The 41,368-nt window shown below is 57.4% G+C and carries 40 protein-coding genes; 18 read left to right on the top strand and 22 right to left on the bottom strand.

The window, feature by feature from the left end:
- Positions 1-68: 68 nt before the first annotated feature.
- On the bottom strand, positions 69-704 hold the full coding sequence (locus tag DWB63_RS15420; RefSeq protein WP_128329754.1) for a cyclase family protein: 636 nt from the start codon (positions 702-704) through the stop codon (positions 69-71).
- Between the two features lie 11 nt (positions 705-715).
- Entirely contained in the window at positions 716-1,762 is a 1,047-nt protein-coding gene (locus tag DWB63_RS15415) for a tRNA-dihydrouridine synthase family protein (protein WP_128329753.1), read from the bottom strand.
- 264 nt (positions 1,763-2,026) lie between these two features.
- On the opposite strand from DWB63_RS15415, the gene DWB63_RS15410 reads away from it, so the two are divergent.
- The 4 genes from DWB63_RS15410 (at position 2,027) to DWB63_RS15395 (ending at position 4,381) form a co-directional block, all read left to right on the top strand.
- Positions 2,027-2,860: a phage capsid protein gene (locus DWB63_RS15410; RefSeq protein WP_128329752.1), complete on the top strand. Its 834-nt coding sequence runs from the start codon at positions 2,027-2,029 to the stop codon at positions 2,858-2,860.
- 72 nt (positions 2,861-2,932) lie between these two features.
- A complete protein-coding gene (locus tag DWB63_RS15405) occupies positions 2,933-3,181 on the top strand; it encodes a hypothetical protein (RefSeq protein ID WP_128329751.1) in 249 nt (82 codons plus the stop codon).
- Positions 3,182-3,410: 229 nt separating this feature from the next.
- The gene (locus DWB63_RS15400; protein ID WP_128329750.1) at positions 3,411-4,160 is read left to right on the top strand and encodes a hypothetical protein; all 750 of its coding nucleotides are present in this window, start codon (positions 3,411-3,413) and stop codon (positions 4,158-4,160) included.
- Positions 4,154-4,381, top strand: coding sequence for a hypothetical protein (locus tag DWB63_RS15395; protein ID WP_128329749.1), 228 nt, complete (start codon positions 4,154-4,156; stop codon positions 4,379-4,381). Before DWB63_RS15400 ends, DWB63_RS15395 begins: the two co-directional genes overlap by 7 nt.
- 523 nt (positions 4,382-4,904) lie before the next feature.
- Here the strand turns inward: DWB63_RS15395 and DWB63_RS15385 are convergent.
- Positions 4,905-5,741 (bottom strand): MBL fold metallo-hydrolase, encoded by an 837-nt coding sequence (locus DWB63_RS15385; RefSeq protein WP_128329748.1) that lies wholly within the window; start codon positions 5,739-5,741, stop codon positions 4,905-4,907.
- A gap of 59 nt (positions 5,742-5,800) precedes the next feature.
- Here DWB63_RS15385 and DWB63_RS15380 point away from each other — a divergent pair, with 59 nt between their 5' ends.
- A complete protein-coding gene (locus DWB63_RS15380; RefSeq protein ID WP_128329747.1) occupies positions 5,801-6,301 on the top strand; it encodes a thermonuclease family protein in 501 nt (166 codons plus the stop codon).
- A 28-nt stretch (positions 6,302-6,329) separates the two neighbouring features.
- Here the strand turns inward: DWB63_RS15380 and DWB63_RS15375 are convergent, their stop codons facing one another.
- Positions 6,330-7,091: an RNA methyltransferase gene (locus DWB63_RS15375; protein ID WP_128329746.1), complete on the bottom strand. Its 762-nt coding sequence runs from the start codon at positions 7,089-7,091 to the stop codon at positions 6,330-6,332.
- Positions 7,092-7,294: 203 nt separating this feature from the next.
- On the opposite strand from DWB63_RS15375, the gene DWB63_RS15370 reads away from it, so the two are divergent.
- Positions 7,295-8,923 carry a lytic transglycosylase domain-containing protein gene (locus DWB63_RS15370; RefSeq protein ID WP_128329745.1) on the top strand — a complete coding sequence of 543 codons (1,629 nt, stop codon included), beginning with the start codon at positions 7,295-7,297 and terminating at the stop codon, positions 8,921-8,923.
- 390 nt (positions 8,924-9,313) lie between these two features.
- On the opposite strand, the gene DWB63_RS15365 is transcribed toward DWB63_RS15370, so the two are convergent.
- Both DWB63_RS15365 and DWB63_RS15360 read right to left on the bottom strand, forming a co-directional pair.
- Positions 9,314-10,294 (bottom strand): HD domain-containing phosphohydrolase, encoded by a 981-nt coding sequence (locus tag DWB63_RS15365; RefSeq protein ID WP_128329744.1) that lies wholly within the window; start codon positions 10,292-10,294, stop codon positions 9,314-9,316.
- Between the two features lie 128 nt (positions 10,295-10,422).
- Positions 10,423-13,707, bottom strand: a complete 3,285-nt coding sequence (locus tag DWB63_RS15360; protein WP_128329743.1) for a response regulator — start codon at positions 13,705-13,707, stop codon at positions 10,423-10,425.
- A gap of 149 nt (positions 13,708-13,856) precedes the next feature.
- On the opposite strand from DWB63_RS15360, the gene DWB63_RS15355 reads away from it, so the two are divergent.
- Entirely contained in the window at positions 13,857-14,627 is a 771-nt protein-coding gene (locus DWB63_RS15355; RefSeq protein ID WP_128329742.1) for a transporter substrate-binding domain-containing protein, read from the top strand.
- A gap of 34 nt (positions 14,628-14,661) precedes the next feature.
- On the opposite strand, the gene DWB63_RS15350 is transcribed toward DWB63_RS15355, so the two are convergent.
- The 4 genes from DWB63_RS15350 to DWB63_RS15335 all read right to left on the bottom strand — a co-directional run bounded on the left by DWB63_RS15350 (position 14,662) and on the right by DWB63_RS15335 (position 21,168).
- Positions 14,662-15,969, bottom strand: a complete 1,308-nt coding sequence (locus DWB63_RS15350) for a PAS domain-containing sensor histidine kinase (RefSeq protein WP_128329741.1) — start codon at positions 15,967-15,969, stop codon at positions 14,662-14,664.
- Complete coding sequence (gene ercA / locus DWB63_RS15345; protein ID WP_128329740.1) at positions 15,935-17,104, bottom strand: alcohol dehydrogenase-like regulatory protein ErcA; 1,170 nt, start codon at positions 17,102-17,104, stop codon at positions 15,935-15,937. Before ercA ends, DWB63_RS15350 begins: the two co-directional genes overlap by 35 nt.
- A 46-nt stretch (positions 17,105-17,150) precedes the next feature.
- Positions 17,151-20,366, bottom strand: a complete 3,216-nt coding sequence (locus DWB63_RS15340; protein ID WP_128329739.1) for a PAS domain S-box protein — start codon at positions 20,364-20,366, stop codon at positions 17,151-17,153.
- 133 nt (positions 20,367-20,499) lie between these two features.
- Complete coding sequence (locus tag DWB63_RS15335; RefSeq protein ID WP_164879914.1) at positions 20,500-21,168, bottom strand: VOC family protein; 669 nt, start codon at positions 21,166-21,168, stop codon at positions 20,500-20,502.
- A gap of 204 nt (positions 21,169-21,372) precedes the next feature.
- On the opposite strand from DWB63_RS15335, the gene hcp reads away from it, so the two are divergent.
- The 5 genes from hcp (at position 21,373) to murI (ending at position 27,592) form a co-directional block, all read left to right on the top strand.
- Positions 21,373-22,980, top strand: a complete 1,608-nt coding sequence (gene hcp, locus DWB63_RS15330) for a hydroxylamine reductase (protein ID WP_128329737.1) — start codon at positions 21,373-21,375, stop codon at positions 22,978-22,980.
- A gap of 160 nt (positions 22,981-23,140) precedes the next feature.
- On the top strand, positions 23,141-24,379 hold the full coding sequence (locus DWB63_RS15325) for an HD domain-containing phosphohydrolase (RefSeq protein ID WP_128329736.1): 1,239 nt from the start codon (positions 23,141-23,143) through the stop codon (positions 24,377-24,379).
- Positions 24,380-24,384: 5 nt separating this feature from the next.
- Positions 24,385-25,296 (top strand): HD domain-containing protein, encoded by a 912-nt coding sequence (locus DWB63_RS15320; RefSeq protein WP_128329735.1) that lies wholly within the window; start codon positions 24,385-24,387, stop codon positions 25,294-25,296.
- Between the two features lie 61 nt (positions 25,297-25,357).
- The gene (locus tag DWB63_RS15315) at positions 25,358-26,623 is read left to right on the top strand and encodes an HDOD domain-containing protein (protein ID WP_128329734.1); all 1,266 of its coding nucleotides are present in this window, start codon (positions 25,358-25,360) and stop codon (positions 26,621-26,623) included.
- A 129-nt stretch (positions 26,624-26,752) separates the two neighbouring features.
- On the top strand, positions 26,753-27,592 hold the full coding sequence (gene murI, locus DWB63_RS15310; protein WP_128329733.1) for a glutamate racemase: 840 nt from the start codon (positions 26,753-26,755) through the stop codon (positions 27,590-27,592).
- A 225-nt stretch (positions 27,593-27,817) separates the two neighbouring features.
- Here murI and DWB63_RS15305 read toward each other — a convergent pair whose 3' ends face one another.
- Entirely contained in the window at positions 27,818-28,753 is a 936-nt protein-coding gene (locus DWB63_RS15305; RefSeq protein ID WP_128329732.1) for a universal stress protein, read from the bottom strand.
- Positions 28,754-28,763: 10 nt separating this feature from the next.
- The gene (locus tag DWB63_RS15300) at positions 28,764-30,206 is read right to left on the bottom strand and encodes a DASS family sodium-coupled anion symporter (protein WP_241648883.1); all 1,443 of its coding nucleotides are present in this window, start codon (positions 30,204-30,206) and stop codon (positions 28,764-28,766) included.
- 143 nt (positions 30,207-30,349) lie between these two features.
- On the opposite strand from DWB63_RS15300, the gene ilvN reads away from it, so the two are divergent.
- From ilvN to DWB63_RS15275, 5 genes are all read left to right on the top strand, one after another.
- Positions 30,350-30,829, top strand: coding sequence for an acetolactate synthase small subunit (ilvN, locus tag DWB63_RS15295; protein WP_128329731.1), 480 nt, complete (start codon positions 30,350-30,352; stop codon positions 30,827-30,829).
- Between the two features lie 3 nt (positions 30,830-30,832).
- Positions 30,833-31,777, top strand: a complete 945-nt coding sequence (locus DWB63_RS15290) for a bifunctional enoyl-CoA hydratase/phosphate acetyltransferase (RefSeq protein WP_128329730.1) — start codon at positions 30,833-30,835, stop codon at positions 31,775-31,777.
- On the top strand, positions 31,774-32,853 hold the full coding sequence (buk, locus tag DWB63_RS15285) for a butyrate kinase (RefSeq protein WP_128329729.1): 1,080 nt from the start codon (positions 31,774-31,776) through the stop codon (positions 32,851-32,853). The genes DWB63_RS15290 and buk overlap by 4 nt, the downstream gene beginning before the upstream one ends.
- Before the next feature lie 111 nt (positions 32,854-32,964).
- Positions 32,965-33,840 (top strand): protein-glutamate O-methyltransferase CheR, encoded by an 876-nt coding sequence (locus DWB63_RS15280; protein ID WP_128329728.1) that lies wholly within the window; start codon positions 32,965-32,967, stop codon positions 33,838-33,840.
- Positions 33,841-33,872: 32 nt separating this feature from the next.
- On the top strand, positions 33,873-35,093 hold the full coding sequence (locus DWB63_RS15275) for an HDOD domain-containing protein (RefSeq protein WP_128329727.1): 1,221 nt from the start codon (positions 33,873-33,875) through the stop codon (positions 35,091-35,093).
- Positions 35,094-35,135: 42 nt separating this feature from the next.
- On the opposite strand, the gene DWB63_RS15270 is transcribed toward DWB63_RS15275, so the two are convergent.
- The 9 genes from DWB63_RS15270 to DWB63_RS15230 form a co-directional block, all read right to left on the bottom strand.
- Positions 35,136-35,330 (bottom strand): hypothetical protein, encoded by a 195-nt coding sequence (locus DWB63_RS15270; protein WP_128329726.1) that lies wholly within the window; start codon positions 35,328-35,330, stop codon positions 35,136-35,138.
- 81 nt (positions 35,331-35,411) lie between these two features.
- The gene (locus DWB63_RS15265; RefSeq protein ID WP_128329725.1) at positions 35,412-36,056 is read right to left on the bottom strand and encodes a TPM domain-containing protein; all 645 of its coding nucleotides are present in this window, start codon (positions 36,054-36,056) and stop codon (positions 35,412-35,414) included.
- 11 nt (positions 36,057-36,067) lie between these two features.
- The gene (locus tag DWB63_RS15260) at positions 36,068-36,331 is read right to left on the bottom strand and encodes a hypothetical protein (RefSeq protein ID WP_128329724.1); all 264 of its coding nucleotides are present in this window, start codon (positions 36,329-36,331) and stop codon (positions 36,068-36,070) included.
- Between the two features lie 3 nt (positions 36,332-36,334).
- Positions 36,335-37,090: a TPM domain-containing protein gene (locus DWB63_RS15255; RefSeq protein WP_128329723.1), complete on the bottom strand. Its 756-nt coding sequence runs from the start codon at positions 37,088-37,090 to the stop codon at positions 36,335-36,337.
- A gap of 13 nt (positions 37,091-37,103) precedes the next feature.
- A complete protein-coding gene (locus tag DWB63_RS15250; protein WP_128329722.1) occupies positions 37,104-37,703 on the bottom strand; it encodes a LemA family protein in 600 nt (199 codons plus the stop codon).
- A gap of 97 nt (positions 37,704-37,800) precedes the next feature.
- Positions 37,801-38,244, bottom strand: a complete 444-nt coding sequence (locus DWB63_RS15245; RefSeq protein WP_128329721.1) for a hypothetical protein — start codon at positions 38,242-38,244, stop codon at positions 37,801-37,803.
- A gap of 73 nt (positions 38,245-38,317) precedes the next feature.
- Positions 38,318-38,950: a YigZ family protein gene (locus DWB63_RS15240; protein ID WP_128329755.1), complete on the bottom strand. Its 633-nt coding sequence runs from the start codon at positions 38,948-38,950 to the stop codon at positions 38,318-38,320.
- Between the two features lie 32 nt (positions 38,951-38,982).
- On the bottom strand, positions 38,983-39,774 hold the full coding sequence (locus DWB63_RS15235) for an HD domain-containing protein (protein WP_128329720.1): 792 nt from the start codon (positions 39,772-39,774) through the stop codon (positions 38,983-38,985).
- 53 nt (positions 39,775-39,827) lie between these two features.
- On the bottom strand, positions 39,828-40,271 hold the full coding sequence (locus tag DWB63_RS15230) for a cereblon family protein (protein ID WP_128329719.1): 444 nt from the start codon (positions 40,269-40,271) through the stop codon (positions 39,828-39,830).
- A gap of 90 nt (positions 40,272-40,361) precedes the next feature.
- On the opposite strand from DWB63_RS15230, the gene DWB63_RS15225 reads away from it, so the two are divergent.
- Positions 40,362-40,652, top strand: a complete 291-nt coding sequence (locus tag DWB63_RS15225) for a hypothetical protein (protein ID WP_128329718.1) — start codon at positions 40,362-40,364, stop codon at positions 40,650-40,652.
- A gap of 81 nt (positions 40,653-40,733) precedes the next feature.
- Here DWB63_RS15225 and DWB63_RS15220 read toward each other — a convergent pair whose 3' ends face one another.
- Positions 40,734-41,345: a LysE/ArgO family amino acid transporter gene (locus DWB63_RS15220; protein ID WP_128329717.1), complete on the bottom strand. Its 612-nt coding sequence runs from the start codon at positions 41,343-41,345 to the stop codon at positions 40,734-40,736.
- Between the last annotated feature and the right edge of the window lie 23 nt (positions 41,346-41,368).

Below are 41,368 nucleotides of genomic sequence, written 5' to 3'. Positions count from 1 at the left end.
GGGGAAGGGGAGGAAAGAACCCTTTTCAAAGGGTTTTTTCTCCCCTTCCCCCGGCCGTCGGAGACATCCTAAAAGGTAATACCCACGGCCCGTACCGGGGAGGCTTCGCCGTCCATGATCCGTAAGGGCAGGCAGCAGAAGACAAAGCCTTCCGAGGGCAGTTCTCCGATGTTGGTCAGGTTTTCGACGATGACCAGTCCAAAGTCGAACAGGATGCGGTGCGCGGGGAGTTCGAGGGAGTCCACCACATCGGGTGATGGGGTATCCATGCCGATGCCTTTGAGTCCGAGTCCGCCGAGGTATCGGGCTGCGGTTTCGGACAACGTGGGAAAGTCCTGGTAGTACCGGTCTGTTTTCCAATGCCGGTCCCAGCCGGTGCGCAGCAGCACGAAATCCAGCCCGTCCATGTCCGAGAGAAAGGCGAGATCGGCCTGGTCGATGGTGGGCCTGTCCAGGCCGGTCAGATCAATCACCACGCCCCAGCCCGTGAAGTTGTCCGGACCGAGACCGTCCAGGCCGGGAGCCTCTGCGAACAGGTGGCCTGCCGTGTCCACATGGGTACCCGTATGGGAAGTCATGGTCAGTTGCGTCTCGGCGAATTTGTCGCGGTGGATGAACCGGGTCCGCCGCACATTGGGCGACTCGTCGCCGGGATAGACCGGCATTCCCGTATGGATGGGATGGCTGAGATCAATGGTGTGCATGGGAATCCTCATCAGATGTTGTAGAGGGTCATGTTGGGCCGTTTGGCGAGTTGCATGTCAATCTTGACATCGTTTCGTGCCACGTTTCGTATTTCATCCATGGTCTTGGCCTTCAGGAACTTGGATTGCAGGCTGTGGCCGAAGGTGAAGTTGGCCGCGAAATAGATGGTGAACAGCCTGTACCGTCTGCGCGCCCGGCTGGGATCATAGTGATGGTCCAGGGCCTCGGCCAGCCGCAGGGCGTAGTCTCTGAAGCAGGTCTCGGGCGGGGTGTAGTCGGTGGTCCATTCCCGGAAAAGCCAGGGGCGGGCCATGGCCATGCGGCCCACGGACACGCCTGTGCAGCCCGTGGTTTCGAGCATGTCCAGGCAGTCTTCGGGCGTGATGATATCGCCGTTGCCGAAGACCGGGATGGAGACTGCTTCGGCTATGGCCCGGATATGTTCCCGGATGGGTGGCCGGGTGCGTTTGTCCGGGGCTACCCTGGGGTGGAAAACCAGACAATCCACGCCAGCGTCCTCGAATTGTCTGGCCAGCTTGACGGCAGGGGTTACGTCCGGGGTCCAGCCGGTTCGGAACTTGATGAAGACGGGTATGGACACGGCATTGCGCACGGCTTCGGCGGCCCTCAGCGCGGCGGCCGGGTCTTTGAGCAAGGCTGCGCCCGCGTTCTTCTTGACGATGCCCGACACCGTGCAGCCCATGTTGATGTCGATGCCGAAAAAGCCTGCTTCCTCCACCCGCCGGGCCGCCGGGACCAATTGTTCGGGGTTGGCTCCGGCGATCTGGCAGACCAGATGCGGCAGCTCCTCCTCCCGCCAGCGAAAGACCGAAGAGACGCGCGGATTTTCGGTGGGCACGCTCTTGGCCCCGCACATCTCGGTGAACATCAGTCCGCATCCGCCGTATTCGTTCAGGACCTCGCGGTAGGCCACGTGGCTCAGCCCGGCCATGGGCGCGAGCCAGAGACGGCTGGCAACGGGTTTGCCGCCGATGGACAGGGGGCGGTTCAGGAGTTCGGCCAGGGCGGTTTTCTTGGTGGGGTCGATTGGCTGCATACGGGTCGAATCTGCCCGGATTTGAAACCCTGTCAAGTTGCTTTTTTATGCTTCTCGAATCCTTTTCCCTGACATTTTCTCCCGAAATCATGGTTGGCGAAAAACCGGTGCTACTGTTTCCGCACCCGGCCCGGAGGTCTTGAAGACGGCCCTGATCGGTGCTGGCGGAGCGGTTCCGCCCATGCGCCTCGCGGACACCCGTTTGGCGGACGCAGCCCGGACACCCGGCCTGTATCAACCTGCAACGGACAAGGAGAAATACGAATGTCCACAACTGTCAGCAATGCCTTTGTATCCCAATACGTCGAGATGGTGCACCAGGCCTATCAGGCCCAGGGTTCCAAGATGCGCCAGACCGTGCGCCTTCAGACCGAGGTCCAAGGCTCCAAATGCGTCTTCCAGAAGGTCGGCAAGGGCGCGGCCGGGAAAAAGACCCGCCACGGCAATGTGCCGCTCATGAACCTCAATCATTCCAACGTGTCCTGCACCCTGTCCGATTGGTATGCCGCCGAGTACATCGACAAGCTCGACGAACTCAAGGACAAGAGCGACGAAAAACAGGTGGCCGCCAACGCAGGTGCCTGGGCCCTGGGCCGCAAGATCGACGAGCTGCTCATCGAGAAGCTCGACGGGGCCACCAACGTCGTGGCCGAAAGCGAGACCGGCCTGACCAAGGACAAGATCCTCCAGGCCTTTGGCACCATGAACGCCAACGACGTGCCTGATGACGGCCACCGGTTCGCCGTGGTCGGTCCTCACCAGTGGAACGAACTGCTCAATATCCAGGAATTCAAGTCCAGCGACTACGCCGGTGAACAGTACGCCTGGCTCAAAGGTACCGAGTCCCGCACCTGGCTGGGCATCACCTGGATGTTCCATACCGGCCTGCCCCTTGACGATGCCGGTATGCGCAAGTGCTACGTCTACCACCGCAACGCCGCGGGCCTGGCCGAGGGCCAGAAAATCCAGGCGTTCGTGGACTGGGTGCCGGAAAAGGCCGCCCATCTGGTGGATCACATGCTCAGCGCCGGAGCCTGCCTCATCGACCCGGACGGGGTCATCGAGATCCAGTGCGACGATGACGCTATCATCGTCTAGGACCGCGAATAACAACAAGCAACCGCAAGCAGAGGGGGTGACCCCTCTGCCAAGCATAAGGAGTTCAATGATATGGCATATGTAAGCGAAAACATGCGACTCATGGGCGGGGTGCCCAGCCAGCAGTTGTTCATCTACCGCACTGAGGACGCCGTGGCGGACGTAACCGCTTCCGGCTACTTCAATGAAGCGGCGGAAGACTACAACCTGGATACCGGCGACATCATCATCTCCTGCACGGGCGCGGACATGGCCGCTGCCGTGGACATGATGGTGGCCACCAATACGGGCGGCACGGTCACCGTGGTCAGCGGAACCTAATCAACGGGATGGAATGGAACTGAGGTAAAACCCACCTTCATGGGGGCCTTCCTTCGGGGAGGCCCCGTAAAATCTGCAGAGGAAACCGCCTTTGGAGGGGGTTTTCGGGTGATTTCGCATCCGGCAGGCAAGGGCTTGCACCCTTGCATACCTTTTGCCGCACCTTCGGCGTTTGCGGACAGGGGCGCCATCTTCAACGGTCTGCTGAAGAAAACGGCAAGAAGATACAATGAATTCAATATTGAACAGCGACAAATATACGCGTACAAGAAAAAACACCTATACCGGCGAGACCGAGCGTCAGTGGCTTCAGTATGCGGATGAGACTTTCGAGCCGGTCCGCAAGGATGGGGATCTGAACAGGAAATTCCACGGCAACAAGCGGACCCTGGATTGGTGGACTGTGGACAAACCCAGGGATTGGAGCCCGCTGAAAGAGGGCGAGAAGGTCTCCCTGAACCATGATTATGGTCAGGCGGACCAGCCGAAGAAGCCTTCCGTCCCTGCCGGGAATCGCCAACAGAGCGGCACCCCACCCCGGATGCTGTTGGCCATGGGCGCACAGGCTGTGAAAGATGCAGGGGCGAGTAGCTCCAACAACGCTTCCCAGGCTGCAGGCCAACTGAACCAATGGGAGCGCGAACAAGGCATTGATCCGAATCAGGGATCTGGTCATGAACAGCGGCCACCGTCCTCGGCAAGAGACGCGGCAGGACTGAAAAAAGGAGCACAGGCTCAAAGCCTCAAAGAGTATACCGAATGGCTCTATAAAATGAAAAACAACCCACCCTGGAAGCAGGTCATGACTCCTGCAGAGAAGGTGCAGGGCGTGACGCATCCTGTGGGAGAGGAGGTTGGCCTGACCGCGTTACAGGATTTGCTTAAAAGATCAGGTCCTTTCGGGAGGATGGCAGGGAAAGTTCTGGGGCCAGTGGGGATAGCATGGGATGTGATAGGAGGTCCTGACGACGCATGGTAAGTAATCAATTTAAAAAGGCTGCTGTAGATATGGCCGGTCATTTGATCGTTGCTGGGGTAGTGTTTGGACTTTGTTATTGGTGGTTTAATCGAATGGACTTTCCGATAATATGTAGCGCCATAATTATTGCCGGCGGCATCAAAAATTCCATTATGACCTTTAATTATGAAAAAAGATGCCGACAAGAGGACAGCAAGAACCCTCATCAAGGCAAAGAATGAATCTGTTGCCTACCTTGCCTGGCATAAGGGGTGGAAGGCGGCAGTGCAGTTCTTCGAGGTTTGGCTGAAAACACCATGTTGGTTGGGTCTGTGGACCGTGGACAAGCCAAAGGATTGGAACCCTCTGCCAGAGGAGAGTTCTGTCTGTACGGAATAGCTATTTTGTTGCTGATGCTTTGCCACAGCGCCTATCTTATGAGTCCCTATGCGGTGGGTGTCTTTCCTGCATATGAAATGGCGGCACAAGAATACATATCTGGCTGATATGTATTTGTTTTTTTGCCATTACCAACTGGTCGACGGGGCTGACGAACATCATCAACAGCTTTGTGTACGGCCTGCTCTTCGTGGCCGTGACAATAAGGACGAAAAGCATCGTTCCATCGGCCATTGCCCACTTCGCAGTTAATTATACCTACTTGGCGTAAGGGGCGGAACTAACCGAGGGGCTTGAGTCCGCTGTGGCGGGGGAGAAGGTCTCCCTGAACAAAAACCTGACAGGGCGTTGGAGTCAGGCGCAAACCTAAAACTTCAACGTCATCCCTGATCCCACTTCCCTGACCGGGCATTTCGCGGCCAGACTGATCTTGGCGGCCAGGTCTGTGCAGTGGCAGCACCACAGCCCTTCCAGGCCGAGGGCGGCCAGATAGTCGGCAGTCGGGTCGAGCCGTTCCGGCTTGGCCTTCTGGAGGTGGAAGCCGCCGAGCACGGCGCGCACGTTGTCCACGCCCGTGACCCGTTTTGCCTGTTCAATCGTGTTGCAGATGCCTGCATGGGCGCAGCCGGAGATGACCACCAGCCCCGTATCCGTGACACAGGCCAGGGCCGTGTCGTCGGGCAGGTCGTCGGCTACCGGGCCATCCTTTTCCATGCGCTCGCCCAAGGTCGAATGTCCTTCGAAATCCAGCACACGCTCGACCTCACCCAGCGTCACCAGGGATTCCGTGAGCCAGGTCGGCGTTTCGGTCAGGGTCAGGTCGAATTGCGTGGACAGTTTTTCCTCGGCCAGCAACATGCCCAGCTCAGGCACCGCGTCTTTGCGTTTGGACATGAACGCCTTGGGATGGGCAACCAGTCGGGGGCGGGCATGGTCCATCTTGTGGATTGCAGCTTCGAAATAGTGTCGGATAAGGTGATCCAGTCCCCAGGTATGGTCGAAATGGCCGTGGGACAGGGCGATCCAGTCCAGGTGCAGCAAATCGATGCCCTTGCGCCGGGCATTGATCATGAAGGCGTCGGAATACCCGGCGTCGAACAGCACTTCACGGTCGTCGACACGGATGAAAATGGACAAGCCGGGTTCAGCCTGAAACTGGGTGCCGATGAGTGAGTTGTTTTCCACGAGAAAAGTCAGTTCCATGGGTGACCTCCGAGTATATCCTGCTGGAACGGAATAAAAAAACAGTCTATGCTCAATCCATGATTCGCCGCAATACCATTTTTTTCCTGTGTCTGCTTTGTTTTTCCCTGCTCCGGCCTGCCACGGCTTCGGCCCTGACTGTCCGTTTCCTGAGCGTTATAGACGGCGACTCCCTGCTGATCGAACACAAGGGGGATGCCTGGGAAATCAGGCTCATCGGCATTGATGCTCCTGAATTCAAACAGGAATACGGTGTGCAAGCCAAGGTTTTCTCTCTGAAATTCTGTCACAACAAGACCCTGCGTCTGGAATTCGACCGCGAGAAAAAGGACCGCTATGGCCGCCGTCTGGCCTATGTCTATGCCGACGATGTCATGCTCAACGAAGAGCTCGTCAGGGCAGGCCTGGCAATTCCCATTATGATCAAGCCCAACACCCGCTATTATGCCCGGTTCAAGGCCGCCGAAAAGGAGGCTGTCGCAAAGAAATGCGGCTTCTGGCTCCGGGGCGGCCTGAAGCAGACTCCGGCCCAGTGGCGCAAGTCACACCCCGGGAAATAGGAATGCCTCAGGCCGCCGGAGGCTTTTTCTAGCCCAACCGGCGGGCGAATTCTGAAACGATGATGGCGCCTGCCTGGGCCACGTTGAGGGAGTCGAATTCCCGCAGAAACGGGATGTGCAGGCTGTGGTGGGAGAATTTGGCTACGCCGGGCCGGATGCCCTTATCTTCGTTGCCGAGGATGAGCACGGCGGGCGTCTGGAGTTCGGCGGTATACACATTGTCCGAGTCCGAGGTCCTGCGGGCGCAATACAGGGTGTAGTCATAGTTGACGCAGTCTTTCATGGCGTTGGCCAGGTTGCCGGCCTTGGCCACGGGCAGATTGTTCAGTGCCCCGGCGCTTGAACGCATGGCTCCGGCCCCGAGGTAGGCTCCGTGATGCTGACAGACTATGAGTCCGGCCCCGCCCAGGGCATGGACGGTTCTGGCGAGCACGCCCACGTTGCCGGTATCCTGTACTTGATCCAGGGCCACGATGAGCGGCAGGGGGGCGTCCACGGCCTCTTCAAGGAGCCTTTCGAGCGGTGTGTAGTCCAGGACCGCGCACCGGGCGGCTATGCCTTGGTGGTTGCCTCGGTACATGAAGTCCAGTTCCTTGGCGTCAACGGACTTGTAGGGTACCTTTTGGGTACGGCACAACTCCACGATTTCTTCCAGCCCCTTGTCATGGCGGCCTTTACGGAAGGCGACAAAGTCTACCCTCTGAGGATTGTCGAGCAGCAGCTCCTTGATAGGTTTGTTGCCAACTACGTAGATTTTACTGTCTTTTTTATCCGGGCCGTGATCTTGCATTTAATATCCCCTGTGAATAGCGTGGCAAATTGTTGCACATGGTTGCGTTTGCCAAGGCGGTCTAGTAGGCGTTTTACGCTGCTATTGCAATCCAAGGCAAGGTGCGCTAGCAGGTATTTGTATTATGTTGGAAGTCAAGATTTTTTCTAGACTTTTCAATGCCAGGTGAATCTGATAATGATGTGCGAAAGTCGGAGGATGACTTGAAAATTTTACAATATACATGCCTGATTGCAGTGGGACTGCTCGTTGCGACCCTGACCACCGGTTGTTCGACCAAATCCACGCCCGAGGTTGTCCCGGTTGTGGAGGAAGTGGTCACCGAGAATCAGGTACCCGAAGATGCCGAGGCCCTTGAACCGGAGATCGAGGCCACGCCTGAAGCCTCCGAAGAAGACCTCACTCAGACCGAACAGGCTGTACTCAACCAGCGCTTTGGTCTGCTTTTCGACCTGGAGTCCCATGAGACTGCGGAAGTCGAACTGTTTTTTTCCTACTTCAACCACAAGGCACGCAAGACCGTGGTGCGCTGGCTGGAGCGCTCTCAGCCGTATCTGCCCTATGTGCGCCGCGTCTTCACCCAGTACGGCCTGCCGCAGGACTTGGTTCTGCTGCCCTTTGTCGAGTCCGGGTACAACGTCAAAGCCTATTCCTGGGCCGGTGCCGGCGGCATGTGGCAGTTCATGAAGGGAACAGGACGGCTCTATGGTCTCCAGTCCAACTGGTGGATCGACGAGCGCCGCGACCCCTACAAGGCTACTGATGCGGCTGCACGCCACCTGCGCGACCTTTATGATAAATTCGGTGATTGGTACCTTGCCCTGGCCGCGTACAATGCCGGTGAAGGCAAGATCTCCCGTGCCTTGAAGCAGGCCGATTGCGATGATTTCTTCGAATTGACCGAAAAGAACCGCAAATTATCCGGCCGTACTCGCCTGAAAAAGGAAACCCGGCATTACGTCCCGAAGTTCATTGCCATTTCCAAGATATTCCAGAACCTTGATTCCCTCGGTTACGAGCCGGTGTCCTGGGAGATGGAAGAGGAAATCGCACCCGTCAAGGTGCCCGCCGGTACAGATCTGCTCGCCCTGGCCCGTGCCGGGGGCATGACCTGGTCCGAATTCCACGAGTACAATCCGGCGTTTCGCCGTCAGGTCAGCCCGCCCAACATGGAGGCCACCGCTTATCTGCCCGTGGCCAAGGCCGACAAGATGATAGCCTATCTGGCTGATCCAGGCTCCAGGCCCTATGCGGGTTATACCCGGTACCGCGTTCGGTCCGGTGATTCCTGGTGGCGCATCTCCAGCAGATACGGTGTGCCCATCAATGTGCTCAAAAGCGTCAACAACACCCGTTCGAACACCCTGAGGCCAGGACAGTACGTCATGGTGCCGGGCAACGGTGCAGGCAAGACTGTGACCGCGTCCGCCCCTGCCTCATCCTCGTCCTCCTCCAAGGCCGAGACCCGGGCCATTGCCGCCAAACGCGGCAATTATGTGGTTCATTCGGGCGACACCCTGTGGTCCATATCCCAGGTCTTCGGGACAACGGTGTCCACCTTGAAGAAGGCCAACGGATTGCGCTCCAACAGTCTCAAGGTCGGCCAGAAGCTCTACATCCCGAACAGTACCAATGAGGCCACCAAACAGGCTGTCAAGGATGCGGAAAAGGTCAAGACCCAGCTGGTCCAGTACAAGGTGCGTCGGGGCGACAACCTGACCACCATTTCTGAAAAATTCGGCGTCACCGTCTCGGACCTGCGCCGTTGGAACTCCCTGAATTCCCGAGGCACCATCTACGCAGGACAAAAACTCAAGGTGTACGTTCAGTAGTGCGAAACAACCAAAAACCGCCCTGTCAGCTTGGCTGACAGGGCGGTTTTTTTTGGCCTGCTGCGGCCAGAGGTGGAACCTTTCGAGAAAGGTTCCACCTCTGGCCTCCCCCTCCAAGGCTATTTGTCGTCGCTTCGCTGGAGGGTGATAAAATTAGTTTATCTCGTAGCTTAGCTGCCGTAGGCAGCGAAGCATGCCTCCCAAATGGAGCGCCTTGGGTGCCAAAGGTACCCAACAGCGGCTCACCTCCCCGATGCCGTGAGGCTTGGGAGAGTGGGGCGGATGTGTCGATTTCGGGTGCGGTTTGAGCGCAGGCGTAGCAACGCTACGTTGAGCATCAAATCGTGCCCGAAAGCAGCGCAGACGGCCTGCTATCGCAAGCCGGGTTCATTACAGGATGTCAGCACCGCTGAGTATTGCCACGAACCGCTTGAACACGTTCATGTCCACGTTTTCGCGCAGGTCGTTGCGGATGAGCGAGAGGGCTTCGTAGGGTTGCATGGCTTCGGCATACGGGCGGTCGGTGGTCAGGGCATCGTAGATGTCCGAGAGTGAAACGATGCGGACGGGCAGAGGCACGTTGTCTCTTTTGATGCCCGACGGGTAGCCGCTGCCATCCAGTTTCTCATGGTGAAAAAGGATGCAGTTGATGGTGTTCTGGGTCATGGGCAGGTGTGCGCACATGGACACGCCGTGGACCGGATGTTCCTTGATGATTTCGCGTTCTGCCTGGGTCAGGGGGCCGCGTTTGTTCAGGATGCGTTTGGGGATCTTGGCCTTGCCCACGTCGTGCAGCAGCGCGCCCAGGGCGTATTCGAAGATCTCGCTTTCGGTCATTTCATAGGAGCGGAACACGGCGACCGAGTAGACGAACACGTGCATGCAGTGGGTGTAGGTCTTGTAGTCGTGGGAGATGAACGGGGCCACGGCGGACAGGGAGTTGTCAGTGGCGAGGAATTTGATGGAATTCTTGACGATATCCGAAAGCTGGTCGAAATGGCGTGCCCTGAGGGAGCTGGGGAGCTTTCGGTCGAAAATGTCCTGCATGACCAGCGAGGACGCTTCGTAGAACACCTTGGAACGGTTTTCGATGGGCAGGGATTCGTCAAGGAGAATGCTGCCCAGGTTGCGTTCGATGTACTTTTCGTATTGTGCTTTTTCGGAGCCGCGGATGTAGACTTCCGTGATTTTTTTTTGGTGCAGTATCTGTCTGTGCCGGGAGGTGAATGTCTGGCCGGAGGGAGTGTACAAAACAAAGTCTCCGTCCTTCCAGATGTAGACGGAAAAATCCCTCAAAGCCTCCGGGAAAAGCATGACCGGCGATACGGGGAAGTAGGATACCGGCCGAGCGGCTCGAGTAATCGTACCCATTTCCCATTCACATATAATGGTAGAGCATGAATTGCTAGCAAAAGTTGGGATAACATCTAGAGGATTTCATAAAAAGCTTCAGATTGTTGTCGGGAGCGGACTGGGCAGATGTGGGATTATAACGATTTTTAGGCCGGGAAGAGCCTTTCCAGCACATTTTCCACTTCGGTCATGTCGATCGGTTTCGCAATGTATTCGGTCATGCCGCTGTTCAGGAACGTTTCCCTGTCACCGACCATGACGTGGGCGGTCATGGCGATGATGGGCACATAGGGATTGATGGAAGATTCAGGCCCTGAATCGCGGATGATGGTGGTGGCCTCGACTCCGTTCATGTCGGGCATCTGGATATCCATGAATACTGCGTCAAAGGAGTGTGTTTCCAACAGGCTGAGGGCTTCTTTTCCATTGCAGGCAGAGGCTGTCATATGCCCAAGTTTGCCGAGCATCCTGGTCACCATGTGTCGGTTGATGCGGTTGTCTTCGACCACCAGGAGACTGAGCCCGCTTCGTGCGGACCGGGTCTTGGCCGTTTTGCCCTGCTTTGTCTCTGTGTGTGCGGCATCCATTTGGAGGTCCAGCGCCATATGGACGGTTGTACCTTCCCCCGCGGAGCTTTCAATGGACAGCAGTCCGCCCAGGAGTTCGGCCAGTCGCTTGACGATACCCAGCCCCAGCCCGGTTCCCTGGTGTTGCCGGACGTACGAGCCGTCAACCTGCGTGAAGGGTTCAAAGACCTTGTTGATCATGTGGTCCGGAATGCCGATGCCGGTATCCTCCACGGAGAAGAGGAGCCTGATCATGCCCTGCGGCATATCCCTCCGAATGGTCTGGATTCGCACGGTTACCCGGCCGGAATCAGTGAACTTGACGCCATTGCCTACCAGGTTGAAAAGGATTTGCTTGAGCCGACTCTTGCCGCCTATGAGCAGGTAAGGGACATCCTCGTCGATCTCGCTGGACAGAATCAATCCCTTGCCCTGGGCTTGGCATTTGAAGCCCTGGAGTATGTCTTGGACAAGGCCTTTGGGCGTGAAGGGTTCGATCACCACCTCCATTTTTCCCGCCTCTATCTTGGAAAAATCCAGGATGTCATTGATGATGGCGAGCAGGGTTCTGCCCGAGGCCAGAGCGGTTTCTACGTAGTCGGTCTGTTCCTCGTTCATCTCGAACCGCTGAAGGAGTTGGAGCATTCCGAGTACGCCGTTCATGGGCGTTCTGATTTCATGGCTCATGTTTGCCAGGAATTCGTTTTTGGTCCGGTTGGCTGCTTCGGCCTGCTCCTTGGCCCGGCGTAAGTCCTGTTCGATACTCTTGCGTTCGATGGCCAGGGCGATCTGCTCGGACACCGAAATGAGCATGTCCATGTCCCTGCCCGAATATTGATACGGGTTGGTGTAGGATTGGACGGCCATGACTCCGACCACCTCCCCTTTGATCTTGAGCGGGATGCCGAGCCATATCTGTGAAGCTGATCCGAACATGGCGCTTTCGTCGGCAGAAATCATATTCAGGAAATCACCTCTCTTCATATAGGTGACGTGTGTGGCTTCCGATTCCTCCCTGGTCAGTTCCCGCTGGACAACCAGCCATGGTTTCCCGGATCGGATGACTTGCACCGACAGACTGGGCGTGCCGTTGTCTTTGATATCGAAGAAGTGCCCCTTCAGGTTGTCCTTTTCGTCTTCGAAATAGGTAAATTTGAGGCGGGACTTGTCTTTGTCCAACAGGCCGATGAAGAAGTTCTTGGCCTCGATGTATTCGGTGAGCAAGGTGTGTATGCGGCCGTAGAGTTCATCCAGGTCCGAGGTGATGCTGACCATGTTGGATATGCGGTAGAGGAGGGTTTTGACCGTTTCGTTGTGTCGGCGCAGGGTCACGTCCGTGAAGGTCCAGATGACGCCTTTTTCGACATCGTCTCTGTCCATGGGCTTGGCAAAGAGATTCAGCCGGACCAGGGAGCCGTCCGGGCGTTGAAGCTGCAACTCCGTCTGGTGCTCTCCCCTGACCGAGATTTCGTACAGGCTGCGTCGGCGTATGCTTTGGTATTGTCTTTTGGACGGCAGGATCGAGGATCCGTCGGTTCCGATGAGAGACTCCTTGGTTCGTCCCAGAATCTCGGCACCATAGGTGTTGATATGCTGGATAGTGTCTTCGGTGACCAGGACCATGCCCACCCGGGCGTTTTGCTGAATGGCCTGCATTTGGTCCAGGGTCTGCTTGAGCCGGTCTTCATAGAGCTTGCGTTCAGTGATGTCGATCATGGACGCGATGGACTGCGTGCTGTGGGGCAACATGTCAACCTGGATGTGAATATGACGAATCTTGCCGGTACGGGAAACGAAGCGACATTCATAGGCAGCCGGAGCCTGTTTGCCGACAGCGCGGCGATTACGGTGATATTTGATCATGCGGGGCAGGTCTTCTCTGGAGACGAGATCGGTCCAGGATATTCTGCCCTCCACGTCCTTGACGTCATATTCAAGCAATTCGGAAAACTTTTTGTTGACCTTGGAAATGATGGTGTCTTCATCCACGATGATGGTGGCCGTGCCCGTGGCTTCAAAGACGCTGCGGTATCGCTGTTCGCTTCTTTTCAGTTCTTCTGCCGCTTCGAGATTGCGGGTGATGTCCGTGGCCACACCCAGGATGCCGCCGGGCCTGCCGTCAGGGGCATGGAACATGGTCTTGCGGACCATGATGACCCGTTCGCATCCGTTGAGCATGGCGGGGCACTCGTACTCCTGGAAGCTGCTCCGCTCCAGCAGTTCGTCGTTTTTGTTCAGGAGGGAAGAGACCATGTCAGCAATGGGGAGATCTTCAATCCGTTTTCCGAGGAACGCGGCCCTGTCCAGGCCGATGAATTTCGCGAAAGATTGGTTGCCGCCCAGCAATCTGCCTTCGTTGTCTTTGAAGAAAACATGGCTTGGCACCGCGTTGATCACGGTCTCAAGGAGAGAAAACCGGTTTCCGAACGCCTCTTCGGCGCAGCGTTGATCCGAGGATTCCCTGGCTGGTTTTCTTGCTTGTGTGCCGGTAAAGGCGGCTCTTTCAAGGCTCTTGGCGAGTGCCAAGGTCATGTCGGCCAGCACGGTTTTTCCTTTGCTCACGCAGTCCCAGGCACCTCGCTGGATGGCCTTGAGAATGTCCTTTGTCCGGGCGTTGTCGGAAATGATGATGACGGGGGTGTCGGGAGACAACTTCACCAGTTCTGCCAGGACAGAGAGGCCGTCAGTGTCGGGGAGCCGGGGATCGAGCAGGACGGCATCGGGCTTTTCGCTCAGGAAGAGATCTATGGCCGTGGAGTTGTCTTCGGCTTGAAGAGGTGCATAGCCCTTTTCCCCGAGATAGTCGGCCGCCCGTACCCTGAACGAGGTGTCGTTATCGATGATCAGCACACGGGACAGTCTCAAAGTGGATTCCTTTTTCAGCCGGGGGCGGTGTGGAGAGTCTTTAGTCGTATCAAATTTATCACGGCAAACAAGGAATTGTCCATGATTCCTTGTCTATGACTATGGAAATGAGTATGATGAAATAATCCACACCCATCAGGAGACGCCTCATGAAAACGACGATTCTTTCCATTTTGAGTGTTTTGGTTCTGTTTTCAAGTCCTGTCCGGGCCGAGGGGCCGTTGCTGTTCGTTTCAGATATGGATTTTGCGCCGTATTCCATGGTTGCCGACGGCGGCCGTGCAACCGGCATCGACGTGGAAGTCCTTGCCGAGGCAGCCCGCCGGGCCGGACTGGAGTTGACCGTGCAACCCCAGGAATGGGCAACGCTCATCGAGATGGTCCGGCAGGGGCGGTGCGATGGAGCGACTTCGCTTTTCAGAACCCCTGAACGGGAACAATTCGCCATGTTCATGGATGCGGTGCCGGTGCATTTCAGCGATTATGTCCTCTTCACCCTGGCCGGCGGTCGGTTTCCCTTTGAGTCATATGACGATCTGGCCGGAAAGACCCTTGGTCAGATTGTTGGTGTGAACCTGGGCCCGGAGTTCGAAGCAGCCCGCAGTGCCGGGAAAATGAAGGTGGTGGAGTTCCAGGATCACCGGGAGGCCATGAAGGGGTTGCTGAACGGCACTATCGACGCCTTTGCCGGCAATATCGATGTGACCTATAACCGGCTCACGACCATGGGCATGACCAGTTCCATCGTGTATCTTCCAAGGAAGATTGTGAGCGGACAGCCTTCCTATGCTGTCCTTTCCCGGTCATCAAGCCTTGAGGACAAGGACATGGTCATCCAAAAAATCGAGCAGGCTTTGGATCAGATGCACAGGGACGGAACCTACAATACCATCGCAAAACGGTACCTGTTCCGTTTCTAGCCGCATTTCACCATAAGGGCGGAACACCTTCTCGTCAGGGGCTTTCCTTCATGGCGGGTAGGGTGAAGGCGAATTCGCTTCCCTTGCGGATGTGGCTTTCGGCCCAGATATGGCCTCCGTGTTTCTCAATGATATGACGGCAGATGGGCAGGCCGAGACCGGTCCCTCTGGGCCGGTCGGACTTATTTCCTCCCACTTGAGAGAACTCTTCGAAAACGGTTTCCAGCAGGTCTGCCGGGATTCCTATGCCGGTGTCCGAAACGCTGATGCGCACGTTGTCGCCCACGCGTCGGGCGCTGCAGGTTATCGTGCCTTCCGAGGTGAACTTCACCCCGTTGGAAAAAAGGTTGACCATAACCTGGATCAGCCTGTCCAGGTCCCCCATGACCCTGGGAAGGTCCGGTTCGATTTCGAGCAGGAGCACCAGGTTGGTCCCGTCGAACAGGGAGGATATGGCATCCACCGACCTCTGGATGAATTCTTCCGGCTGGAGTGGGGTCAGATTGTATGAAACCTTTTGCGCTTCCATTTTGGCCAGGTCGAGAACGTTGTCGATGAGTGAGGTCAACCTGTTGCCCTCGCTGGTGATGATATCGATGTTTTTCATGATCTGTTCCGCTTCCCGTTGCAGCCGTGGGCCTTCGGTATGCGCCAGGGCAGGCAGGATCGAGTCGATCATTTTCTTGCGGATGATCTTGGTGAAACCGAGGACCGCCGTGAGCGGGGTGCGCAGTTCGTGGGATACGGTGGAAAGGAAATCGGATTTGGCCTTGTTGGCTTGATCAAGCTCCTTAGTTCTTTCCTGTACCCGGATTTCAAGGAGGTCGTGACTTTGCTTGAGCGCTCGTTCGTTGCGTTTCCTTTCGCTGATGTCCCTGGCAACGATGATTGCCCGGCGCGTGTCTCCGAGGGAGACCAGCTGCAGGGTCATTTCCACGGGCACCGAGGGAGAGTCTTTTGTTTCGGGACAGCGGAATTCGGTTTCCAGACGAGTCGTCTTGGTCTCGTTGTTGAAGAGGTTGTCGGCATACCGCCGGATATGTTGCGGCAGGATGTTCTTGAACAGGGAGCCTTTGATTTTTTGCAGACTGCAATTGAGCAGGGTGTGAGTCGATCCTGACGTGTCGAGTATCATACCCGTGTCCGGGTCCACCACGAAGATGGCATCATTCACCCTATCCAGCAGGGCACGGAATTGCTCCAATTCGTCAAGACGGGTCTTGAGTTCCGGGTAGTAGCTTTTGCTGATGGACCGTTTGCCCAGACCGATGAGTTTTTGACGCTCGGAAGTCTGGTCCAGTTCCGGATCAGCAGGCTTGTCTGAATAATTCGATGAGTTCATTTGTCGTCGGTTGTTTCGGATTGGTCAGCATACAGGCGTCTGCCAGGGAATTTTCCGCCAGAAGCGGCAGAACGGCCTCGGTCATCCCCAGTTGGTACAGATTGTCCTTGATGCCCACGGACTGCTTGAGGGAACGAATCGCATTCAGGGTTTCCTCCCGTGCTGCGTCCAAGGGGGCGTCTTGTGGAATGGGCGCGCCCAGTGCCAGACCGAGTTTGCGGTATTTTTCCGGTTCCGAAGCGAAGTTGTATTCGACGACATGGTCCAGCAGAATGGCGTTGCACAAGCCATGGGGCACGTCCAGCAACCCTCCGAGACTGTGCGCCATGGCATGGACCGCGCCGAGAATGGCATTGGAAAAGGCCAGCCCCGCATGGGTGGAAGCGAGCATCATGCCGGTCCTGGCCTCCATGTCGTCTGGCCGTTGCACGGCGGCAAGCAGGTGTTCATTGACCAGGCGCACGGCTTCCATGGCGTTCAGGTCGGTGATGGGGGACGAGGCGTTTGAGACAAAGGCCTCAAAGGCATGGGTCAAGGCGTCCAGTCCGGTATGGGCGGTCAGATCCTCCCCCATGGTCAGGGTAAGCAGAGGGTCGATGAGGGCCAGATCCGGCACCATGGTCTTGGAAACAATGGCGATCTTTACGTGTCGGTCCGTGTTGTTGATGATGCAGAACTGGGAAATGTCGGCAGCGGTTCCGGCCGTGGTGGGAATGCATATGAGCGGTGGTCCGGGGCGTTCGACGTTGTCTACACCCTCGAATTCGAGCACATGCCGATTGTTGGTGCAGACGATGCCGATGGCCTTGGCGCAATCCATGGGAGAGCCTCCTCCCACAGCCACGATGGCATCACATCCTTCCCTGCGGTAGACTTCGGCCCCGGCCATGACTTCGGCATGTCGAGGGTTGGGCGTGATGTCGGAGAAGACAGTGCAATTTACCCCTTCTTCCCGGAGGCGGTCCACGATTCTGCCCAAACAGCCGATGGATTCGAGTACAGGGTCGGTTACGACCAACGCCTTTTTTATGGACAGGTTGGCGGCATATTGTCCCACCAGCATGGCCGCGCCCGCGCCGAACACGAATTCAGGTGCCACAAATTTTCGTAACTCACTGTAGTCATTGTCGGACATGGTCGAACCTCCCTCGCCAGTCTTACTGTGTCAAACCATAGGGATACTATGGGTTTTCGTCCATGATTTTCAGGAGAGAAGCTATTTCGACTTTGAATTTTTCGAGTGTTTCGCCAGGGTCGCCCATGCCCTGGCAGGCATCCATGAACACCGAGGCTGCCAAGGCCGCCGGGTTGGCTCCTATGGCCACGCAGACGGATTTGAGCGTGCGTGCCAGTTCCCGGGAGAGATCCATGTCCATAGAGTCAAAAGCCTGGTGAAGCTCTTTCGTCATGACAAGCAGTTCGGTTTGGGCGGTGGCCAGGAAATCCGTGAAGGTGGTCTTGTCCACTCCGAGGTTTTTCATGGCCGCATCCGGGGTCCAGGTCGGGACTGATTCGAGATTTGTTGCCAGGGGTTCCCTTGGAGGAGAGGGGATTGTTTCGGCGGGAGTCATTGCTTTGGGCGGCACGGGCAGGGAGCCGATCAATCTGTTGATGATCATGGCCAGTTCGTGGAAGTCCACGGGCTTGGCCACATAGTCGTCCATGCCTGCCTCCAGGCTTTTGTCCCTGAACTCCTTGAGGGCGTGGGCCGTAACACCGACGATGGGGATGGTCGGGTCGGGAATGGGGCCACCCGGTATGGCCGAGCGGATGGCCTTGGTGGTGGAGATGCCGTCCAGAACGGGCATTTCAATGTCCATGAGGATGAGGTCGAAGGCCTCGCGCTTGAGCAGGTCCAGAACCTCGAGGCCGGTTCCGGCCACGGCATAGGAGTAACCGAGGTCCTCGAGCTTGAGGGTGGTGACCATGACGTTGACGTCGTTGTCTTCCGCCACCAGAATGCGGACGGGTCGGGTGGGCGCATCGGGCAGGCCGCGGGTATCCTCGACAGGCAGGGGGCAGTATACGCCGGGCTGGAACCAGACGGTGAACGAGAAGACGCTGCCTTTGCCCACGGTGGAGGTGACCTGTATGTCGCCGCCCATGAGCGAAATGAGCTCCTTGCAGATGGCCAGGCCCAGGCCGGTGCCGCCAAAGGCTCGGGTGGATTGGGAAAAGCTCTGGAAGAGGGTGCCCATGAATTCGCGGGGGATGCCGATGCCGGTGTCTTCCACCTCAAAGGAGACCCCCAGTGTACGGCTGTCCTTGTCCGGCAGTATGGGCACCTTTGCAGGCAAAACCCGGACGGTGATGGTGCCTCTATGCGTGAACTTGATGGCATTGCCCACCAGATTGACGAGCACCTGCCGCACGGACAAGGGGTCGCCCTTGACGCACTGCTGGAGATCCTCGTCTATTTCCAGGATCATGTTCAACCCTTTCTGCCGAGCCTGGAGTTCCAGGCCTTTCATGGTAGCCCTGACATGGAAAGACAGGTCGAAGTCCACGCAGTCCAGCTCCAGCTTGCGGGCTTCGATCTTGGACAGGTCGAGGATGTCGTTGATGATGGAGAGCAGGTGCTGTGCGGAGTCCTTGACGGTTTTGAGGTAGTCCCGCTGGTTGTCGGTCAGGTCGGTCTGCAGCGTTATGTCGGTCATGCCCACGATGGCGTTCATGGGCGTCCTGATCTCGTGGCTCATGGCCGCCAGGAATTCGGATTTGGCCCTGTTGGCGGCTTCGGCGTCCTCGCGGGTACGCAACAGGTCCTCCTGGGCTCTGCGGCTATCCGTGACGTCGTCCCAGGCCCAGATGACACCCTTGCGCAGGCTTTCGGGATCAACGGTCTTGGCGTACATGCGGCACCAGACCGTGGAACCGTTTTTGCTCCTGAAAGCCTGTTCCGAGTTGAATTCTCCCCGTTCACGCAGGGCAGTCTTGGTCGCCTGGACGAATTCGTTCTCGGTCTGGTAGTGGCCCAGGAGCAGGTCGAGGCTGTTGCCCAGGAGCTCTTCCGGCTTGTACCCGAATATTTCCGCGCCACGGCGATTGATGGTCACGAGCTTGCGGCCGATGGACATGGCGATGCCCATCAGGGAGTTGTCCAGGATGGCCTCGAATTTGGTCAGGTTTTGGCGGATGTTGTTTTCCGACTCCTTGCGAACCGAGATGTCCCGGATATTGGCCAGAATGGCGTCCTGGCCACGATACACTATGCGGGTGAGGTTGACCTCCACGTCGAACAGCTGGTCATCTTTGATCCGCTTGGCTCGCCATTCGAAATTCTGGGATGCTCCGTTGACGACGTCGTGCAGGATGGTCTGCGTCTGGTAGAAGGGGTTGTCCCGGCTGGAGATGTCATTGGCGATGGAAACATCATTTGGGTCCATGTCGCCGAGCCCGAACATTTCAATCATGCGCCGGTTCACCTCCAGTATTTCCCCCTGGCTGTCAAGGATGATGACGGCGTCGTGCGAGCTGTCGAAAACGGTCCGCAGGGCCTCTTCCGAGTCCCGCAGCTTGCTGGTGCGTTCCCGGACACGTTCTTCAAGTGTGCGCTGGACACTGCGCAGTTGTCTTTCCGCCTGGCGTCTGCGGTTGATGTTGAAAACCAGGGCCAGGATGATCATGGATTGGACGGCGGCAAAACCCGCTCCGATCAGGATGAGATCGGGATGTTCCGAATAGAAAGAGCTTGTGTGTTTGATGATGACGTTGTTCTCAGGCAGGTCGGTCAGGCGGATGTTGAGTTTTTCCATCTGCACATAATCGAAACCGGGTGTGAAGAAGGCATGGCGGATGACCGGGAGGTCGCGAGGCAGGCTTCCGGCTTGGGCCATGGGTACACCCGTAGGGGTGTTGTCGGTGATGGTGAATATGTCCTGTGTCTTGGGTTGGAATATCAGTGCCCGGTCCAGGGGGCCGAGGGCGTCGAGGGTTTCGGTCATGCCCGTGAACCGAGGGTGGCCGTCGAGCAGTCCGTCCCGGAAGAATTTCACCCCACAGAAGATCACGGGAACGTCGGGGAACAATATCGAATGAAAGCGGCGCATGAATGTGAAGGCATTGTTGTCCGTGACCATGATCAGGTCCAGATCCTTGCTGCCGTATTTGTGCTCGAATACTTCTTCGAGTTGCCGTTCGTGTTGTTCGTTGAACTCCACACGCTTGGTGTCCGTGTTCTCTGCATGCAGAACGGTGCCGGTCTCGCGGGAGATGAGTGCCGTTGTCAGGCCCTGGTAGATTTCTTCGTTCCACTTGAAGTTGTGATGATGGGAGTTGAGCAGGAATATCTGCTTTTTCCCCAGGGGATTGGCAAAACCGGGAGTGGCAAGTACCGCCAGCAGCAAGGCGGCGGTCAAAGCAAGGCTCAGTGCGTATGAACGGATGCGGCATTGCATGGCGGTTCCTGATTATAGGAGTGTTGACCATCCCTATCAAAAGGGCGGGGATTAATAAAGCGGGATGCGTCAATACCCTTGTCGGGGGCAATCAACATATGAAATACATAAAGGATCACATTTCCTTTGGCTGTCAGCATCCCTTGTCTTGCCTGCTGCTGAGCAGCCGGATGCCTGCGGGGGTGTCGATGCTGGCCGTCATGTAGGGTGGCGTGCCGGACGCGGCCTTGTGTACCTGCACCATGCCCACGGGGCCGATGGAATTCAGCACTGCTCCGATCCACTCGGGATAGGGGTGGTGAATGTCCAGACCGATCAGGCGGCAGCCGAGGTCCGCCATCCGGGCGGCGGGATGCTCTCCGGTTCCCCACTGGATGACATACGGGATCATGCCGCCGGCCAGGAGCCGACCATCGGAGGGCAGGCCGAACTGCCAGTTGAGGTCGCCGCGGCTGACGGATTCCGCCCGTCCAAGGGAGATTGCGGATTGAGCCATGAGGGTGTGGATGTCGTCGGTATTCACCACCCAGGCCAGGAAGGCGGGTTCACGATCAAGCCGTGCCCGTACAAACGGGTCGTCCAGGCCGAACCAGCGCGGTCTCGTGGGCGGTTCGCCTTGGGGGTTGATGGCGATGACCTCCAGAAAAAGCGCATCGCCCAACTGCATCAGGTGGTTGTGGGTGCCCATTTTTTCATGCACCCCTCCCTTGGGCATCTGTACGCCCAGCAGTGATTCGGCATAGTCCACGCCCCGGTCGATGTCCGTGGCCGCTATCACCAGATGGTCCACTTTGGTCTGCATTGTTCCTCCGAAATACAAAGACATGTCAAGATGTTGCGGAATGCCTGACTTCTACCATTCCTGTGGAAGAAAGAAAACCTGGGCAAAAAAAATCAAAGAAGGGCGTTTTATCGCAGCTTTTTGACTCAAGTCATACTGAGTCGTTCCGGTTTGGTTTATTCCTTGACCCATCGAACGCGAATTTACCAAAACAAAGGAGTAACCATGTTTTGTTATCAATGTGAACAGGCTGCCAAAGGCGGCTGCACCAAAGTCGGCGTGTGTGGTAAAACAGATAATACCGCCACTCTTCAGGACCTTCTTCTTTATGTGACCAAGGGGCTTTCCCAGGTGGCCATTGCCGCACGCAATGCCGGCATCGAAGACCCGAAAGTGAACCTCTTCACGGTCAAGGCGGTTTTTTCCACCCTGACCAACGTCAACTTCGACGACGCCCGTTTCGTCGCCCTCATCAATGAATGTGTGGCCCTGCGTGACGGACTCAAGGCAAAGGTCTCCGGTGTTGCATTTGACGGCCCGGCCGTGTTCATGCCCGCTGCCGATCTCTCCGGCATGGTCCTTCAGGGCAAGGGGTTCGGCGTTGAAAACGACCCGGAACCCAACGCGGACCTCAAGTCTCTCAAGCAGACCCTGACTTACGGTCTCAAGGGCGTGGCCGCCTACGCCGATCACGCCGCCATTCTCGGCAAGGAGGACAATGAACTCTACGCCAAGATTCAAGGTCTGCTCGTTGCCACCCTGTCCACCGACCTGACCCTGGAGCAGTGCGTCGAGGCCGCGCTGGAATGCGGCCGCATCAACATCCGCGCCATGGAGCTGCTGGACGACGCCAACACCTCCACCTATGGCCATCCCGAACCCACCGAAGTCAAGCTCGGACCCTCCGCAGGCAAGGCTATCCTTGTTTCCGGTCACGACCTCAAGGACCTCGAAACCCTGCTCAAGCAGACCGAGGGCAAGTGCATCAACGTCTATACCCACGGCGAGATGCTGCCCTGCCATGGCTATCCCGAACTGAAGAAATATGCGCACCTGGCCGGTCACTACGGCACTGCCTGGCAGAATCAGAAGAAGGAATTCGCCGAGTTCCCCGGTGCCATTCTCATGACCACCAACTGCATCCAGGACCCGAAAAACTACATTGACGCCATCTTTACCACCGGCCTGGTCGGCTGGCCCGGCGCTGTGCATGTGGGCAATGACGATTTCACGCCTGTTATTGAAAAAGCTCTTTCAATGGAAGGATTTAAAGAGGATATCGATAAGGGATCGGTAATGACTGGCTTTGCCCGGAATGCCGTCATGTCCGTGGCCGGAACCGTTATCGATGCGGTCAAGGCTGGCAAGATCAGGCACTTCTTCCTGGTGGGCGGTTGTGACGGCGCAAAGCCCGGCCGCAACTACTACACGGAATTCGTGGAAAAGGCCCCGGCGGACACGGTTATCCTGACCCTGGCCTGCGGCAAATTCCGTTTCTTTGACAAGAAGCTCGGCGATATCGGAGGCATTCCCCGTCTGCTCGACATCGGCCAGTGCAACGATGCCTATTCCGCCGTGCAGATCGCTCTGGCTCTGGCGGATGCCTTTGAATGCGGCGTCAACGACCTGCCGCTTTCCCTGGTCCTGTCCTGGTATGAACAGAAGGCCGTGGCCATTCTGCTCTCCCTGCTCGCCCTGGGCATCAAAAACATCAAACTCGGACCGACCCTGCCCGCGTTCGTCACGCCCAACGTCCTCAACTACCTGGTGGAGAACTACAACATCGCACCCATCACCACCCCTGATGCGGATCTCGCCGAACTTCTCGGCTAAATAAGGGCGGCGCCCCATAGAATACCCGGCCTGACAGTATGCTGTCAGGCCGGTTTTGTTGTGATTTCCTGCGATCGGAATCGGGATATCTGATAAGCAATGTTGATTTTTCAAGAATATTGGGCGATAGCATGACCATATCATTTAAGGGGGGACATGTATGGGCACGGACCATTTTGCCAATCGTGATGATGCGGTAATGAACATTCTCAAGACCACTGACGAGGTCAACCAGCTCAAGGATGTTGATACCATTCTTGATAAAATACTGTATGAATCACGAAAGCTTACAGGTGCTGATGCCGGTTCGATCTTCCTCGTTGAGGACAATTGCCTCCTGTTCAGCTACGTCCAGAACGACACCTTGTTCAAGAAGGAAACCGCCAACGCCGCCCTGTATCAGAATTTCGGCATTCCCATCAGCGAGAAATCCATTGTCGGCTACGTGGCCAAGACCCGGCAAAGCCTCTCCATCGATGACGCCTACAAGCTGGATGCGACCCTGCCCTTTTCTTTCAACAAGTCCTTTGACGAAAAGTCCGGTTTTCGGACCACCAGCATGCTGACCATCCCCCTCATTGCCCAGGAAAGCCGCCTGGTGGGCGTCATGCAGCTCATCAACGCCAAGAACGAGATGGGCAAGGTGGTGCCGTTCGACGAAGAAGCCAAAATATACATTCCGTTGTTCTGCAACAACGCCGCCGTGGCTATCGAACGCGGTATCATGAACCGTGAGTTGATCCTGCGCATGATGCAGATGGCCGAGTTGCGCGACCCTTCCGAGACCGGGGCGCATGTTCAGCGTGTCGGCGCCTATTGTGCCGAGATATACGGTACCTGGGCCGCCCGCCGGAAACACCGCGCCAACGATATCAAGCGTGCCCGGGACAACCTGCGGCTGGCCGCCATGCTGCACGACGTGGGAAAGGTCGGTATTTCCGACAACATCCTCAAGAAACCGGCCAAATTGACGGATGAAGAGTATGACACCATGAAGTGGCATACCATATACGGGGCGCGGCTGTTCAGGAACCAGACCTCTGAACTGGACCGCATGTCCATGGAGATCGCCCTGTATCATCACGAGAAATGGGAAGGGCGCGGGTATCCGTCTGTGCCCATCGATCAGGTCTGGAACGAATCGCCAGACATGGGCGGGTCGCCCGTCAACGGCGAATCCATCCCGCTTTCCGCCAGGATCTGCGCCGTGGCCGACGTGTTTGACGCCTTGACCTCTCCCCGGTCCTACAAGGATCCTTTCCCTGATGAAAAATGTCTGGGAATTCTGGAAAGTGACGCAGGCACCCATTTCGATCCGGAAGTGGTCGAGATATTCATCGAGATCTTCGATGTCATCAAGGCCATCCGCGACAAGTGGAAGGAATCCGCTTTAAAGTAGGTTGCATGGTTATTCCCAAGGTCAAGCTGTATGATTATGTGGACCCGGCAGACGTGGAATGCGTCCGTCGTGAATCGGAAGATGTCCTGAATATCTTTTTCCCTGGATATGAAGGGAAAATCTTCAGACGGGCTTTCGAGGATGTGGAAAAGTTGTTTTATGGCAACTATCCCGGTTATCGCGCAAGCAACACCCGATATCATGATTTCGAGCATACCTGCTCCGTTGTCCTTGCCACGGTTCGCCTCATCTACGGGGCTTTGAATCAGGGTGAGGGTTTCACTCTGGACGACTGCCGCAAGGGATTGCTGGCCGCCCTGTTCCATGATGTCGGGCTGATACAGGACGTGGACGACACCCAGGGCACCGGGGCCAAGCATACTGTGGGACACGAGGAGCGGTCCATACAGTTCATGCGCTGTAACCTGGAAGGAATCCTGCAGGAGGACGATATCGAGGATATCGCGGACTGCATCCGGTGCACCATTCTGGCCATGTCCCCCTCCAAGATAGCCTTCCGCACCAAAGCCATGCAGCAAATGGGTTTTTTTGTGGGCAGTGCCGATCTGCTGGCCCAGATTGCCGACCGCTATTATCTGGAGAAGCTGCTTCTGCTTTTCGAGGAGTTCCAGGAAGCGAAACTGCCCGGATACGATTCCGCGTTTGATCTCCTGCTCAAAACCCGGACCTTCTATCAGGTGGTTGCCCGGAAACGGCTCGATGACGAATTCAACGGTGTGGACAGATACATGTATCACTACTTCAAGGGGCGCTGGAATGTGGACAAGGATCTTTATCATGAGGCCATTGAGCGCAATCTGGCCTATCTGGACAAGATTCTGGCCGAATCCAACGATGACCTGGATATGTTCATGGCCAGCCTGCGTCGCGGGGATACCTTTGATGAAGACCTGTAACAAGGCTTTAAAACAGATATAATAATGTTGTCTCTGCAGCAGAAAGTAGTATGTTGCAGACATGGTCCAAAAGAATCCTTCCTTTGAAACGCTTTTCATAGCAAGACAGCCGGTTTTTCGTTCGGACGAGACCGTTTGGGGCTATGAGTTGCTGTTCCGTTCCAACGAGGAAAATGTGGCAGTGGTGGACAACGAGGCCCAAGCTACTTCATCCGTCATTGCCGACGGACTGGCCCTGGCTTCGGAAGGTATCAACCCGGACCTCAAAATCCTCATCAATTTTCCGGAACAGCTTCTCATCGAAGATGCTGGTTTTGCCCTGCCCAAGGACCGGTGCATAATCGAGATTCTGGAAAACGTCAGGGCCATGGACGAAGTTCTGGATGCCGCCCGCAGGCTCAAGGATGCCGGCTACACCCTGGCAATGGACGATTATTGTGGGCAGGCCGAACTCAAGCCGTTTCTGGAGTTGGCAGATATCGTCAAGGTGGACATCCTGGCTCTGAATGCCAATCCGGGGTGCATTCGTTCCACCCTCGCTTCAATACCCGAAGGGGCCATGCTCCTGGCCGAGAAAGTGGAGGATGTAGCTACTTTCAACTTTTTAAAAAAGAAGAAATTTTCGCTGTTTCAAGGGTTTTTTTTCAGCAAGCCCGAGATCATTCCCGGGAAAAAGCTGTCTTCCAGTATAATTACCAAGCTTCAGATTTTGAGCGAGTTGTCCAAGCCGGATCTTGAACCCGCCCGGCTGGGAGAAATACTCAGGTCTGACCCGAGTCTGACCTATCGTCTGTTCCGCTACATCAATTCCGCGGGCATTGGTCTTCAAGAGAAGGTCTCGTCGGTCAAGCGGGCCATCGATATGATGGGTATGCTTCAGGCCAAGCAGTGGCTGCGCAGTGCTCTCATAGCCGATTTCAACACCACGCCTCGATCGGGTGAGTTGGCCTATCTGGCCGTACAGCGGGCTAAATTTCTCGAATCCGTCTGCGACAGCTCCAACCTGGACGATTGTGTGCCGGACTCCCTGTTCATGACCGGGCTTTTCTCTTTGCTTGATGCAATGTTGGGTCTCAAGATGAATGAAATCCTGAAACTTCTTCCTCTGGAAGAGTCTGTAGAGCAGGCCTTGATGGGAGAGGGCCGCCTTCATGATCTTCTGCGTCTGGTCAGTAGCTATGAGCGCGGCCAGTGGGAAGAGACCTTCCAGCGTCTCCAGAAGGTCGGACTTGAGTCATCTCAGGCCGAACTTGTGTATGTTCAGTCCCGCAACTGGGCTCTGAAAATGCTCGGAAGCGCTCACGCCTCATCTGCTGATGCCCGGTGACTGTCGTTGTTCCTTGCCGCTCGGCAACAGCTTTCTCTAGACAGTAAGCAATTCGTTTAGACTTTTTCAAGAAAATGTGTTGGTTTTGGGCCGCACAGGTAGAGCCTGTGATCCAAGGAGCCTGGAAACATGAAGAAAGAAGCGAAATTGCCTATCGGCATGTTTGATTCGGGTGTGGGCGGTTTGACCGTGCTCAAGGCCGTGCGCGAGCGTATGCCGTGCGAGGATGTCATCTATCTCGGTGACACGGCCCGACTCCCCTACGGCACCAAATCACCCCAGACCGTCACCCGATATGGAGTGCAGTGCGGATCGGAACTGATCAAGCGCGGTATCAAGTTGCTGGTGGTGGCCTGCAACACGGCCTCTGCCGTGGCCCTGGATGCCTTGCGGGCCGCCTATCCCGAGATTCCGGTTGTCGGCGTGGTCGATCCGGGTGCACGCGCCGCCTGCGCGGCCAGTAAAAACCGGGCCATAGCAGTCATTGCCACGGAATCAACCATCGCTCGAGGTGCCTACCAGCGGGCCATTCATGCCATTGCTCCCACCTCGCGTATATTCGGCCATCCCTGTCCTTTGTTCGTGGCCCTGGCCGAAGAGGGCTGGACCGAGGGCCAGATCCCGGAAGCCGTTGCCGCCCGCTATCTCGACCCGGTTTTCAAGCCGGCCTCGGGTACGGAGCATCCCGTCATCCCCGACACCCTGGTCCTCGGCTGTACCCATTTCCCCTTGCTTGCTTCGGCCATCAGAAAAGTGGTCCCCAAGCAGACCACCATAGTGGATTCCGCCGCCACTACGGCCGAAACCGTGTTTGCGGAATTGACCCGCCTGGATCTGATCAGGCCGGAAAACGGCTGCGGCGGCTCCCTTTATCTGACCACCGACGACGCCGCCCGCTTCGCCCGCACCGGCACCCGCTTCCTGGGGACGGCCATATCTGAAAAAGATGTCGAATTGGTAGATCTTTAAGCCATTGGAGGGATGCCTCCGGCGGCCAGAGGGGGAAACTCTTGAAAGAGTTTCCCCCTCTGGACTCCCCCTTCAGAACTTTTTGGTGCGCCTTCGGCGAGGGTGCACGACAACGAAAAGAAAAGACCACAGCTTTTACAGGCTGTGGTCTTTTTGTATTTCCGCGAAGCGGCACCAGAAAGTTTAGGAACAGGAGGGGATGGGGGGCCGGCCGCCGGAGGCGTTTTATTTCACGATCATGACGGAATTTCTCGCTTTTTCGGCCACTTCGTGGGTTACGCTGGAGCCTTTGGAGAACCAGGGTTTGGGCGATTCCGGGAGCAGGATGAGCGAAAAGTCATAGCCGATGGTGATGATGGTATCCACGGCATCGCCGACTTCCACCAGGGTCTCGTGTGGGGTGATGCCGTTTGCCAGAAACAGGGCGGCGGCTTCATCCACGGATTTTTGGGCCGAGGGTCTGTCGGCCTCGGCCGGGGCCACGGACAGGATGGAGACCGGGCATTGGCAGGCGTGGGCGTATCGGACGGCGGAGGACAGCATGGCCCGTGACCGTTCCGTGTCCTGGACGCAGACCAGATGGCCGTGTCCCGGCTCAAGGTGGCGGGCCACGATTACCGAGTGTTTCGAATGGGCGGCCACCTGGAGTGCCAGGGGCTTGCGGGACAGGAACTTTTTCAGGCCGGTCAGGGGTTCGGGCGAAGCGCCCACGATGATCATGTCCACGTCACACAGGTCGGCTTCATTCGTGATCACGGAGACCACGTCCGTGGCCGTGCGCAAACGCAGGGAGATCGTGCCGCCGCACGGGTTTTCATATTCCCGGACATATTCGCCCGCCGGGTCCCCGGACAGTTCGAGGTGCCGCCAGTCCCTGTTGGCGTCGGGCGTGATTTCACCGAGTTCCACCAGGATGTCGCGGGCTTTCTTGAGGTGCGTCATGCCGGGCAGTTCCAGCCCCCAATCCAGGATGTTTTCGCGGGCCACACGTACTTCCATGCCCCCGGACTGGAGGCCGCTGTCCTGTTGGCGGACATAGAGAAGGTCGATGTTGGCGCAGGTCTTCTTGCTCAATCGAGCGGCGTAGCGCAGACCGGCGTACGCCTCCGGGCCGCCGCCGATGCATATGAGGATGCGGAGTCTTTCGTCATCCTGTTTCATGAACAACTCCTTACAGCCCGGTCAGGGGCCAGTATAGTTTCGATGCCAACAGCAAGACGGCAAAGGACATCAGTGCCATGCGCCAGCCCACCTTCATGAAGTCCGAGGGACGCAGGTAGCCCGAGGAGTGAACAATGGTGGAAGCGGGAGTGCCGATAACCGTGAAGTAGGCGAAAGCGCTGGAAACGGCTGTGACCATACCCACGGCCAACGGGTTGGTTTCCGTTCCCACGGCAATGGCCAGGACAATGGGGCCGAGCACGGCCACGGCTGCGCCGTTGCTCATGGTGTTGGTGATGAAGGTGGTCAGGACCATGACCGCGGCCAGCAGGCCCATGCCGCTGTCCATGCCCAGGGGGGCAAGCATGTCCATGAACATCCCGGCCACCCAGGCGGCTGCGCCCGTGTCGCGCATCTGAACGCCCAGGGAAATGGCGGCTGCATAGAGGAGCACTACACCCCAGTTCACGCCGGTATTGAGATCCTGCCAGCGCACCAGTCCGGTGATCAGAAACAGGACCGCTCCCAGAATGGCTATGGTGCCCATGCCCACTTCAGAGGAAAAGCCGACCCATCCGACGAGCGTCACCAGGAACAGGAAGATGGCCATGTAGTTGCGCCCGGTAAGCGTTCCCTCATTGCCCACCTGCTCCTTGAGTTGTTTTACGGCCGGGCCGAGGTCCGTGATGTCCGTCTTGAACGTATAGCGCAGGATGAGGTGCATGAGCGGGAGCTGGACCAGGAAAATGGGATAGGCATATATCATCCAATCCAGGTAGCTGACGGAATAGGAATAGGTCGCAGGGTCGTCCGCCGCATAGAAAAAGTCGCGGAGGTAGCCGAGCATGATGGCGTTGCGCGCTCCGCCGGACGGAGTGCCGATACCGGCCATGGCGCAGGCATAGGAGATGGAAAAGAGAAAGAGTACAGCCAGGGCGCGCCGTTTGTCCGGGTCGTCGGTGGCCAGTTGCAGCAGGGACAGGGCCACGGGCAGCATCATGGCCGCCACCGTGTGTTCACCTACAAAGGACGCCAGGATGCCGGAAAAGACGGAGATGCCGAAAGCGATGTTGTATGTCTTTGATCCTGTGACGCGGACGATGAGCAGCGCCAGCCGCTTGTCCAGCTTCTGTTTGACCAGGGCCACGGCCAGCATGAGGGAGCCCATGATGAACAGGACCGAGTCCTTCATCAGGGACTTGGCCACTATGGAGGAGTCCAGCCCGAGCAGGAAAACCTGGCCGAGTATGATGAGCAGGGCCACGGCTGGCAGGGGGATGGGTTCGGTGACGAACAGGATGGTCGCGCCCACGGTCATGATCAATACCATCCATCCGTCAGGGGTTACGCCGTCCGGGGCGGGCAGGAGCATCATGGCGGCCTGAAGGGCCAGGGTGATGAAAAACCAGCGTTTTTCTCGGATGTAATGGATCACGATATCGGCAGTATACACATCCTTGAGTGCTGTCGCCAGTTGAAAGCGTTGTTCCGGTTCAGCCTCATTGCCGGAGACTTTTCAATGGCCGGGTGATGAGGTATCATCGGCTGGTGCGGTTGATCACCGGCAATTCAAGAACTGAAACCAAGGAGCCACCCTTGAAACGCACATTGTCCGCCCTGTGTAAGAATGAACCCGGAGTCCTGGCGCAGATGGCCATGGAGTGCGGTAGATATAATGCCAACATCCTGTCCCTGGCTGCCGGGGAAACGGAGAATCCCGAAGTCTCCCGCATCGTGCTTTGCGTTGACGGCGACGACGCGGCCATTGATGAGGTGGAGCGGTTTCTGGATTCCCTGGACGTGGTCATCCAGATCGATGACCTGTCACGCAAGGGCTTCGTGGATCGGGAGCTGGTCATGGTCAAGGTGGCCATGGACCGTTCCCAGACCGGCCAACTCATGCAGATTTTTGAGGTTTTCCGGGCCAATGTCGTGGGCATGGGCCAGGAGACGATCACTGTGGAACTGTCCGGCGACCAGGAGCGTGTGGACGGGCTGATCAAGATGCTCGTGCCCTATGGCATCAAGTCCATGTGCCGGTCCGGTATGATCGCGCTCAAGCGCGGAGATGAATAGACCGTGGCAGCATATACTCCCATTACCAGCCTTGAGGGCCTGGTACAGGCTGCGCTGGATCATGGTCCCGGCGGGACCATGCCCAAGGTGGCCATTGCCCGGTCCGCAGAAGGGTTTGTGCTTCGGGCGGGGCTGGAGGCATTCGCCCAGGGCGTGGCAGAGCCGGTCCTCATAGGTGACATGGAGGAGACCCGGCGTATCGCGGATGAACGCGGTCTGGACATTTCTCCTTTTCGGCAGATCCATATCACTGACGACGAAAAAGCTGTTTTCGAGGCGGTGCAGTTGTTCCGGCACGGCGAGGCCCAGCTCATAATGAAGGGATTGGTGTCCACGGCCACGCTGCTCAAGGCCGTGCTCAACAAGGAGACCGGGGTGCCGCACCCTTCGCGTATCCTGAGCCACGTGGCGGTGTTCGAGTCTCCCCTGGACAAGCGTCTCATGATCATGACTGATCCGGGTGTGAACATTGCGCCCACCCTGCAGCGTAAGGTGGACATCCTCAAGAACGCCCTGGACGTGGCCCGCAAGCTCGGCATGGAAGAGCCCAAGGCCGCGATCCTGGCGGCCACGGAAAAGATCAACTATCCGGCTATGCCCGCCACCCTGGACGGCGACATCCTGACCAAGATGGCGCGGCAGGGAGAGTTCGGCAACGCCAGGGTGTTGGGGCCGCTCTCCCTTGACCTGGCCGTATCCCGCGAGGCTGCCGCCACCAAGCGCTTCAATGATCCCGTGGCCGGGAATGCGGATATCCTGCTGACCCCGAACATTGAGGCGGGCAATGTCCTGTACAAGTCCCTGAGCACGCTTTCCGGCTGTACCATGGCCGCCGTGGTGGTGGGCAGCCGGGTGCCTGTGGTGGTCCCGTCACGCGGGGATTCCGATGCCAGCAAGTTTCACTCCATAGCTTTGGCCTCGGTGCTGGCCAAAAGGAGCGACTCGTGAGCATACTCGTTCTCAACCCCGGTTCCACGTCCACCAAGTTGGCCTTGTTTGAAGGAGGTCAGCCCGTTGCATCAGAAGAATTGCAGCATGACCACAGCGATCTTGACCGCTTCAAGCGGGTGGCCGATCAGTTTGATTTTCGCATGCAGGCCATTGTCGGCTTCTTGCAAAAGACCGGCACGGACCGGAGCCGCATAGAGGCAGTGGTAGGTCGCGGCGGGTTGCTCCGTCCCCTGGACGGGGGCGTTTACGAAGTGTCAGACAAAATGGTGTCCGATCTGAAATCGGCCCTTTACGGGGAGCATCCCTGCAACCTGGGCGGCATGTTGGCCCTGTCTCTGGCCCGGCAATGGGGTGTGCCTGCATACGTGGTGGACCCTGCGGTCACGGACGAGATGATGGACAAGGCCAGGCTGACAGGGCTGCCCGGATTGGAACGACGCAGTCTGTTTCATGCCCTGAACCAGCGAGGTGTGGCCCGTTTGGTGGCGGAGCGGCTGGGCGTGGAGTACGAGTCCTCGAATTTCATCGTATGCCATATGGGCGGCGGCGTTTCCATCGGAGCGCACCGTCTTGGGCGGGTGGTGGACGTGGTCAACGGCCTGGACGGCGAAGGTCCGTTCACTCCCGAGCGCACGGGCGGCCTGCCTGTGGTCCCGGTTCTGAATATGGTCAGCAGCGGGCAACGCTCAGCGGATGATATCAGGCATGCGGTTTTGAAGCAGGGCGGGATGTTCGCCCTTCTGGGAACAAATGATCCGCGTGAAACCGTTGTCAGGATGGAGGCCGGAGACGAGCAGGCCGGGCTGGTATTCAGGAGCATGGCTTACGGCATCGCCCGGTATGTGGCTTCCATGATTCCGGCCCTGGTGTCCGGGGACGGTGAGTTGGACATTGACGCGATTATCCTGACGGGAGGGCTGGCACGGAGCCGTCCCTTGATGGAGGAAGTGGTGCGGCTTGTCAGTCCCTTTGGGCGGGTGGAGGTTGTGCCCGGCGAAGTGGAGATGCAGGCATTGGCATCCGGGGCCATGCGGGCGCTCAAAGACGCTGCAATTGTTCGTACATACGGTTGATTCCCCAATCAGTTGTTATTTGTAACAAGAAAAGCTATTGAGCCTATAACTGTCTAAAAGTCTAGTTATGGGCGGTGTGTAAGGCAGGGTTTCAATAGGGGATAGCATTGCATGGGTTCTTTGTTTTCAAAATCGACATCATTACGAAAGAGCGTAAGGATCACGGATGATGAATTCATCCAACTTCGTGATTTCATATATGAAAAAAGCGGCATCTTCGTGGATGTCAAACGCAAGTATTTATTCGAGAGCCGTTTTTCCAAGCGGCTGGGCGATCTGGGTCTCACCAGCTTTGCCGATTACATCAAGTATTTGAAGGTTGACCGGCAGAATCAGGAGCTGAAGCATCTCTTCGAGTTGGTGACGACCAACGAAACCAGCTTTTGCCGGGACATGAAACAACTGTCTTCATTTCAGGAAAATGTACTCAAGACCAAGCTCGATGAGCAGCGCAAGGCCGGCAGGTTGGAGCTGAACATCTGGTCCGCAGGGTGCTCTTCCGGCGAGGAACCATACACCCTGGCCATCCTTTTGCTTGAAACCCTCAAGATCGAATTGGCCCGGTGGAAGATTTCCATTACCGCAGTGGATTTGTCCGATGAGATGATCAAACGGGCCCAGACCGGAATATACGGCGACTACGCCTTCAAGACCACGCCCGACGAGTTGAAAAAACGGTATTTCAAGCAGGTCGCCGCAGGATGGGAGATAGATCCGCGGGTGCGCGGTCTGGTCAAGTTTCAACAGATGAACCTGAATGACCCCCTGGCCTTGAAGCGGGTTCCCCGATCGCATATCGTTTTTTGCCGCAACGTGATCATCTATTTTGATGAGGCCATGAAGCGCAAGGTAATCAAGTCGTTTTACGACAACCTGCTGCCCGGGGGATGCCTGCTGGTCGGTCATTCCGAGTCGCTGCACAAGATTTCACAGACATTCAAACCGGTCCACCAAGCTGGGGCCATAGTCTACAAGAAGGAAGAATAGGGGGGTATATCCCGCTATCGGAGGTTGTTGTTTTGGGTATCAAGCACTTTGATGAGCTGAAGGCAGGCATGATCCTGGCCTCTGATCTGGTTGCCAAGGATGGCAGGCTGCTCTTCAAAGGCGGCACCGAGCTGGAGGAGCGCCATCTTGTCTTGCTCAACCGGATCGGTGTCACCGAGGCCGACGTTGTGCCGGACGTGGGAGCACTGGATGACCAAACCCTTCTGGAAATCGAGGACTATGTCCGGGACTACTTCCTGTACGTGAACCCGGACTCCGAGCCGGTCATCGAGATGTTCCGCATCGCACTGGACCTTACGGCGGCCAGGGTCGCCGAGGGGTGGAAGTTGCCGGATCTCAGCCAGCGCAGGGCTTCGAACGTGGAGCATCTCGAGGATATCTTCATCCGGGGCATGGGTTCCCCTGCGACTATCGTCAAACACGAGACCGAATTGGCCAGCTTCCCGGATATTTTTTTCCGCATAAAGGAAGTGCTCGAAGACGATTCCGCATCCGCCGACCGCATCGCCAAAGTGGTCAGTACGGACATGAGTTTGTCTGCAAAGCTCATCAAGCTGGTCAACAGCCCGCTCTACGGGTTCCCGCAGACCATCGACTCCATCAGCCGGGCCGTGGCCCTGGTGGGAGGCAAGGAGCTGTCCACACTGGCGCTTGGCATCTCCGCGATCAATTATTTCAAAGATATACCGCCAGAGTTGGTGGACATGAAGACGTTCTGGCGCCATTCCATTTCCTGCGGGATTTTTTCCAAGATTCTGGCGGCCACTCAGACCGGACTGTCCCCTGAACGGTTCTTCATCGGCGGTCTGCTTCACGATGTCGGTCGTCTGATCCTGTTCAAGAAGTTGCCCTATGCCTCCACCGAGGCCATGCTTTTCGCCCGCGAGAACTCCATCCCGCTGGTCGAGGCTGAACTGTCTGTCATGGATTTCATCCATACGGACATCAGCACCCCCCTGCTTGAGTCATGGAAATTCCCTGAAGGACTGTCCAACATGGTCAATTATCACCATAATCCCATGGAGTTTCCCAACCCGTTGGAACCGGCGATCATCCATGTGGCCGACAACCTGACCAATGCGGTGGAGATAGCCCAGGGCGGCATGTACGTCATGCCCGGCATGGACGAGGAAGCCTGGAAGCTTTTGGGCATTGACCCTGAAACAGTCCTGAACGATGCCGTGAAGCAGTACAAGGAACAGATAGACATCGTCATGGGGGCGTTTTTCTAGGAAACAGCCCTTTTGCCGTAGTGGATATGCAGCGCATCGTGTTCAAGACATGATGCGCTTTCTTGTGTCCTGGGGCTGCCCTGAGGGAGGGCGGTTGAGAGGGGGATTCTGGTTCGCGAAGTTGAGGAGGTCGGCGACCAGATCCGCATTGGGACTGGTGCGAACAGACAGCCTCAAGACAGTGAGTCCTGCAAACAGGATCAGCAGCAGGGCTGCGGCGGATGCGACTGCATACATTCCGGGTCTCCTTGCACGCAGGAAACCAGACGGAGGTTACAGCCGTATTGCGGCTGGGTGACCCTTGGGTGACTTTTTTGTTTAGCTCGGGTCGCCTTCAATGATCAGGTTGGGCAATTCGTCCGTATCGTCGTGCTTGATCGGGAAGTGCCCAGTCACCAGCTCGCCGCAACGGACCACGCCTTTGCAGAGGGCTTCGCCCGGTTTTCCGCTCTTGATGCCTGCGGTGATCAAGGACACCACTTCTGCCCAGACCGCCGGATCGACATGGTCGTTGATGCCCTTGTCGGCCAACACCTGGACCGAGCGTTCGAAGACCGAGACGTAGATGATGATGCCGGTCTGGTCGCGGGTGTCATGCAGGCCGTGGCGATAGAAGGCGGTGAACGCGGCTTCCTCCACCTCTTCACGCATCTCGCGTTTGGAGATGAAGGGTTTCTTGAGGGCCGGGACGGCATCGAACAGCCGGGAAAAGCAGAGGTACAGGGCCAGGAACAGGCCGAGGAAGACCCACATGTCCTCACGGCCCAGGGCCAGGGTCAGTCCGATGGCCGCCAGGGAGCTGCATACAAGGCTGCCCAGGAGTCCGGCTCGAGGATACTCGTAGCTCATTGAACTGATGACCGGTACTATTTCACCGGAGGTCTTGGATTCGACCTCCTGTACGCACCTGATGAGTGTGTCTTTCTCGTTTTGGGTGAGAAACTCGTTCGCTTTTGTACTCATTGGAAAAACCTCTATCGGGCCTGCCAGCCCCCGGAAGCGCCGCCGCCGCCGAATTTGCCCCCTCCGCCTTTGAAGGAGGTTATATTGTCCACGCCGCCCTTGCCAAGGGCACAGCTTATCAAGCCGCCAAACCCGAACAACGAGTCCCACAAGTCGATCTTCATGCCCACCAACAACCGGTGGACGATGTCGCTTATGGTCAGAATGACGGGCAGCGCGAGAATGGAAATAAATGCGAACCAGTTCCAGAAGCCCATTTCCGAATCGACCGACATGATCTACCAGCCGCCGCTCGCACCGCCGCCGCCGAACCCTCCACCGCCGAAGCCACCGAACCCGCCGCCGCCACCGAACCCGCCACCGCCGCCACCTGTGCGTGGGCCGGGGAGGAATATGAAGCCTGGGGCGCTGCGTCGGACTGCGTTGGCGCCGGTTGCGCTGGTCCTGCTGCGTCCGAATTTTTCAGTGAACAGGATGATGAAGATCATGGGGCCGATGAGGATGGCGAGCAGGTTGAGCCTGCTTTTCGGCTTCTTTTCTATTGCCTTGAATTCGCCGCGAACCGCGCCGCTGATGGCGGTGACGCCGTCCATGATGCCCTGATCGAAGTCGCCCGCCTTGAAGAGCGGGGTGATGACGTTGTCGATGATCTGTCCGGCCAGCACGTCCGTCAGTTGCCCTTCCAGGCCGAGGCCCACCTCGATGCGGATTTTGCGATCTTCCTTGCTGATCAGGAGGATAACGCCGTTGTCGAAGTTCTTTTGTCCCACCTTCCAGGCGTCGGCCACCCGGATGGAGAATCCCTCGATGGATTCCCCTTCAAGGGAAGGGATGGTCAGAACGGCCACCTGGGTGGAGTCCGTGGCCTCCAGGTCGGCCAGCCGGGCCTCGATTTCCTGGCGTGTGGCCGGGGAAATCATGCCTGCCAGGTCGTTGACCCGGGTGGTGTAGGCCGGGACGTCCAGAGCCAGGGCATTGGGCGCCAGGGTCAGGACAAGGATCGCGCCCAGTATGAAGTTAAGGAGTCTGCGCACCGCCACGCTCTCCCTAGGACTCGGTTCCGAAGTTGACCTTGGGCGTTTCCTTGGCTCCGGGATCGGCTTGGAAGAATTCCTTGCGATCCAGGTGGAGCAGCACGGAGTTGGTCAGGGAGTTCGGGAACTTGCGGATGGCGAAGTTGAAGGCCTTGACCGCGTCGTTGTAGCGTTGGCGGGCCACGTTGATGCGATTTTCCGTGCCTTCCAACTGGTGTTGCAGGCCCAGGAAGTTCTGGTTGGCCTTGAGGTCGGGGTAGCGTTCCACCACCACCATCAACCGGGACAGGGCAGAGGAAAGCTCTCCCTGGGCGGCCTGGAACTTGGCCAGGGCGGCCTTGTCCGTGAGCATGTCGGGGCTGATGGTCGTCTGGGTGGCCTTGGCCCGGGCTTCGACCACGGCGGTCAGAGTCTCTTTTTCATGGGCGGCCGCGCCCTTGACCGTTGCCACGAGATTGGGGATGAGGTCGGACCTGCGTTGCAGGGCTGCTTCGAGGTTGGCCCATGCGCCGAAGACTTCTTCTTCCTGCTGTTGCATGGAGTTGTAGCCGCACCCGGCCAGGGACATGACGGTGAACAGGGCCGCAAGGGCAAAGACAAATCGTTTAAGCATCGTTTGATTCCCGTAGGTTGGGGTTGGTATATTATTACTTACAGATGCGGCCCGCTTGGGAAAAGTCAAGGAGGGGCAGTGCATGGCAATCGGATTCCTAGTTCTTTTTTCTGGGCTTCTTGAGGCGCTTGCCTGCGGCCAGGAGCTTGCGCAGCTCAGCCGCCGCCTGCACCACGTCTTTTTCATGGAGCAGGAACCGCTCCTTGGAGGTCTGGAAATGCCATCCTGCGGGACGGGTCAGCAGTTTGGCCCCACGGGACAGGAGGTATTCCTCGGCCTCGTTTCCGGCGGCCACGTCTTCCATTTCGGCCAGGACCTCTTTGCGAGTCTGCATGTCGCGCAGGAACTGGGCTATCTCATAGGCGGAGCGTAAAAGGTCATCCGGTTGGATATCCGTCTCTTTCTTGCGCCCGGAAAGATATCGTTGGAGTTCGTTGAGGTCGGCCTTCAACTCCTTGATCTCGAACAGGGCAGCTTCTTGGGAAGTGTTTATCTTGTCAGAGAGTTGTTTGTATATTGCGCGTAATTTCTGTGTGGACATGGAACCTGCTTCAAGCCTTGCTGTTACCCCGGTATTTCCAATAAACTTCTTTATGTTAACGTGTTTTGGCGAGTTACCGCAACCGGTGTTCGCTGAATTTTTCATGAATTTCAGCCCGACCGTCCGTCAACTCCGTCAGTTTTGCTGTGAAATCGGCCAGATGTTCTTCCGGCAGTTCAACGGTGAAACCGGCAATGTCGGAGAAGGCTTCGGACCGGATTTCCGCCTCGAATTCCGGGAGCATACGCTTGAACAAAGTTATTGCAGGGTAGGGAATGGCAACGGACCGGGTCAGGGTCACGACCATCTCCCGCACGGGCAGGCTCTCCAGGCCGAGATTGACCATGCCGGTGTACGCCCGGACCAGGCCGCCTGTGCCCAGCTTTGTCCCGCCGAAGTAGCGGGTGACCACCACGGCAATCTCGCCCATCCCGGAGTGCAGCAGGGCGTTCAGCATGGGTTTGCCCGCAGTGCCGCTCGGTTCCCCGTCGTCGGACAGCCCGACCGATGCAGTGTCGCCCGGCGGTCCGGCATTGAAGGCCCAGCAGTTATGCGTGGCATCGGGGAATTCTTCCTTGATGCGGGCGATGAATTCCCTGGCGGTTCCGGCATCGGGCGCAGGGGCAATGGACGTGAGGAACCGGCTGCGCTTGATGGTCTCCTCCACGCGGTGGAAGGCAGCGGGAATGGGATAGCGGTCCGACATGTCCCGTGTGTAGTATGGCGCTTCAAGGAGGGTCAAGGGCGGGCGCACCGCTTTTCAAGGTCGGCCCTCAGCTGCGTCTTGACCAGATCGAATTCGTTGTGGTCCGGCAGCATGGCCAATAACCCCTCATAGTTGCCGGACTGCCTGAGGTGGCAATAGGCGTAGCGGAAGTGCAGGTCGTAAATCCAGCAGCAAAGGAACAGGATGAAGTCGTTGGACCAGTTGATGGACTTGAAGGGAATGAGTCGGCGTTTCAGCGTCAGTTCCACCACATCGGGGGACACCTCGGTCTTGTGCCAGGTTAGGCCGCTTTTCAGGGCCTTGCCGTGGAGCGTATCCGGGTTCATGTACTTGAGATTGCAGCGGATGGCGTCGAGTTTGTCCGCATCGCGCAGAATTTCCAGGACCGTTTGGGCATCCGCTTCCATGCCTTCGGGAGTGACGTCCCGGTTGTGATATCGGATGGCGGTCAGGACCACCTCACGCCAATGCCCTGAAATGGAGGAGAGAAGGTCTATCCCGGACAGAATCGCGGCTCCTTCTTCAGCGTGGTTGTAGCCGACATGATCGTCGAAGCTTTCGCGGTCCACCAACTGGGGGAAACGGCCGACATCGTGCAGGATTGCCGAGATTTCAGCGGCTTGAGCCAGATCATCGCCCGGTTGCAGTTCCTTGAGGATGCCCCGCACATGGGTCAGGACCCGCATGGTGTGGGATATCTTGCGCCGTACCAGGCCGTGGACCTCTCCGGTTGCCCGATCAAGATGATCCCGTGTAAAGACGTCGAACCAATCCAGGCAGTGTCTGATCTGTTGTGTGTGCATGGGGTGTTCTATCAGGATAGAGGGTTGTCTTGCCAGCCTGGACCGCTCAGGTTTTATGGTTTGATGCCCGGTTCTTCAATCAGGGAGGCCAGGATCAGACCGAAAAATCCGCCGTGGGACCCGGTGTAACGCCAACCAAGATGTGTGATGCATCCGGTGCAGGCTACCGCCTGCCAGTCAAAGCCAGAAAACCAGGTGAATTCACCTGTCTTCGGACCGGTGGGCAGGATGTTCTTGGCCGAGGCAAAGCAGCCCAGTTCGAAAACCTGCCCGTGGGGATTGAAGAAGACATGCCGGTGGCTGCCGTGCACCTCCATGCCCAAATCGCGCCGGGTGATTCTTGACCGGCAGACCCTGCATACCAGTACGCTGCCGGTCTCGTGGGGAATCGGCTCGGTCCGGTCCAGCCGTTTCGCGTCACCCGATGCAGACGGGGCGTCCGTATCCGGTTCGCCGCGCAGGGCGCGGGCAGGTTCTGGTTTGTATTTTACAGTCATGGTGGCTCTCCGCTAAAGAGCTATACCGCACTGAACCGGGAAAATGAAGCCGGACTTGACCGTTCCCGATCCGGTCCGTAAATTTTGGACATGATCCGAGAAATCGACCCCGGTTATCTCAGGCTGTGCGATGCCTGTTGCGATAACTCCGGCACAGCCAAGGAGATGATCAAGACCGGCGGGTGTACCTGTGACATCTGCGGTTGGGCCTGCAAATGCTGCGGCGACAACGCCAGGCAGTTCGTGAACAAGGTGCTGGTGCGCACCATCCCGAACGAAGGGTGGGAATACCTGCAATGGAAGAACCGTTGCAACCTCATTCCCCTGGATTGGGAGCGGCTTTTCGCCTTGGGTCGGCAGGATGAGGCCGATAGGGGGTAATATATTATTTTCTTTTAATGCTAAGTTGTTGCGCAAAATATAGTGTGCTATTTGTTGCTTTTTTGAGAAGAAAATAGCCGACTATGACGCGAACATGGGACCGACCAGCGAGGCCGCAATGGTCCACATGGTCAGGCAGACCGCGCCGTCCAGGATGCGCCAGGTGATTTCGCGCCGGAACAGCGGGGCAAGGATTTGTCCGCCCAGGCTCAGGCAAAGGAACCAGGCCGTGGAGGCCGCGAATGCGCCCAGGCCGAAGACATAGCGGGCCGGTGTCGGGAACTGGCCGCTGATCGACCCCATGAGCACAATGGTGTCGAGATAGACGTGGGGGTTGAGCAGGGTCACTGCCAGGGTGAGCATCAATGTGTGTTTCAGTCCCTTGCCCGCATTGCCTTGCGCGTCCATGGAGCCGCCGCGCACGGCTGCCCTCAGGGCCGTGAACCCGTACCATGCCAGAAACGCCGCCCCGCCCCAGGCAGCGAACAGGCCCAGGGTGGGGTTGGTCGCCACCAGGGTGCCCACGCCCGTGACGCCCAGCCCGATGAGCAGGCCGTCGCAGAGAATGCACAGGGCAGCCACGGCAAGATGATGGTTGCGCCGGACGCCCTGGGTGAGCACGAACGCGTTCTGTGCCCCAATGGCCACGATCAGCCCGCCTCCCATGCCGAATCCCTGAATGAATGGTGTCATGTGTGTGATGCCTCCCCTTCCCC

The sequence above is a fragment of the Pseudodesulfovibrio sp. S3 genome, from assembly GCF_004025585.1.
Lineage (GTDB): Bacteria > Desulfobacterota > Desulfovibrionia > Desulfovibrionales > Desulfovibrionaceae > Pseudodesulfovibrio.
Note: the sequence above shows the minus strand (reverse complement) of the source record. Positions and strands in the feature narration are given on the sequence as shown.

Bases quoted from the DNA above. Each gene is read 5' to 3' on its own strand.
- DWB63_RS15280 (WP_128329728.1), top strand. From the start codon at position 32,965: ATGGGTTCTTTGTTTTCAAAATCGACATCATTACGAAAGAGCGTAAGG.
- DWB63_RS15365 (WP_128329744.1), bottom strand. From the start codon at position 10,294: ATGGGTACGATTACTCGAGCCGCTCGGCCGGTATCCTACTTCCCCGTA.
- DWB63_RS15340 (WP_128329739.1), bottom strand. From the start codon at position 20,366: ATGCAATGCCGCATCCGTTCATACGCACTGAGCCTTGCTTTGACCGCC.
- DWB63_RS15395 (WP_128329749.1), top strand. From the start codon at position 4,154: ATGGTAAGTAATCAATTTAAAAAGGCTGCTGTAGATATGGCCGGTCAT.
- DWB63_RS15410 (WP_128329752.1), top strand. From the start codon at position 2,027: ATGTCCACAACTGTCAGCAATGCCTTTGTATCCCAATACGTCGAGATG.
- DWB63_RS15270 (WP_128329726.1), bottom strand. From the start codon at position 35,330: ATGTATGCAGTCGCATCCGCCGCAGCCCTGCTGCTGATCCTGTTTGCA.
- DWB63_RS15385 (WP_128329748.1), bottom strand. From the start codon at position 5,741: ATGGAACTGACTTTTCTCGTGGAAAACAACTCACTCATCGGCACCCAG.
- DWB63_RS15245 (WP_128329721.1), bottom strand. From the start codon at position 38,244: ATGTCCACACAGAAATTACGCGCAATATACAAACAACTCTCTGACAAG.
- DWB63_RS15415 (WP_128329753.1), bottom strand. From the start codon at position 1,762: ATGCAGCCAATCGACCCCACCAAGAAAACCGCCCTGGCCGAACTCCTG.
- DWB63_RS15325 (WP_128329736.1), top strand. From the start codon at position 23,141: ATGGGCACGGACCATTTTGCCAATCGTGATGATGCGGTAATGAACATT.
- DWB63_RS15320 (WP_128329735.1), top strand. From the start codon at position 24,385: ATGGTTATTCCCAAGGTCAAGCTGTATGATTATGTGGACCCGGCAGAC.
- hcp (WP_128329737.1), top strand. From the start codon at position 21,373: ATGTTTTGTTATCAATGTGAACAGGCTGCCAAAGGCGGCTGCACCAAA.
- DWB63_RS15315 (WP_128329734.1), top strand. From the start codon at position 25,358: ATGGTCCAAAAGAATCCTTCCTTTGAAACGCTTTTCATAGCAAGACAG.
- ercA (WP_128329740.1), bottom strand. From the start codon at position 17,104: ATGTCCGACAATGACTACAGTGAGTTACGAAAATTTGTGGCACCTGAA.
- DWB63_RS15405 (WP_128329751.1), top strand. From the start codon at position 2,933: ATGGCATATGTAAGCGAAAACATGCGACTCATGGGCGGGGTGCCCAGC.
- DWB63_RS15220 (WP_128329717.1), bottom strand. From the start codon at position 41,345: ATGACACCATTCATTCAGGGATTCGGCATGGGAGGCGGGCTGATCGTG.
- murI (WP_128329733.1), top strand. From the start codon at position 26,753: ATGAAGAAAGAAGCGAAATTGCCTATCGGCATGTTTGATTCGGGTGTG.
- DWB63_RS15250 (WP_128329722.1), bottom strand. From the start codon at position 37,703: ATGCTTAAACGATTTGTCTTTGCCCTTGCGGCCCTGTTCACCGTCATG.
- DWB63_RS15235 (WP_128329720.1), bottom strand. From the start codon at position 39,774: ATGCACACACAACAGATCAGACACTGCCTGGATTGGTTCGACGTCTTT.
- DWB63_RS15240 (WP_128329755.1), bottom strand. From the start codon at position 38,950: ATGTCGGACCGCTATCCCATTCCCGCTGCCTTCCACCGCGTGGAGGAG.
- DWB63_RS15375 (WP_128329746.1), bottom strand. From the start codon at position 7,091: ATGCAAGATCACGGCCCGGATAAAAAAGACAGTAAAATCTACGTAGTT.
- DWB63_RS15225 (WP_128329718.1), top strand. From the start codon at position 40,362: ATGATCCGAGAAATCGACCCCGGTTATCTCAGGCTGTGCGATGCCTGT.
- DWB63_RS15380 (WP_128329747.1), top strand. From the start codon at position 5,801: ATGATTCGCCGCAATACCATTTTTTTCCTGTGTCTGCTTTGTTTTTCC.
- DWB63_RS15305 (WP_128329732.1), bottom strand. From the start codon at position 28,753: ATGAAACAGGATGACGAAAGACTCCGCATCCTCATATGCATCGGCGGC.
- DWB63_RS15350 (WP_128329741.1), bottom strand. From the start codon at position 15,969: ATGAACTCATCGAATTATTCAGACAAGCCTGCTGATCCGGAACTGGAC.
- DWB63_RS15230 (WP_128329719.1), bottom strand. From the start codon at position 40,271: ATGACTGTAAAATACAAACCAGAACCTGCCCGCGCCCTGCGCGGCGAA.
- DWB63_RS15335 (WP_164879914.1), bottom strand. From the start codon at position 21,168: ATGCAGACCAAAGTGGACCATCTGGTGATAGCGGCCACGGACATCGAC.
- DWB63_RS15265 (WP_128329725.1), bottom strand. From the start codon at position 36,056: ATGAGTACAAAAGCGAACGAGTTTCTCACCCAAAACGAGAAAGACACA.
- DWB63_RS15420 (WP_128329754.1), bottom strand. From the start codon at position 704: ATGCACACCATTGATCTCAGCCATCCCATCCATACGGGAATGCCGGTC.
- DWB63_RS15260 (WP_128329724.1), bottom strand. From the start codon at position 36,331: ATGTCGGTCGATTCGGAAATGGGCTTCTGGAACTGGTTCGCATTTATT.
- DWB63_RS15400 (WP_128329750.1), top strand. From the start codon at position 3,411: ATGAATTCAATATTGAACAGCGACAAATATACGCGTACAAGAAAAAAC.
- DWB63_RS15355 (WP_128329742.1), top strand. From the start codon at position 13,857: ATGAAAACGACGATTCTTTCCATTTTGAGTGTTTTGGTTCTGTTTTCA.